This is a genomic window from Rhodopseudomonas boonkerdii (genome assembly GCF_021184025.1).
Classification (GTDB): Bacteria; Pseudomonadota; Alphaproteobacteria; order Rhizobiales; family Xanthobacteraceae; genus Tardiphaga; species Tardiphaga boonkerdii.
Window position 1 is genome coordinate 5,578,081 of record NZ_CP036537.1, and the last position, 54,263, is coordinate 5,632,343.

61 protein-coding genes and 1 pseudogene (1 of these 62 running past the window's edge) are annotated in these 54,263 nt (G+C 60.1%); 11 read left to right on the forward strand and 51 right to left on the reverse strand.

Going from position 1 to position 54,263, the window contains the following annotated elements; genetic code table 11:
- The 4 genes from E0H22_RS25595 to E0H22_RS25610 form a co-directional block, all read right to left on the reverse strand.
- Nucleotides 1-155, reverse strand: the 5' portion of a protein-coding gene (locus E0H22_RS25595) for a hypothetical protein (RefSeq protein WP_233023689.1). Its footprint begins 229 nt before the window's first position; only the first 155 of its 384 coding nucleotides appear in the window; it begins with the start codon at nucleotides 153-155; its stop codon lies beyond the left edge, outside the window.
- Between the two features lie 141 nt (nucleotides 156-296).
- Nucleotides 297-1,154 carry a UDP-2,3-diacylglucosamine diphosphatase gene (locus E0H22_RS25600; RefSeq protein ID WP_233026557.1) on the reverse strand — a complete coding sequence of 286 codons (858 nt, stop codon included), beginning with the start codon at nucleotides 1,152-1,154 and terminating at the stop codon, nucleotides 297-299.
- Between the two features lie 239 nt (nucleotides 1,155-1,393).
- A complete protein-coding gene (locus tag E0H22_RS25605) occupies nucleotides 1,394-2,053 on the reverse strand; it encodes a DedA family protein (RefSeq protein ID WP_233023690.1) in 660 nt (219 codons plus the stop codon).
- Nucleotides 2,054-2,063: 10 nt separating this feature from the next.
- A complete protein-coding gene (locus E0H22_RS25610) occupies nucleotides 2,064-2,642 on the reverse strand; it encodes a class I SAM-dependent methyltransferase (protein ID WP_233023691.1) in 579 nt (192 codons plus the stop codon).
- Nucleotides 2,643-2,956: 314 nt separating this feature from the next.
- On the opposite strand from E0H22_RS25610, the gene E0H22_RS25615 reads away from it, so the two are divergent.
- Nucleotides 2,957-3,631 carry a response regulator transcription factor gene (locus tag E0H22_RS25615; protein WP_233023692.1) on the forward strand — a complete coding sequence of 225 codons (675 nt, stop codon included), beginning with the start codon at nucleotides 2,957-2,959 and terminating at the stop codon, nucleotides 3,629-3,631.
- 5 nt (nucleotides 3,632-3,636) lie between these two features.
- Nucleotides 3,637-4,989, forward strand: a complete 1,353-nt coding sequence (locus tag E0H22_RS25620) for a sensor histidine kinase (RefSeq protein WP_233026558.1) — start codon at nucleotides 3,637-3,639, stop codon at nucleotides 4,987-4,989.
- Between the two features lie 230 nt (nucleotides 4,990-5,219).
- On the opposite strand, the gene E0H22_RS25625 is transcribed toward E0H22_RS25620, so the two are convergent.
- Nucleotides 5,220-5,564, reverse strand: coding sequence for a hypothetical protein (locus E0H22_RS25625; RefSeq protein ID WP_233023693.1), 345 nt, complete (start codon nucleotides 5,562-5,564; stop codon nucleotides 5,220-5,222).
- A gap of 556 nt (nucleotides 5,565-6,120) precedes the next feature.
- Between E0H22_RS25625 and E0H22_RS25630 the strand changes: the two genes are divergently transcribed.
- Nucleotides 6,121-6,915, forward strand: coding sequence for a hypothetical protein (locus tag E0H22_RS25630; protein ID WP_233023694.1), 795 nt, complete (start codon nucleotides 6,121-6,123; stop codon nucleotides 6,913-6,915).
- 866 nt (nucleotides 6,916-7,781) lie between these two features.
- Nucleotides 7,782-8,495, forward strand: a complete 714-nt coding sequence (locus E0H22_RS25635) for a response regulator transcription factor (protein WP_233023695.1) — start codon at nucleotides 7,782-7,784, stop codon at nucleotides 8,493-8,495.
- Nucleotides 8,496-8,676: 181 nt separating this feature from the next.
- Here the strand turns inward: E0H22_RS25635 and E0H22_RS25640 are convergent, their stop codons facing one another.
- The 36 genes from E0H22_RS25640 to motA form a co-directional block, all read right to left on the reverse strand.
- Nucleotides 8,677-9,129: a hypothetical protein gene (locus E0H22_RS25640; RefSeq protein WP_233023696.1), complete on the reverse strand. Its 453-nt coding sequence runs from the start codon at nucleotides 9,127-9,129 to the stop codon at nucleotides 8,677-8,679.
- Entirely contained in the window at nucleotides 9,126-9,611 is a 486-nt protein-coding gene (locus E0H22_RS25645; RefSeq protein ID WP_233023697.1) for a hypothetical protein, read from the reverse strand. The genes E0H22_RS25640 and E0H22_RS25645 overlap by 4 nt, the downstream gene beginning before the upstream one ends.
- Nucleotides 9,612-9,644: 33 nt before the next feature.
- Nucleotides 9,645-10,100, reverse strand: a complete 456-nt coding sequence (locus tag E0H22_RS25650; protein ID WP_233023698.1) for a rod-binding protein — start codon at nucleotides 10,098-10,100, stop codon at nucleotides 9,645-9,647.
- Nucleotides 10,101-10,127: 27 nt separating this feature from the next.
- The gene (locus E0H22_RS25655) at nucleotides 10,128-10,523 is read right to left on the reverse strand and encodes a hypothetical protein (RefSeq protein WP_233023699.1); all 396 of its coding nucleotides are present in this window, start codon (nucleotides 10,521-10,523) and stop codon (nucleotides 10,128-10,130) included.
- A gap of 6 nt (nucleotides 10,524-10,529) precedes the next feature.
- Nucleotides 10,530-11,276: a flagellar biosynthesis protein FliR gene (fliR, locus tag E0H22_RS25660; protein WP_233023700.1), complete on the reverse strand. Its 747-nt coding sequence runs from the start codon at nucleotides 11,274-11,276 to the stop codon at nucleotides 10,530-10,532.
- Nucleotides 11,273-13,360 carry a flagellar biosynthesis protein FlhA gene (gene flhA, locus E0H22_RS25665; protein WP_233023701.1) on the reverse strand — a complete coding sequence of 696 codons (2,088 nt, stop codon included), beginning with the start codon at nucleotides 13,358-13,360 and terminating at the stop codon, nucleotides 11,273-11,275. Before flhA ends, fliR begins: the two co-directional genes overlap by 4 nt.
- Nucleotides 13,361-13,526: 166 nt before the next feature.
- Complete coding sequence (fliQ, locus tag E0H22_RS25670) at nucleotides 13,527-13,793, reverse strand: flagellar biosynthesis protein FliQ (protein WP_233023702.1); 267 nt, start codon at nucleotides 13,791-13,793, stop codon at nucleotides 13,527-13,529.
- Between the two features lie 2 nt (nucleotides 13,794-13,795).
- Nucleotides 13,796-14,209, reverse strand: coding sequence for a flagellar hook assembly protein FlgD (flgD, locus tag E0H22_RS25675; RefSeq protein WP_233023703.1), 414 nt, complete (start codon nucleotides 14,207-14,209; stop codon nucleotides 13,796-13,798).
- Nucleotides 14,210-14,224: 15 nt separating this feature from the next.
- A complete protein-coding gene (gene flbT, locus E0H22_RS25680) occupies nucleotides 14,225-14,635 on the reverse strand; it encodes a flagellar biosynthesis repressor FlbT (RefSeq protein ID WP_233026559.1) in 411 nt (136 codons plus the stop codon).
- Nucleotides 14,636-14,643: 8 nt separating this feature from the next.
- Complete coding sequence (gene flaF / locus E0H22_RS25685; RefSeq protein ID WP_233023704.1) at nucleotides 14,644-15,087, reverse strand: flagellar biosynthesis regulator FlaF; 444 nt, start codon at nucleotides 15,085-15,087, stop codon at nucleotides 14,644-14,646.
- The gene (locus E0H22_RS25690) at nucleotides 15,026-16,069 is read right to left on the reverse strand and encodes a flagellar hook-associated family protein (RefSeq protein ID WP_233023705.1); all 1,044 of its coding nucleotides are present in this window, start codon (nucleotides 16,067-16,069) and stop codon (nucleotides 15,026-15,028) included. The genes flaF and E0H22_RS25690 overlap by 62 nt, the downstream gene beginning before the upstream one ends.
- A gap of 5 nt (nucleotides 16,070-16,074) precedes the next feature.
- Nucleotides 16,075-17,544 (reverse strand): flagellar hook-associated protein FlgK, encoded by a 1,470-nt coding sequence (gene flgK, locus E0H22_RS25695; protein ID WP_233023706.1) that lies wholly within the window; start codon nucleotides 17,542-17,544, stop codon nucleotides 16,075-16,077.
- A gap of 32 nt (nucleotides 17,545-17,576) precedes the next feature.
- Entirely contained in the window at nucleotides 17,577-18,821 is a 1,245-nt protein-coding gene (locus E0H22_RS25700; protein ID WP_233023707.1) for a flagellar hook protein FlgE, read from the reverse strand.
- 72 nt (nucleotides 18,822-18,893) lie between these two features.
- Complete coding sequence (locus tag E0H22_RS25705; RefSeq protein WP_233023708.1) at nucleotides 18,894-19,379, reverse strand: transglycosylase SLT domain-containing protein; 486 nt, start codon at nucleotides 19,377-19,379, stop codon at nucleotides 18,894-18,896.
- A gap of 43 nt (nucleotides 19,380-19,422) precedes the next feature.
- Nucleotides 19,423-20,673, reverse strand: coding sequence for a flagellar hook-length control protein FliK (fliK, locus tag E0H22_RS25710; protein ID WP_233023709.1), 1,251 nt, complete (start codon nucleotides 20,671-20,673; stop codon nucleotides 19,423-19,425).
- Nucleotides 20,670-21,854 (reverse strand): chemotaxis protein, encoded by a 1,185-nt coding sequence (locus E0H22_RS25715; protein WP_233023710.1) that lies wholly within the window; start codon nucleotides 21,852-21,854, stop codon nucleotides 20,670-20,672. The genes fliK and E0H22_RS25715 overlap by 4 nt, the downstream gene beginning before the upstream one ends.
- Nucleotides 21,851-23,161, reverse strand: coding sequence for a MotB family protein (locus E0H22_RS25720; RefSeq protein ID WP_233023711.1), 1,311 nt, complete (start codon nucleotides 23,159-23,161; stop codon nucleotides 21,851-21,853). Before E0H22_RS25720 ends, E0H22_RS25715 begins: the two co-directional genes overlap by 4 nt.
- A gap of 1 nt (nucleotide 23,162) precedes the next feature.
- Complete coding sequence (locus E0H22_RS25725) at nucleotides 23,163-23,849, reverse strand: hypothetical protein (protein ID WP_233023712.1); 687 nt, start codon at nucleotides 23,847-23,849, stop codon at nucleotides 23,163-23,165.
- A complete protein-coding gene (gene fliF / locus E0H22_RS25730) occupies nucleotides 23,846-25,492 on the reverse strand; it encodes a flagellar basal-body MS-ring/collar protein FliF (protein ID WP_233023713.1) in 1,647 nt (548 codons plus the stop codon). Before fliF ends, E0H22_RS25725 begins: the two co-directional genes overlap by 4 nt.
- Nucleotides 25,493-25,617: 125 nt before the next feature.
- The gene (locus E0H22_RS25735) at nucleotides 25,618-26,916 is read right to left on the reverse strand and encodes a flagellin N-terminal helical domain-containing protein (protein WP_233023714.1); all 1,299 of its coding nucleotides are present in this window, start codon (nucleotides 26,914-26,916) and stop codon (nucleotides 25,618-25,620) included.
- Between the two features lie 223 nt (nucleotides 26,917-27,139).
- The gene (fliP, locus tag E0H22_RS25740; RefSeq protein WP_233023715.1) at nucleotides 27,140-27,874 is read right to left on the reverse strand and encodes a flagellar type III secretion system pore protein FliP; all 735 of its coding nucleotides are present in this window, start codon (nucleotides 27,872-27,874) and stop codon (nucleotides 27,140-27,142) included.
- Nucleotides 27,871-28,356 (reverse strand): flagellar basal body-associated FliL family protein, encoded by a 486-nt coding sequence (locus E0H22_RS25745; RefSeq protein WP_233023716.1) that lies wholly within the window; start codon nucleotides 28,354-28,356, stop codon nucleotides 27,871-27,873. Before E0H22_RS25745 ends, fliP begins: the two co-directional genes overlap by 4 nt.
- Before the next feature lie 12 nt (nucleotides 28,357-28,368).
- Entirely contained in the window at nucleotides 28,369-29,073 is a 705-nt protein-coding gene (gene flgH / locus E0H22_RS25750) for a flagellar basal body L-ring protein FlgH (protein ID WP_233023717.1), read from the reverse strand.
- Complete coding sequence (locus tag E0H22_RS25755; RefSeq protein ID WP_233023718.1) at nucleotides 29,070-29,735, reverse strand: MotE family protein; 666 nt, start codon at nucleotides 29,733-29,735, stop codon at nucleotides 29,070-29,072. The genes flgH and E0H22_RS25755 overlap by 4 nt, the downstream gene beginning before the upstream one ends.
- 67 nt (nucleotides 29,736-29,802) lie before the next feature.
- On the reverse strand, nucleotides 29,803-30,903 hold the full coding sequence (flgI, locus tag E0H22_RS25760) for a flagellar basal body P-ring protein FlgI (protein ID WP_233026560.1): 1,101 nt from the start codon (nucleotides 30,901-30,903) through the stop codon (nucleotides 29,803-29,805).
- Nucleotides 30,903-31,367, reverse strand: a complete 465-nt coding sequence (gene flgA, locus E0H22_RS25765) for a flagellar basal body P-ring formation chaperone FlgA (RefSeq protein WP_233023719.1) — start codon at nucleotides 31,365-31,367, stop codon at nucleotides 30,903-30,905. The genes flgI and flgA overlap by 1 nt, the downstream gene beginning before the upstream one ends.
- 24 nt (nucleotides 31,368-31,391) lie before the next feature.
- A complete protein-coding gene (flgG, locus tag E0H22_RS25770; protein WP_233023720.1) occupies nucleotides 31,392-32,180 on the reverse strand; it encodes a flagellar basal-body rod protein FlgG in 789 nt (262 codons plus the stop codon).
- Between the two features lie 9 nt (nucleotides 32,181-32,189).
- Nucleotides 32,190-32,516, reverse strand: a complete 327-nt coding sequence (fliE, locus tag E0H22_RS25775) for a flagellar hook-basal body complex protein FliE (protein WP_233023721.1) — start codon at nucleotides 32,514-32,516, stop codon at nucleotides 32,190-32,192.
- Nucleotides 32,517-32,518: 2 nt separating this feature from the next.
- The gene (flgC, locus tag E0H22_RS25780; protein WP_233023722.1) at nucleotides 32,519-32,935 is read right to left on the reverse strand and encodes a flagellar basal body rod protein FlgC; all 417 of its coding nucleotides are present in this window, start codon (nucleotides 32,933-32,935) and stop codon (nucleotides 32,519-32,521) included.
- Nucleotides 32,936-32,946: 11 nt separating this feature from the next.
- Complete coding sequence (gene flgB / locus E0H22_RS25785) at nucleotides 32,947-33,324, reverse strand: flagellar basal body rod protein FlgB (RefSeq protein WP_233023723.1); 378 nt, start codon at nucleotides 33,322-33,324, stop codon at nucleotides 32,947-32,949.
- Between the two features lie 86 nt (nucleotides 33,325-33,410).
- The gene (gene flhB / locus E0H22_RS25790) at nucleotides 33,411-34,490 is read right to left on the reverse strand and encodes a flagellar biosynthesis protein FlhB (RefSeq protein WP_233023724.1); all 1,080 of its coding nucleotides are present in this window, start codon (nucleotides 34,488-34,490) and stop codon (nucleotides 33,411-33,413) included.
- Between the two features lie 12 nt (nucleotides 34,491-34,502).
- Nucleotides 34,503-35,537: a flagellar motor switch protein FliG gene (locus E0H22_RS25795; protein WP_233023725.1), complete on the reverse strand. Its 1,035-nt coding sequence runs from the start codon at nucleotides 35,535-35,537 to the stop codon at nucleotides 34,503-34,505.
- A gap of 12 nt (nucleotides 35,538-35,549) precedes the next feature.
- The gene (fliN, locus tag E0H22_RS25800; protein ID WP_233023726.1) at nucleotides 35,550-35,939 is read right to left on the reverse strand and encodes a flagellar motor switch protein FliN; all 390 of its coding nucleotides are present in this window, start codon (nucleotides 35,937-35,939) and stop codon (nucleotides 35,550-35,552) included.
- A 35-nt stretch (nucleotides 35,940-35,974) separates the two neighbouring features.
- Nucleotides 35,975-36,253, reverse strand: a complete 279-nt coding sequence (locus E0H22_RS25805) for a hypothetical protein (protein ID WP_233023727.1) — start codon at nucleotides 36,251-36,253, stop codon at nucleotides 35,975-35,977.
- Complete coding sequence (locus E0H22_RS25810; protein WP_233023728.1) at nucleotides 36,234-37,166, reverse strand: flagellar motor switch protein FliM; 933 nt, start codon at nucleotides 37,164-37,166, stop codon at nucleotides 36,234-36,236. Before E0H22_RS25810 ends, E0H22_RS25805 begins: the two co-directional genes overlap by 20 nt.
- Complete coding sequence (motA, locus tag E0H22_RS25815) at nucleotides 37,166-38,071, reverse strand: flagellar motor stator protein MotA (protein WP_233023729.1); 906 nt, start codon at nucleotides 38,069-38,071, stop codon at nucleotides 37,166-37,168. Before motA ends, E0H22_RS25810 begins: the two co-directional genes overlap by 1 nt.
- Nucleotides 38,072-38,219: 148 nt before the next feature.
- Here motA and flgF point away from each other — a divergent pair, with 148 nt between their 5' ends.
- Nucleotides 38,220-38,993, forward strand: coding sequence for a flagellar basal-body rod protein FlgF (gene flgF, locus E0H22_RS25820; RefSeq protein ID WP_233023730.1), 774 nt, complete (start codon nucleotides 38,220-38,222; stop codon nucleotides 38,991-38,993).
- A 27-nt stretch (nucleotides 38,994-39,020) separates the two neighbouring features.
- Nucleotides 39,021-40,352, forward strand: a complete 1,332-nt coding sequence (fliI, locus tag E0H22_RS25825) for a flagellar protein export ATPase FliI (protein ID WP_233023731.1) — start codon at nucleotides 39,021-39,023, stop codon at nucleotides 40,350-40,352.
- A 51-nt stretch (nucleotides 40,353-40,403) separates the two neighbouring features.
- Here the strand turns inward: fliI and E0H22_RS25830 are convergent, their stop codons facing one another.
- Nucleotides 40,404-41,555, reverse strand: coding sequence for a GGDEF domain-containing protein (locus E0H22_RS25830; protein ID WP_233023732.1), 1,152 nt, complete (start codon nucleotides 41,553-41,555; stop codon nucleotides 40,404-40,406).
- A 332-nt stretch (nucleotides 41,556-41,887) separates the two neighbouring features.
- Between E0H22_RS25830 and E0H22_RS25835 the strand changes: the two are divergent.
- Nucleotides 41,888-42,559, forward strand: a pseudogene (locus E0H22_RS25835) (spermidine synthase); the annotation flags it as partial.
- Between the two features lie 180 nt (nucleotides 42,560-42,739).
- Here E0H22_RS25835 and E0H22_RS25840 read toward each other — a convergent pair.
- Complete coding sequence (locus E0H22_RS25840; RefSeq protein WP_233023733.1) at nucleotides 42,740-43,735, reverse strand: Bug family tripartite tricarboxylate transporter substrate binding protein; 996 nt, start codon at nucleotides 43,733-43,735, stop codon at nucleotides 42,740-42,742.
- Between the two features lie 166 nt (nucleotides 43,736-43,901).
- The gene (locus tag E0H22_RS25845) at nucleotides 43,902-44,993 is read right to left on the reverse strand and encodes an HD-GYP domain-containing protein (RefSeq protein ID WP_233023734.1); all 1,092 of its coding nucleotides are present in this window, start codon (nucleotides 44,991-44,993) and stop codon (nucleotides 43,902-43,904) included.
- A 214-nt stretch (nucleotides 44,994-45,207) separates the two neighbouring features.
- Here E0H22_RS25845 and E0H22_RS25850 point away from each other — a divergent pair, with 214 nt between their 5' ends.
- On the forward strand, nucleotides 45,208-45,567 hold the full coding sequence (locus E0H22_RS25850; protein WP_430715191.1) for a hypothetical protein: 360 nt from the start codon (nucleotides 45,208-45,210) through the stop codon (nucleotides 45,565-45,567).
- Between the two features lie 57 nt (nucleotides 45,568-45,624).
- Here the strand turns inward: E0H22_RS25850 and E0H22_RS25855 are convergent, their stop codons facing one another.
- Together E0H22_RS25855 and E0H22_RS25860 are read right to left on the reverse strand one after the other, a co-directional pair.
- The gene (locus E0H22_RS25855; RefSeq protein ID WP_233023735.1) at nucleotides 45,625-46,518 is read right to left on the reverse strand and encodes an NAD(P)/FAD-dependent oxidoreductase; all 894 of its coding nucleotides are present in this window, start codon (nucleotides 46,516-46,518) and stop codon (nucleotides 45,625-45,627) included.
- Nucleotides 46,508-46,972, reverse strand: a complete 465-nt coding sequence (locus E0H22_RS25860; protein WP_233023736.1) for an Rrf2 family transcriptional regulator — start codon at nucleotides 46,970-46,972, stop codon at nucleotides 46,508-46,510. Before E0H22_RS25860 ends, E0H22_RS25855 begins: the two co-directional genes overlap by 11 nt.
- Nucleotides 46,973-47,152: 180 nt before the next feature.
- Here E0H22_RS25860 and E0H22_RS25865 point away from each other — a divergent pair, with 180 nt between their 5' ends.
- Nucleotides 47,153-47,824: a dienelactone hydrolase family protein gene (locus E0H22_RS25865; RefSeq protein ID WP_233023737.1), complete on the forward strand. Its 672-nt coding sequence runs from the start codon at nucleotides 47,153-47,155 to the stop codon at nucleotides 47,822-47,824.
- 61 nt (nucleotides 47,825-47,885) lie between these two features.
- Here the strand turns inward: E0H22_RS25865 and E0H22_RS25870 are convergent, their stop codons facing one another.
- Nucleotides 47,886-48,581 carry a glutathione S-transferase gene (locus tag E0H22_RS25870; protein WP_233023738.1) on the reverse strand — a complete coding sequence of 232 codons (696 nt, stop codon included), beginning with the start codon at nucleotides 48,579-48,581 and terminating at the stop codon, nucleotides 47,886-47,888.
- Between the two features lie 101 nt (nucleotides 48,582-48,682).
- Between E0H22_RS25870 and E0H22_RS25875 the strand changes: the two genes are divergently transcribed.
- Nucleotides 48,683-49,246, forward strand: a complete 564-nt coding sequence (locus E0H22_RS25875) for a TetR/AcrR family transcriptional regulator (protein ID WP_233023739.1) — start codon at nucleotides 48,683-48,685, stop codon at nucleotides 49,244-49,246.
- 75 nt (nucleotides 49,247-49,321) lie between these two features.
- On the opposite strand, the gene E0H22_RS25880 is transcribed toward E0H22_RS25875, so the two are convergent.
- The 4 genes from E0H22_RS25880 to E0H22_RS25895 form a co-directional block, all read right to left on the reverse strand.
- Complete coding sequence (locus E0H22_RS25880; protein WP_233023740.1) at nucleotides 49,322-50,311, reverse strand: Bug family tripartite tricarboxylate transporter substrate binding protein; 990 nt, start codon at nucleotides 50,309-50,311, stop codon at nucleotides 49,322-49,324.
- 246 nt (nucleotides 50,312-50,557) lie between these two features.
- Entirely contained in the window at nucleotides 50,558-51,208 is a 651-nt protein-coding gene (locus E0H22_RS25885; RefSeq protein WP_233023741.1) for a polysaccharide biosynthesis/export family protein, read from the reverse strand.
- A gap of 124 nt (nucleotides 51,209-51,332) precedes the next feature.
- Entirely contained in the window at nucleotides 51,333-51,989 is a 657-nt protein-coding gene (gene msrA, locus E0H22_RS25890) for a peptide-methionine (S)-S-oxide reductase MsrA (protein WP_233023742.1), read from the reverse strand.
- Between the two features lie 104 nt (nucleotides 51,990-52,093).
- Nucleotides 52,094-52,408 (reverse strand): hypothetical protein, encoded by a 315-nt coding sequence (locus E0H22_RS25895; protein ID WP_233026562.1) that lies wholly within the window; start codon nucleotides 52,406-52,408, stop codon nucleotides 52,094-52,096.
- A gap of 339 nt (nucleotides 52,409-52,747) precedes the next feature.
- On the opposite strand from E0H22_RS25895, the gene rpsT reads away from it, so the two are divergent.
- Entirely contained in the window at nucleotides 52,748-53,014 is a 267-nt protein-coding gene (rpsT, locus tag E0H22_RS25900) for a 30S ribosomal protein S20 (protein WP_233023743.1), read from the forward strand.
- The last annotated feature ends 1,249 nt before the right edge of the window (nucleotides 53,015-54,263 follow it).

Here is a 54,263-nt window from a genome sequence, read left to right on the forward strand (position 1 = left end):
GAGGAGAGTTGCTGCGCGATTAATGGAGGCAACCTATTAGTACTGCCGGCTCCCGCGTCAACAATCGCACAGCCCAGAGCAAGGACGATCCAGCCTTCACCGATAGCCAGGAACGCGGTGCTGCTCAATAACAAAACTTCCGGCAACGACCACACATCGATCTCCGGGACCAAGAGTTCCGGGGAAAGGCAAGATGCGCCTACGATTGCAAAAGTGCGGTCAAACTCACCATGCAAGCTGCCAACTCAAGCGAATTGATCTTCGGACGCCAGGCGTCTGTGACCACGAGCCTGCGCTTAGGCGACCGCCCTTGCGAATGGCACCAAGCTCGCTTCATCCGACATCTGCTGTGGCCGCACCTCGGTCCAGCGGATAATCTCGAACCGCCCATCATGATGCTCGACCACACTGGTGCAGGATTCCACCCAATCACCAGTGTTGATGTAGCGGATGCCACATTCGTCATGCATCGCCGCATGATGAATGTGACCGCAAATCACCCCCTGTGTATGGTGTCGCCGCGCTTCCGACGAAAGCACCTCCTCGTAGCAGCCAATGTAGTTGACCGCATTTTTGACGCGCAGCTTCGCCCAGGATGAGAGCGACCAGTAGGCAAGCCCAAACCGGCTACGGACCCAGTTGAGCCAGACGTTGGCGGTGAGCGCGGTGCGATAACCGAAATCGCCGAGCAACGCCAACCAGCGGGCGTGGCGGACGACGAGATCGAAATGATCGCCGTGCACGACGAGATAGTCGCGCCCGTCGAGTCCGTTGTGGATCGCATACTCGACCACTTCTACAGCGCCAAAAGTCGAGCCCGTGTAATTGCGGATGAAATCGTCGTGATTACCAGCCACATATACGAGCCGCTTACCGCGCCGCGCCAGCTCTACGAGTTCCTGTATGACTACATTGTGCGTGCTTGGCCAATACCAATTCGATCTCAGATACCATCCGTCGACGATGTCACCGACCAGATATACGGTGCCAGCGTCATACTGGCGGAGAAAGTCGACCAACTGCTCGGCCTGACAGCCCTTGGTGCCTAGATGGACGTCAGAAATGAACAGTGTCCTGACCTTGAGGACGTCGCGCGGCGTAGGCGTCGGCCGATCTGAAAGGTCGCCGATTTCGCGTTCGCGGAGAAACGCCATCGCCGCGGCCTCCGCCAATCCCGCGACAGCTTTCGTCACATCGCGATTGGCACGTCGCCTGAAGATCGAGCGATACCAGTAGAGGCCTGCGACAAGGGCTAAAAGTGCGAGTTGCACGCCACGAGGCCGCGCGTCGGACGCGGCGACGCCGAACTGAAGGCCAGCCAGTAGGATCAACAGCACGGCGATGAGATGCTCAATTGCGCGCAACCCGGTCCATATGCGCACCAATAACGATCTCATGCAATTTCCTCGACGGCGTTGGGCGCGGCGATGACACGCGGCGGTGTGCGGCATTGCTGAGCGATTGCGCGCTTGTAGACACGAAGTCCGAGAATGATTGCGATCTCTGTAGCGATGAGGAGGGCGACCACCCAAAAGCCGATGCTGACCGGATTTTGGTTGCTGCCACGCAATGCGTAACCCAGGCTGAGAAACGGCATGTTCCAGATCACGGTGCCGATCGCGGTAGCCGCTACAAAAACGCGCGGTTCGAGCCGTAGCACGCCAGCTGGAAGAGCCAGATAGATTCGCACGGTCGGTAGTGTCTGGCCGATCAGCGTTACCCAGAAATGATTTCCGCGATAGGCATCGGTGAGTTGTTCATAGAACGAGAACCGCAACAGTACGTATTTCCCGTAGGTTCTCACTAGTCTCTCGATGCGCTGCGAGCCGAGCGCACGTCCGAGCACGTACCAGCCGATCGCGCCGACAACGGAACCGATGCTTGTCGCCACGATGGTCATCGCGAGCGTCGCGCCATCTGGCAGAGTGAGACCGAGTAGCATCAACAAGACGTAGGACGGAAACAGTGGAATGAACTTCTCGGCGACCGCCAGGCAAACGATGCCGGCGAGGCCGAAATGCAGGAACATTGCGATGGTACTTGACGTATCCATGATGCCTCGATCACGTGTAGAGTGGGCGTCGGCTGATCCGGTACACTGAAGCCGGCGGAAGATTGCGAAAGGTCTGTCCGATGCAGCTTGCCTGCAGATCGAGACGATCGAGGATTGCATCAGGAACAGGACAGCGTGGTCCGTAGGTGATCTGGTAGACCGCGCAACCAGGGCGGAGATAGGCAAACGCGCCGCTGAGGATCATCAGAACCTTCTCCGGCGGCATCGTGAGCAGCCCGAGTCCGGAGACGATGGCGCCAACAGGGGCCCCCTCGAACAGTCTTTCCTTTGTCATCCAAGCTGCGTCCATCCACAACACCCGCACGCCCGGGAAGCGTCGCTGCAGAAGTGGAATGAAATCGGACCCGTACTCGATCAACGTCAAATCTTGCGGCCTGACGCCGCGGCGGAGCAACGCGCGCGTGAAGGCGCCGGTGCCAGGGCCGAGCTCGATCACAGGACCGGTGTCGGCCGATATCTCCTGCGCTATCAGCGCCGCCACGGCGGGTCCAGAGGGCGCAACGGCTGCGACGCGCAGCGGATCGCGAATCCATGCAAGGAAGAATGGCAGGATGTCAGCGGCCGACATAGCAAGTCTCGCTCGAGAGATCGCCAGTCTCGTAGATTGGATTCAGTAGCAAAGCCATTTTCAGATCCTTCCGCTTGCTTGTGTCCGCCATCGAAAAGTGGAGCAGTCACCAGGTGAGCCATATCGGGCGCGCAGGATGATCAAGCCGACCCTCAATGATGGCTTCGATGTCATCCAAACCTTGCGATAATCTGTCGCGAATGCGTATTCTTCGTAGAATCTCACCGCGACGCTTTCGCCGAGCGATCCGCAAGGTTGTCGCAATGTACTGGACATAAAACCGGCCACGCCGAACATGAAGGAAAGACGTCTCGATGCGGGTGCTGTTGGTGGAGGACGAGCCGGAAATGGTCGCCGCGCTACGCACGGCGCTCGCCCGCCACGGCATGCTCGTCGATCACGCGCCTGACCTGTACGAAGCCGAGCTGATTGCGATTGAAAGCCATTATGATGCGATAGTGCTCGATCGCCAGTTGCCTGACGGCGACGGCTTGTCGCTCATCTCGAAACTGCGTGAGCGTGGCAATGCTGTGCCTGTGTTGGTACTCACTGCCCGCGGTGAACTCGCCGACCGTGTCACTGGTCTCGACAAGGGCGCCGACGACTATCTCGGCAAGCCGTTTGCGTTCGAGGAATTCCTGGCGCGTTTGCGGGCGCTGCTGCGCCGACCCGCAAGCATGCAGAGCGATGTCGCGCGGATTGGCCGCCTAGCGTTCGATGCTAACCATCGCGAAGCGAGTGTCGATGGCCGGCTGCTTGAGATGCCACGGCGCGAATTATTGCTGCTGGAGGCGCTGCTGCAACGCATGGGACGCATGGTACTGCGCTCGGCGTTGATGGCGGCGGTCTACAGTCTCGACGACGAGGTTCAGCCCAATGCACTGGACACCCATGTATCTCGGCTGCGCCGCAGGCTCGCTGAATCGGATGCCGGCGTCATCATCAACGGCGTTCGCGGCCTCGGCTATGTACTGCGGGAGACACCGTGAGCGCGTTGCGATCGCACTCGCTGACTTGGCATCTGGTCGGACGCCTCGCGGGTTTACAGGCGATCATGCTGACGATTCTGATCCTCCTGATCGGGCTCGCAGCAATTGCGCTGCTCCGCGCGGGACTCATGCTCGAAGATTACGAGGGCAACACGATCGACACTTTGAAAGAAGCGCTCACTCGTGACGCTGGCGGCGGCTTGACAGTACGCAACACGGCTGATTTGTCAGCCCTTCGATCGGAGCATCCCAACCTCTGGTTCGTGATCCGCGACACGCACGGCCATCAGCTCTCCGAAGGTACCGTCCCACAGCAATTTGCACCGATCGTAGCCGCACTCGATCACGTTAGCGACGCGCGACTGAGATGGAATGCAGCCGAACCATCGCCGCCCACAGGGCTGGTCAAATGGATCGATAGTGCAGTTGGGCGGGTCCAGATTCTAACCGGGACATTCGGTCAGCTCTCAATCTCACGAGCGCTGGCAAGCACGCCGCTGTTGTTCTTCAACCTCATTCTGCCGATCATCGTGCTGATGACACTGGCGACACTGGTCGCGACTCCGTTCGTGGTGCGGCGGACCATGAGAGGACTTGAGCAGGCGGCGACACAGGCTGAACGCATCAATATCGACCAGCGGGGCGTGCAGTTGCCGCTCGACGAAGTGCCAGCCGAGATTACGCCTCTGGTCAAGGCCATCAATGACGCGCTCGACCGCCTCGACAAGGGCTATGAGCGCCACCGTCGCTTTCTCGCCGACGCCGCGCATGAGCTCAGGACACCGATCGCGATTCTATCGACGCGAGTATCCACGCTCGAGGCTGGTCCCGAGAAGACTCGCCTGCTCGAGGACACCACGCGCCTCAGCGTCATGGCCGGCCAGTTGCTCGACCTCCAACGCCTCGATCAAGGCACGGGCGCCTTCGCGGCTGTCGATCTCGTTGGCGTCGCCCGGCAGGTTGTACTGGAGCTTGCACCGCTTGCGTTCGCCGCGGGTTACGACATGGCCTTCGAACATGATGACGAGAGAAGCGTTGTGACCGGCGACCAGACCGCGCTCGAACGCGCGCTGACCAATCTAGTGCAGAACGCTATCGACCACGGCCAGCGCCGCGGCACCATCTTGGTGCGGGTGACGAATGATTGCCGCATCGAGGTTTCCGACGACGGGGACGGCATTCCGGACTCCGAGCGCGAACACATATTTGAGCCGTTTCATCGGCTACATCACGGCGGCCGTGGCGCAGGCCTCGGTCTCGACCTCGTACGATCGATCATGCAACTACATGCCGGCTACGTCGAGATTGATCGATCGTCCTCTGGGGGTGCCTGCATGCGCATGGTATTTGCAACTTGATGCGGGCGAAGGGCCGACCCAAGCACTTTGACCACGTTTCGTATGCGGAGGGCCGCTCATAAACTAGGGAGCGAGAGAGGCTGCGGCTAAGCTTTTGCCGAAAAACCTGCTGTTTCACCTCTCGGGCTGCCCACCACGATTCTCGACCGAAGCAATTGCACCACCACGGCTTGGAATTCTTCAATTCGTCGAGTATCCAAGGGTTAGATGAATTCGCTAGGCGAACGGAATCATGTCGGATCTGCCCCTCTCTCATCGGGAGGATCGCCTGCGTTCCTTTCTCCATTCTTTTTATTTCGACGCCGCTCTTCCTGAACCCTAATGTTGTGCATCAGCGCCGTTAGCCGCCGCCCGGTAATTGGCTGGCCGTCGCCCTGCGTCACGCCCTGCACGGCAAGGCCCGCCGCAATTTCGGTCCATGTCGCTCCATCTTCGCGATGCATCCGCTCCAGTTCCTGACGATTCCGCCGGATGATTTCGGTAGCACCTGATTTAACTTTTCCGATTGGCGAATCCTGCCGCTCGGCTTTCAGCGATTTCACGTAATCGCGCAAACGTTCCAGATCGATACTCATGGACGTGGGCAATAGGGACGGTTTCTTAAAACGTCACTTCATCGTTCGATGAATAGATCCTGCCAACTCGTTATCCCGGCCCGTCGTATTTATTTCAAATCACAAGCCACCAACGTGATTCGGCAAGTTTTCGAGCAAGACCGCACGCATCGCGTGGCTTTTTAGAGATCGGAATCGATTGAGTTGTCTGCAAATGAAGCTTGATTGGCAGCAAACATGTTGATCACATCGACACCGCCATTCCTGCAACGTTGAAATGAAGTCGCAGTGCGCCCTGGTCACCGAGTACCACACATATACCACACAAAAATCTGACGCGACCTGCTTCCCCTCTCTCGATTGCGTCGCGCATTGGCCAGATGCTGGATCATTCCCGTTCATATTGACGTCGTAGCCGCTCTGATACGTGGCAAAGCTTTCGCGCAGCCAGCTTCGACTGCTCCACGCAAGGTTCGCTTGCTACGTCGCTGCTACAGATCGCACTCCATCGCTCGCAGCAAACGCAAGAATCCACCTCATGATGTCCCCAACGACATCCGATTCTCGGTCAAGACCTGTGGACAAGAAGGACGCTTCGCCCGCGCGAAACGCGCGCAAAACGCCCACGGAGCATCCACACATCGCTGCCGCAGCGGCGATCGACGAATTGCTCGCCAACGAAGCACGGGCAGGCCTCCGGCGGACGCGCGACGCCCAACGCGAGGAATCTCCGAAAGCAATAGCACGGCTCAACGTGCCCCCGGCGCGCATTGTTGCCCGGCCGATACAATCGGCGGGATGGAAAGCACCGTTCTTCTCGCTGGCCCTGGTTGTCGGTCTTTCAACGCTGATATCAGCGGGCAGCATTGCATATCTGTTTCTACGGCCGCAGTTGGCAGGCAACGTTTCGGAAACAGAGCTTCGCAACATTCGCGAATCCGTCGCACAACTGCGCCAGCAGGTCGCAGACCTATCTTCAAGTACAGCCCGTCCTGAAGTGGCAAGTTCACAGCAGCCGGCAGTTGAGCGTGCGCTCTCGCGAAGCATCGAACACGAACCACTCGAACAACACACGAGGGCCACACGCAACTCGGATGAAAACCACGCGAGCGAACCAGCTTCACCGGCGCTCGAGGTCACGGGTTCTATTCAGTTGCCTATAGCATCGATTGCAACGACATCCCGCGCGATCATTGATGGCTGGCACATTCGACGCACCTATGACGGTGTAGCGGTGCTCGAAGGAAAATTCGGAGTCATTGAGGTCTCGCCAGGGCAAGATATCCCGACACTCGGCCGGATTCAGGAAATCAGTAATGACAGCGGTCGTTGGCAAGTCATAACCAGCAAGGGCATTGTTGTTGGCCGGTGAGCCGCAAACTTTGCAGGAATGACCGACAGCAACGCGCAGGCAGGAAGCTAGCGATGCACAGGACTGAAAATGAGCATGAGTCCGATTGTTTCGGCGGCGAAGTGATCAAAATTTCCTCTGAGACAAGTGACGGCGTCATATTCCCTGCTACCGATGCGCACCAGGCGCAACGCGATTGCATGCTCGAACTACTCGGCAGCCTTTGATCCGAGATGAGCCACGCCAACTCATATCGTCATTCTGTCACTAGCGCGCCCTCGATGGGTGAGACGTGAACAGCATGGCGTCATGCAATGATATGACAGCAGGGCTGGTTTCCATTGCGCATTTTCAGAAATGCGCAAGCATGTATGACATCGTCATATGCACAGGACGAGAATTATCCACTTGTTCGTTCGAACAGGGGCCCGATTAAGGTCGACGACTCTTTGCAAATCTTGATCGGTCGACTACTTGATAGTGAGGTACCATCTTGACGTAATGGATAAGGTGATTCCTGTCTTGTTTGGACCCGAGGGGTTGCTGCTGCACCGAGCGCGTTCTGCTTGGCAACAGCGACCTTTCTACCGAACCTGGCAAATGCCGACCAAGCGCAAGCATGAAGCGTCGTTTCATGCTTTGAATGAGAGGGAGCTCTCAAACTTATCGATCGAGCGGGTCATCAAGAAGGGGCGCCCGACTGCATCACTTGTTTCCGACCCGGTAAAAAGCGACCCGGATTTCGGAGCAATGTCGGCAGGCCCTCGACAATGCTCTTCTCGATCCTGTCCCAGTAACTGTTGTGTTGCGTCTCCAAGGCAAAAATGGGGCGAATACGCCTAGTTCGACCCCATGACGACATTCAGGCGAACACGCAGGGGATTAACATGTTTGTTGTGATCGATGACCGAGAGGGCGTCACACAAGGCTATGCGGCCGGATTTGACCGCGAAGGCGTCGTTTCAATTGGGTTCACGTCCACCGACTTCCGCGACTGGCTCGAGGGCGCTGTCGGCAATGACCTGACTGCCATCCGAGCCTTTCTGCTCGGCGATTGCCCGGACCGCACGAGCATTCCATCAAGTATTCGCAACAGATCGCGCGCGCCGATCATTGCGCTCAACAGCCTGAAGCATCTCAAGCAGACCATCGAGCTGTTCGAAGCCGGCGTTGATGACGTCGTTCACGCCCCCGTACACGTCAAGGAAATCATGGTGCGAACCGCCGTCATCCGGCGTCGCACCCTCGATCAGAATGAGCCGGCCCAGACTAGTATCATTCGGGTCTTTCTCGACGGGCGCGATCCGGAGATTGCGGGGCGAACGCTGGCCCTTCCGCGCCGCGAACTGCGGATTCTTGAACATCTGGTCGGACATCAAGGAAAATGGCTGACGAAGACGCAACTTTTCAATGCCGTTTACGGATTGTTCGATGCGAGTTTCGATGAAAACGTCATCGAAAGCCACGTCAGTAAGCTACGCAAGAAACTGCGCGATCATCTCGGCTTCGATCCGATCGAATCAAAACGTTACATGGGTTACCGCCTCGACGACATGAAATCTCGCGCCATTGGCGAGATGCCGATTTCGAAGGCGAACTGAGGCTAAGCCTCCTGCGCAAGAGGACGCCGGCGATCGGCGTTGGCGTCCACCGCCCCCTCTCAGGCTCCCTCATCCAGTTGGGAGATTTCAGCGCAAGAAACAGTACCACACGACGACCACGCCCTATCACGAAACGCCATCGCCCCCTTCAGCGACCAACCCAGGGCCGCGGGCCGATGCCTCAACGGCGAAGCTGATCCTTCGAGACATAGTTGAAATCCTGCACCAGGATTTCCTGCAGCGCGTCCACCTGCAGCCGCTTGTTCACTTGCATCCGTACGGCCTGCACGAACTGCGCGAGATCGTAACGTCCAAGGTTTTTGAAATCGAGCTTCTCGTCACTATAGAGCGTGCGAAACGCTTCATCGACCACGAACGGTTCCGGCGGCACGGGGAGCTGGCGCAATACTTTTGCATCAGCGGTGAAGACGAGCTGGGTGATCACATATCCCTGGACGTTACCCTCGGCGATCATCGGCACGTTGATCACCTTGACTTTTTCATAAACGAGACCTTCCGGCTGCTCCTGCTTTGCAGGTAATGCGGCCGCGGTCTCCTTCCAATAGGAAATACCGAGGCTCGTCCCGACCGTCACCAGGCAGGCCCAGACGCCCGTCAACAAGAGCTTCATCATGAGCGGCTAACCGGCATCGGCAGCGAATAGGTGCCGTCCGATTCGACCTCCTGGATCGACTTCGCGATGATCGCCGAAACTTCCCGCACCGCATCGAGGTGGATCTGCAGCGCAGCCTGATTACGAATTAAGCTCGCACGCAGCTGGATGAGCTGTGGAGTCACCCGGGGATCGGCCTCGATGTCGGACGTCAGCCGTATTGCGCGGGTCAGTTCGAGCAAGCCTCGATTCTTGCGCTGGCTGAAAGTGTCGAAATCGACAACGGCGCGGGATTCGAGCTTGGAAGTCTCCTCATCGATCGTGACCTTCAAACGCTCGATCGCAGCGAGAGCGTTGCTCTGGGTACCCAGCCATTCGGCACCGGCATGCTGTTCCTGAGTCAGGACCGGTATCTCTTCGACCGCCAATAGTTCAGAATCCGTAACGGCCAATGCCTGCGTTTCCAAAGACGATGCCATATTCCGGTGTTCGATCTCTTTCATGTTCCGACTCGCTGTGATGACCGGTGCCGGCCGTTATGCTTCAGTACCCGGTGTTGCGACCGTGCGCGATTTCGCCAATTGCCGGGCAATGCCGATGCCCTTGCCCTTCGCCATCTCATTGCCGATCTGCTCGGCCATCATCGAGCGCCAGATGTTACCGGCGCTCCCCTTGCCGAACACTTGCTCTGCGTCTTTCGGCAGCATCGCTTCAACGAATATCTGCAGGACGAATGCCTCGAACTTGCGATAGACCCCGTGGCTCCCCTCGTTCTGGCGGATGACCGGCGTGGTCGGAACTGGCGCGTGGGCCGGCACAGGCGAGGCCTCGGTTTGAACGCCGGCGAATTCCCCTTTTAGGGCGGAGACAAACTCGGCTTCCCGAGCCGGGGTCATACGTTCGAGCCGGCCCGCCGCATTGCGTCGGGCGACCGGATCAGCCGCATTGATGACATCCGTAATCAGATCGTTGGCGACCGGTGCGACCGTCATGTCGTGCTCCAATCAGGCTTCGTTAGATCAAACATTCGGAAGCGACCGGCGAACCGCCTTATCAATTTCATCGTCGAGCATGCGCTTCTCGTCTTCCCTCGCCGCGCGCCCTACCGCGAGGTCAACCAGCCGCTCCACATGCTTCAGTTTACGGCCTTCCGTTCGCGCGTTCTCGGCTAGCCGCTCTTTGATTTTGACCACCGCACCTTGCTCGACGCTTGCGGCGCGTAGGCTCTGACCTGCAGTCTGAACGAGGAAGTCCGGCAGTTTACTCTCGTCATTGAACGCTTCGAGAATACGTCGCTGTTTATCTTCCAGCTCATTCTCTCGCGTCTGGCATTCCATCAGCTGCCATTCGGCGATGCGATGAAGTCTCGCCTGTACGGCGGCAATACGACGGATCTTGCGGTCCCGCTTCTGCATATCGCCCTACCCAACCAGCCACGCTGCGAATGCGATGCTGAACTGCAGAATCATGTCGCGGCTGGACAGATAGAGCAGCATCAGTCCCCCCATCAGAACGAACGGCAGCGAGATGAAGTAAACGGGAATGCTCGGTGTCAATTTGTTGGCGAGTCCAACGGCGAAATTGACGATCACCGCATAGACGACAAACGGACTGGCAACGCGCAATGCCAGGGTAAATGCCTGAGACAAATGGTCTACCAGCTGCGTGAGGCCAGCTTCCGTACCGATGCCTGTAGCCGGCAGCCAGATTCGGTAGGAACCGATCAGACCGCGCAACAGCTCCCAATGCTGTCCGGTAACGAAGAACACGACCGTGGCAGTCAGCGTGATCAGCGGCACTAGGGCAGGAACATGTTCGTTGTCGTCTGCTACACTCGGCATCGTGAGGCCGATCCCCGATGCAACGAATGTTGCCATCGTTTCGAGTGCCGCAAAGAACATGCGCGCCGTCAACCCGATGACGAGGCCAACGAAAAGCTCCGAGAAGATGAGCCTTATCAGATCTGAAGCTGCCCCACCTTCGACTGCCGGGCGGACCGATGCCTCGAGCAGGGGCGTCAGCATCAATGTGACGCTGACGGCAAGGAAGAGGCGCACCTGGGTCGGAATGTTGACGCGGGAGTAGCCGGGGGCCACCATGATGCAGGTGCCGACGCGGCAGAAGATCAGGAATGTGACCAGAACCGAGACGGAGGCGCCCGTTATCAAGAGATGGCTCCGAGTGATTTGACCTCGGCACCACGTGCTATTTCGACATGCGACAGCACGGGGAGGGTCGGGAACATCCGCTCAGTGATCATGCGCACATAGGGCCGAACGTCCGGCGGCGCGACCAGGACAGCCGTATCGCCGTTGGCTGCCGCTTTTCGAACCGCGGTGGAGACATCGTCTGCAAACTGCTCGACAAGTCGCGGATCGGCATCGAACTCCACAATCTCGCCCTTGCCGTCGCGCTTGAGACTCTGGTGGAAAGCCAGATCCCAACGATTGCCAAGGCGCAGTACCTTGAGGACGCCGTTGTCGGCGAAATCGCCGCAGATCTGCTGTGCGATCCGCATACGGACATGTTCGGCGATCTGTTCCGAACGACGTACATGCGGGGCGATCTCGGCGACGGCTTCCAGAATGAGATGGAGGTTGCGGATAGAAACCCGTTCGGCGAGGAGCAGCTTAAAAACCGCCTGGAGGCCGGAGTAAGAGATTTGCGACGGCACCATATCCTCGATCAGTCGCTTGTACTCGGGCTCAAGCCGATCGATCAGTGCGCGCGTATCCTTATAGGTGAGGAGCTGTGCCAGGTTGTTACGAACGACTTCGCTCAGATGTGTCAGCAGGATCGAGATACTGTCGGCGATCTTGAAGCCGTCCTGCCGGATCTCGTCAACAAAGGCCTGCGGGACCCACATCGCTTTCATGCCAAATGCCGGCTCGATCGTCTCGTCGCCCGGCACATCCGGCCGGCGGTCGCCATCGAACAGAACCAGTGATTCGCCGATGCGTAGTTCATGCTGTGCGACGATCGTGCCGTAGATCTTGATCCGGTATGATTTCGGCCCGATCGACAGATCGTCGGTGAGCTTGATCTCGGGAACGACGAAACCGTATTGGGTGGCGAAGCGGCGCCGGACCTTGGCAACGCGATGCGCGAGCTCGCCATGGGCACTGAGCATCTGGATCGCGAGCTGGCTGCCGACGCATAGCTCAATGTCTGACGTCTTGAGCAGCTCCTTGACTGAATCCTTGGCCTCGATCTGCGCCTTTTCCTGAACCTGGGCGAGGCGGGCCTGTTCGAGTTTATCGCGTGCCGCCTGCTTGCGCGGCAGAGCGAAACTCATGAACGCCATGATGGACCCGAGCAAAGCGAAGGGCAGCAACGGCAGTCCGGGCAACAACCCCAACGCGAACATCATCAGGGCCGCCACGGATTGCGCGCGCGGGTAGCCCCCGAGTTGTTTGAGAACGGTCTGCTCGGCCGAGCCCCGCGTCCCGCCCTTCGACACCAGCAAACCTGCCGAAAGCGACACGATCAAAGCCGGGATTTGTGAGACGAGACCGTCGCCGACCGACAGTTTCGTAAACACATCAGCAGCGCGCGCGAGCGGCATACCGTGATGTGTCACGCCAATGACGATTCCGCCGAAAATATTAATCGCCGTGATGATCAGACCCGCGATGGCATCGCCACGAACAAACTTGGAGGCGCCGTCCATGGCGCCGAAGAACGCGCTTTCCTCTTCGAGCTCGCGACGGCGGCGTTGCGCTTCCTTGTCGTCGATCAGGCCGGCCGAAAGATCGGCATCGATGGCCATTTGCTTGCCTGGAATGGCATCGAGCGTGAAGCGCGCTCCGACCTCGGCGATACGGGTGGCACCCTTGGTGATCACGACAAAGTTCACCGTGACAAGGATGGCGAAAATGATCAGGCCGATGACGAAATCGCCGCCCATGACAAATTTCGCGAAGCCGGCGACGACGTAACCCGCAGCATGTTCGCCCTCGCCGCCATGCGACAGGATCACGCGCGTGGTGGCAACATTCAGCGCGAGCCGCAGGATCGTTGCAATCAGCAGAACTGTCGGAAATGCCGAGAAATCCAGAGGACGCTGGATCCACAACGACACCATCAAGATCAATGCAGATAGCGCGATGGAGAAGGATAGACCGACGTCGATCAGGAAGGTCGGAACCGGGAGTACCAGCATCGTCAGGATTGCGACGATACCGACGGCGAAGGCCACGTCGGTACCGACCCGCCGTTCGTCCGGGGGAGCGGATATCGTTACATCGGCCATGACGCTTCCTGCGTAAGTCTCATCGCTGCATCTTGCAGCGTCGAGCTTGCGCGAAGGTGACGAACGGATAAGCGATTTCCCCGAAAGGCGGACACCTGTTCTCCGAGACGGTCACGGCTCGACGAAGGAGATCGATAAAGTCAGGCTATCGAAGATCAGTCCGACTTTAGAACCCATGCTCGATCCGGCCGTAGAGCACTTCGGTGAAAGCGTAGATATGCGCACCCATAAAGGTACCAGTCACAGCAACGACGATCAGCATGACGACGATTTTCGGAATGAAGGTCAGCGTCATCTCCTGCACCTGCGTCAGCGCTTGCAGCAGAGCGATAATGATGCCAACCAGCATCGCGGCGCCCACCGCGGGACCGGCCGCCACAATGATCGTCCAGACCGCCTGCTGGGCAATATCGAGGGCGTCGCGCTCGTTCATGATCAGCTAATCGTGATGCCGGCGCCGAGTGCCACTTTCACACCGTTCTCCAGCGTCGCAACTGCGCCGCCCGTGATGATCGTCACTTCCTTGATCTTGCTGGAGGTGGTTTGCCCTTTATCGTCGGTGAACGACGCGGTGCGGCCAATCAAGCCATCGGCCTGCTGAATCGCGCTGGAGGACAGCAAACTGTCGAGCTTCGCATTTGTCTTCACCGCCTGCTCAACCGTCGACAGCTGCGCGAGCTGGCTCATATATTCGGTCGAATCTGTCGGATTGGTAGGATCCTGGTTACGCATTTGCGCGATCAGGAGCTGCAGGAAACCGTTATAATCGATCATTCCCGCCGAACTCGTCGATGACGTCGCAGCGGTATCAGTGGCCGATCGGTTCGCATTAACGCCATTGACTTCCATGTCAGTTCTCCGGTTTCAGGCGACTGCCACGGGCAGCAACATTTCGGCGCTGGTCAGGATCGACTGCTCGATATCAAAGAGTGATCTGATTTTGCGCAGGGCTTCGTAATAGCGTCCGGCTTCGACAAGCGTTTCCACAGCATCGAGCCCGCCAAGCAATTCCGCATTGTCGGCCGCGGCATACAACGCACAGCGTTGATGACCGAACACCGCCTTGGCCTGATCGATGTCACCAGGGCTCATCAACATAAGTTGCACCACGAAGTAAAGCTGGCGCATCGGCGTGGTGGCGTCGTCCACCTGCATGACCTGGCTTTCCAGCAGGAAGGTCACATCGTTGATCAGCTCCAGCGTTACCTTGCGGTCGACACGCAGCACCGCGCCGTTGATGTAGATCTTTTCCCCGCTACGAAGCGAGATACACATCGGCTTCTTCATCCGAGGGAATCCCGGATTGCAACGTTCACCGCTACGAGATCTTCGACATCATTCAGCTGCGCCTCGCGATTGCGCTCCGCTTCCTTGACAATCCAGAGGCCGATGGAGATCAATTGCGCTCGCAATTGTTCCGGCAGGCCATTGCGGGAGTTCGAGAGATCCTGAATGAAGAACGCCCACAGATCGCGGATATAAAGAAACGCATCGGTACGTTCCGATGCAGTAAGTTCGCCGGCCTGCATTCTCTGCAATAGACCGATTCCGTGATTGAGCGCCCGTTTTTCGCGCGAACGCGCTTCGCGGCCACCGTCCTCGATCTCTGTGTCGTAACTTGCCAATGTCATGTCGAAAGACAACCCGCTGCTGTAATTGCGCCAATCAGAGATAGTTGAGAATGCTGAGCTTCTGGATCTGCGCGGACAGCGCGTGTGACATTTCAAGCTGGTTTCTCAGGCTCGTGACCCGGACCGACGCCTCTTCCGGATCGACGCTCTCCATCGCATTGACCTGTTTGGTCACGATGTCGCTTTGCACCTTAAGGCGACTGGTAGCAGTGGTGGTCTGCTCCTGCGCAGTGCCGAGCCGCGCGCCGACGCTCGCGAGGTCGGCGACAGCGCCAGCGACCAGAAGCAGAGCTTTGTCAGTAACCACCTGAAACGTGGACTGATTCATCTTGTCGACCCCCAGCCCGGAGAGCATCGTATAGGCCATCGCCAGCTTGCGGAATGCGACGTCGTTGGCGCTGGCCGAAGAATCGATCGTCTGGGTCGTCGAAATTCGACTGCGCATGACCTGATCGGAAGCGGAAGACCAGTTCGTCCCCCAGGCCGGATCGGCGAACTCCGCCGCAAATGCGTTGTCGAGAAACGCCTCCATGTCGCCTGGCAGGATGTTCTCGGCACCGGGCGAACCGGGCGGAAATCCAAATGCCGCAGTGAACGCCGCATCGATTGCCGTCTTACTCGCCGAACCGGTTTCGTAGGGTGTCATCGGCTGCTGCGATGTGTTGATGCCAGCGAACAGAAACTGACCATCCATCGATACGTTCAGGGTTGCGAGCAACGAACCGAGATTCGAAGCCGCAGGCTGTGCAATGATCCCACCGCCATTGGCTGAATTCCGCGCCGCCAGCAGATCCTTCTGGAAAGCTTGAGCCGTTTCGATCGTTTGTGACAGACGTTCCTGCGCCACTTCCAGCCGCGCCCCTACCAATGAATTGGTATCGACGAGCTTGTCGACCTCCAGCAACTCCGCGCGCAGCGTGACGTTGCGCCCGGTCAACGCTCCAAGTTCCTTGCCGATATCGTCGTGCCGACCTGTCGTGGCTTCCTTGACGCCCTTTGCAATTGCAACCTGGCTCTTCGAGGCCGAAATGCGCAACGTTGTCGCGATCGAGTTCGATGAGATGAATGTCGCAGCCATATCGATTACCTCACCGCCTGAAGAAGGTTCTGAAACATCTGGTCGATCGTCGCGATCAACTTGGATGAAGCGGAAAATGTGCGCTCAATCTGGAGCATGAAGGACATTTCATCATCCATATTGACACCGTTGACATTGGAAAGCGCATCGGCGCTGCGCTCCAGCAGCGTTTGATTGTAAGTCGCCGCGTCACCAACCGTTTTGCGCTGAGCTTCCAGCCAGCTCACCGAGGACCCAGCAAAATCGATCAAGGTGCCACTGGGCTTGCCAAGCGCATTCGGATCAAACGGCCGGGCCGTGCCCATGTCATCCACAAGGCCTTGAATGCGCGCAAAGAAGCCTGCCTCTCCGCCGGCGTTGTAAATATAATTGGCGCCGTTGATACCGCCGTCGCGGATGAGGCTCGGATTGCCGCCCAGCGCCTGATCGACGGCGTCGGCGACCCTGATGGTGCCGGCCAGCCCGGGATTGATGACGCCCGGCGCTGGCATTGCCGGCCCACCGCTGTAGGTGAAGAGGCCAGTGAGGGCCGGGCCGCCGCCACCGCTCTGATCTTGCTCGGCGAAGATCTCGATCACACCACGGGCGATCTCATCGAGCTGGTTTTGATAAGTTACCAACTTGTCGTCGCGCAGTGCGGCAAGGCCGGCGAGTTTTCCGGATCCTATCGGCATAACCGAGTTGGCTCCGGTAACGGCGACACCGTCGATTACGACCGCATTTCCCGTCAAACCCGCTGTATAGGAATTGGTCGCGTCGAAGGTAACCGTCCGCGCCGTTTTTTCAAAAAGCGTCACACCAGAATCGGTATAGATGACCATGTCGTTGTTGGCGCGGGTGGTGAAAGTGACGCCAACTTCCTGTGACAGCTTTGAAAGAATGCTGTCGCGCATATCCAGGTGATCGGTGACATCGGCTCCGGCCGTGGTTCCCTTCACGATGGTTGTATTCACTTGCTCGAACTGGGCGAGCAATTCGTTGATGGTCCGGACTGAAGTCGCCATCTCGGCATCTGCGTCCGCACGCGCCTTCTGCACGGTCGTCGTCGAATCGTTCAGCGAGGTGGCCACATCCTTTGCCGCCTTCACTGCGGACTGGGCGAAGGTCACATTGTCGGGCGCCGACGTATATTGCTGTAAGGCACTCTTGAGCTTGGCCAGCTGCGCCGCCGCGGACTGGTCGAGTTCAGGATCATCGATCGTGACGGCAGCGACTTTCTGCAGGCCGTTGTAGAGCGCGTCCTGCTGAGCCGTATTCGCGACTGCCTTGACCACATTGTTGAACAATCCGGCGCTCGCGGCACGCTGGATGCCGTTGACGTAGACGCCACTGCCCGGCTGCGACACGATCAACGCATTCTTGCGCGAATATCCCTCTTGCTGCGTTCCCGCAATATTGCGCGAGATGACGGAAGACTGCACCCCTGCCGCCATAAGCGACGAACGAGCTGAGCTGAGCGCGATCGTAAGTGACATTGTGAGCCTCTGTCAGAATTGACGTACGACGCCTAGCGCTTCAGATTGACGAGCACATCGAGCAGATCCGCGCCGGTCTGGAACACCTTTGAATTCGCCGTATAGCCGCGCTGCGACTCGATCATCGCCGTCAGTTCATTGGCGAGATCGACGTTCGATGCCTCCAGCGCTTCAGATTTGATGGTGCCGAGCCCGCTATTTCCGGCATAATCGACCTGGATGTTTCCGGAATTGATGCTGACCGAATAAACGTTGCCCGCCTCCGGAGAGAGATTGTCCGGGCTCGGCACCGTCGCCAACGGAATCTTCCATGTCGCGATGCGTGTACCGTCGTCGAAGATCGAATACATCGTTCCATCGGCAGCAACTTCCACGCGATCGAGACCACTCGGAGCGTTTCCGTTGGTGGTGGCCTTGAACTGGAATTCGTCGGCGACCTGCGTCATGTTCGACATGTTGAAGGTAAAGGCCGAACCACCGGGAATGTTAAACGTCATCGACGTGGGGCTGGCCGCATCGAGACGTCCCTTACCGGTTGCGCTGACATCGAACGTGAAAGTCTGGGTCGCAAGCGGAGCGCCGGTATAGGGGAAGCCGCCGCCCGGCGCAGCATCGGCGCTGTTATAGATTTCGACGTCCCAGGTGTTGGCTGCGGTTTTGAACATATACATGTCCAGTTTCACCGCATTTCCGATGTTATCGTAAGTGATCAGCGAGGTCTTCGACGTGAAATTGGGGGCTCCGGTCGAGATCGCCGCATTAGCATCGAGATTGGCGCCGACGATGCTCGCTTCTGTGGTTGGATTCCCGACCAGCGTCTGCTGCGCGATGTTGACGACCTGCAGATTCCCGAGACCGTTGGCTACGACATCGGGCACTGCTCCGTTCTGCAGGCTATAGCCCATCAGATAGTAGCCGGCGGTGTTGTAGAGATTGCCCTGACCGTCCGGAACAAACGAGCCCGCGCGCGTCAGGAACGGTGTCCCACCGGCATTGCTGACAATAAAGAACCCGTTCCCCTGGATCGCAAGATCAGTCGCGGAGGTCGTGTAGTTCATCGTCCCGGGATCGGAGATCGCATAGCGAACCTGCGTCTCGACGCTGCCGGAGTTATAATTGCCGCTACCGCTGCGCAGGATGAGTGACGAGAACTCCGTCGAAGCGCGCTTGTAACCGGTGGTGTTCACATTCGCGATGTTATCGGCGACCGTTGCGAGTTTGTTCGACTGCGCATTCATGCCGGAGCCGCCCGTGCGCATCACACCATACAGACTCATCGATCATCCTCCGTTTGACGTGGGGGTATTAGAGTGGAGATTGCTTGCGCGGGGCTGGCGGTTATCCACAGGCTACCGCGATGCTGTACGTTCAGCGCAGAAGCTGCGCGCGTTATTGGTCCATGATCCGAAACCGCTCGCGACCAGACTGCCGATGACGCTGCAGATGTAGCGTTTCTGACCGACGACATTGTTCGGTCCGGCATTGTAACGGGCGACAGCCATGGTCCAGTTTCCTTCGCGCGCACGCAATTCTTTCAGAAATCGCGCTGCATATGCGACATTCCGCGCTGGATCGAACATCGCTTCCACACTGGTGAATTTCTCGCCGTGATAACGATGATTGATCTGCATGCAGCCGAGATCGACCAGCTTGGCGCCTTTGCGCTTTTCGTCCGCGAAACGCGCGACTGCATCGCGCAGGTCGGTGGCGAGGACGGTTCGGCCATCGACGTTCAGCGCATACGGATTGAGCACTCCCTTGCGCCCTGTCTCGCTGAGACCGACCGCATAGAGAACGCCGAGCGGCACGCCGTGCTGGCGCGCAGCACGCGCCATTTCCCGTTCGCACGGCCCATCAGCGCGCGCGACTTCCGGAACGCTAAAGATAGAGAGTGCTGCTGCGAATGCCGCGGATGCCTTGATCCTGCGGACGCTCGGCGGGAGTGTGCGATCGATCATGATCCTGCCTGTTCTGCCGTCCTCCGCCATGCCCATCGCCAGATGATCGGCTCGATGAGCCGCCATCCGTCTGCGAACCGTTCGACGATGACGTGGAGCCACGTTGATCCGAAGATGCCTGCTGTTGTTGCGGTTGTGACTGCGATTGGCCGTTGCTGATATTAGCGTCGGGTGTGCGCGTATGATCGATGGCGGTGATGTCGAAGCTGTAGCCGGCCGATTGCATCGCATCGGCCAGGGCCCCGCGCTCCTGACGCAGCAGATGCGTGGTCTCAAGCCGGTCTGCGGTGAGATGAACTTCGACGGAGGCGCCGGCGAGCCGCATCTTGATCGTCACGGAGCCGAGATTCGGCGGGTCGAGTTCGAGCGTCATCATCCGTACCGGACGACTTTCTGCGGATTTCACGAACTCCTGCGACGGCGGTTCGGCCACATGCGCGCTCTCGGGTGACGTCACGGCCGGAAGGTTGCTCGCCATCCGATCCACGATTTTTTGCAGCGTCGTCACCTGCTGGACAGGTTCGAAATGGGTTTCCTGCTCGCGAACAACGGCCTTGCTGATGGGAGCCGGTTTCGTATCCACCGTTTCGACGGATGCGGTGAACCGCTTGGGAGCGGGCCCATCGATATCCGGAATATCCATATCCACCGTATTTGCAGCCCCCGTCCATTCAGGCGACTTGTCCTCGGTGTCGAGAACGACACGTGACGTCGAAGACTGCGACGCCGAACTATCATCTCGCTCTGAGTTTTGCTGCGCATGGCCCAGCTTCGACATCACGGCGCTGAGGATGGCATTCGGATCGCGCCAGTCCTGTATCGTCGCTGCGGCTGGCTTGCCTTCTCCGGCGGACTTCGGCGTATCCTCTTCCTTCTCCAGCTGCTCGCTTGCAACCGGCTTTGGCTTTACCTCGCCTGCGAGCTCGGCGAGAACCGCCGATGCCTCGAGGGTTGGCGTTGCCGCAACTGTTGCGAGATGCACAGTATTTTTGACGTTCTTCGGAATAACAGGCGACTTGTCTCTAGAGACTTGCCGCATCTGCTCGCGGAAATGCTCGGCCTTCTCCTTCCCTTCCTTGGAATGGAGCCCACCGTTCGGTCCACCCCTCCCACCCGCTTTCGCAGACGCGAGCTGACCAAACATAGCCGTCAAAAGATCGGCCTGGCTCATCGCATCTTCTCCTTCAATTGATCCTGCGATTGATCGAGCAGCTTTTGTGCGTGGTCCACAACGGCCATCGACCGGGTAAAATCTATCCGCGGACGCATCACCGTCTTGGGGCCCGTATCGCTGCTGCCCTTGGCGGCTTCCGGCAATGCTTTGCGAACATTCAGTCCAATGGACAGTGCGGCCGCCTGTAGTTCGGCGTCCCGCTCCGACAGTTTGCTCTTGTCGATCTTTTCAAGCTCAGCAATAGCTTGACTATGCCCCTGTGTGACGACGCGCGCGGCGGCGTGATAGAGCTGCGCACGCAGACGCTCGGGGCTGCTCTCATCGGACAGGACAAAAGCACGCTCGGCCGCGAGAGCGGCCATACTTGTCTTGCCGCGCACGAGTGCAGTACGTGCAATCAACAGATACAAGCCACGCTGGCTGCTCCGATCAAGATGATCGAGAACCGCAACCAGCCGCGGGAAACGATCTGGCCGCTGCGCAAAACTGAAACGTGCGACAGAGAGCGCAAAACGTTGGCGGAAATTCCCTGCATAAATGGAATGACGGAAGCGGCGGAAATAGCGGGTGGCCAACGCCTCGAACTTGTCGAAATCGTCATCCTGGCCGACGATGAAGATCTCACGGCGCAAGGCTGCCTCCTCCACGAGAGTTCCAGGCATCATGAGACGGACGTCATCGAGCAACGCGATCGCTGCTTTGGGATCTTCCTGCGCGATCAACGCCGATTGCACCAGGGCGATCTCTGCGCCGAGCGTCGCTGGCAGGCTACGCGGCTTGATATGGCCGAGCTTGGCTTTAGCCTCGTCGATCCGTCCTTCAACATAGGCAATGGCGCCATCGACGGTCGATTCGTCGATGTTCATCACATTGCGCGCACGGAGCGATGCAAGGACTTGCGGCGAACCGCCGCTCAACAGGAACGTCACTGCCGCGCGCGCGTTGCGCGGTTCCTTCCACAGCTCAGAGTCCGTCTTCAGAAAGCTGTCGCCAATTCGCTTCAGCAGTGCCGGCTGCGCATTGTGGGCTTCGAGATCTCCTCGCGCGATCTGATCCTGTAACATCTGCAACGAGCGGACCATCTGATACGGCTGACGCGCCGGTTCATCGACCTGCTGCGCATTGGCGGTGCCAATGTACATGACCAGCATGACCGCGGCTGTCCTGCAAAAGATCATAGCGTCGGCGCACGGATCAGGATCTCGATCCGCCGGTTCTGAGCCGCCAGCGGGTCGCTTTGGTCCTTCAAACGACGATCGGCATAGCCTTCGATCCGCTCGACACGCGCCGCGTCAAGCCCGCCCCGCACCAGCATGTGATAGGCCATGTGAGCGCGCGCCGTGGAAAGTCGCCAATTGTCGTATTCCGCTGTTCGGAACACACGCGCATCGGTATGTCCGCGTACGATCACCTGACCGCGGTTCTGAGCGATCATCGGCGTGATCTTGTCCAGCGTGCGCACCAGGCCTGGCGTCGGTTCGGCTGAGCCGTTGGCGAACATGCCATAGTTTGCGTCATCGGTGAGATTGACGAGCAGACCTTCCGGCGTCTCGCGCACTTCGGCAACGGGATGCACCGCACCAAGCGTCGCCAGCGCCGCGGATATAGTTGACTGCAGTTTTGCCGCATCCGTTTGCGTCGTCTTTTCCACCTGTGCCTGCGGCTTATCGGTCTTTGCAGGAGGCTTCTCCGCCGCACTCAGTTTCATGTCGGCCACGGCGTTGGGTTTGGCGACATCATCAGAGAACAGACCGACAGGTTTTGGCGGATCAAGCTTCTCGGATTTCGGCGGAGTGGAGCTGGTGCCGGCCGTCTCCTGAACGAGCGTGCCGGTGGCATCCGGCTTCGGATCGGCCGGACGAGGCTCCTGCCCCTCGGTGACGGTCGCTATATCTTCACCATAAGGGAGGCTCCCCGCATCTTTACGGCCGGCGGGCATCCTTTCAAGGGACGAAATTGATGCCATCGGCCAGTTGATCGGATCGAACGGATCGCGATAGGCCTCGCCGCCTTTCAGCCCTTCCCTACGCGTCTGGTCGAGCGCGCCGCTAGTCTGACCGGTGCGCGGCGGCCCACCGGCAATCTCCGTAAGCACCGCATAAGGGTCGCGGAACAACGTCGCCTCGCCATAGCGGGGTTGCGGCGGCTGGGGCTGGACCACATCCGTCGTTGGCTGGCCGGGCTCCGGAAGGGGCGATTTGATATTCCCCTCAGTGGCCTTGCCGGGATCGACGCGGCGCGCATCGTTGACGCCTTTCCGATCCGGCGTCGAATCCGTCAGCTTGATCGGGTTGAAGTAGGTCGCGACGCTTTCGCGCGCTTCCTGACTGGTGACATTGATCAGCCACATCACCAGGAAGAACGCCATCATCGCCGTCATGAAATCCGCATAGGCGATCTTCCAGACGCTATTCTTTGTCTCGCTTGCATCCAGAGAGCTGCGGCGACGAATAATCAGAATTTCGGTTGGTTGCTGGTCGGCCATTTTAGCTTTGAAGCGCCAGTTTCAGTCGATCGGTCCAGACCTTGAGCTGCGTTTCGAGCACGACCTGATCGATCGTAATCGACGCCTCAAGCTCGGGACCGGGACGCAACTCGATAGCTATGGCACGGACACCGAGCTTGTTTCGGATCAGTTCGAGCAATTCGGACGGGCCGGTCAGACGCAGGACCGGGCGCCGTACATCGGTCGCGATCGACGACAGGTGATCGATGAAACTGGCAACAGCCTGCCTTTGCGCGGCGCTGATGATCATCGGCTCCAGAATGCGTGCCGTGACGCCGGCGATCCTGCTCTGCAGATCGTTGCCGGCCTCGGTCACATCGGCCGCAAGCTTTGCGGCGGTCTCATTGAGCAGTTGCCGGCGCTCTTCGGCTGCCTGCGCGACAAATCCCTGCCGTTCTTGCTCCAGCTTCTGCTCGAACTCCGTCCTCGCCTTGGCATAGCCATCGGCGAGACCGCGCTCATAACCGTCGTCTTCCACGGCAACCGGATTCTTCTCCATCAACGGCTGTGGTTGTGGCCCACGCGGCTGCTTTTCGATCAGCGGTTGATGCTGTGAACGGACGGCGGAATGATGCAGGTGATCGAACGGAACGACGCGACTGCGCGGCTTGACAGGATCCGGCCGATCGAAATCCGCGATCAATCGGGCGACTTTCTCTGCGCTCATGCCGGCTCCTCCTGTCTAATCCACTGCTTGAGAATGGCGGCGGCCTGTTTCTCATCGAGCTGGATTATCTGCTCCAATCGCTTCTGCGGGGCATTCTGAATACTGGTCGAGACGTCCTGAATGAGATTCGGCGGCGGTTCGTTAGCCAGCACCGCCATCGTCGTGGCGCCGCCGGCGGCGCTACCGCCCGTCAAAGCATTGGTTTCAGCCTGGAACTGGGCGGCTTCGTCCGTCTTTGCACTCGCCAGGATCGTATTGATCGCGGGACGCAGACCGAACCAGATCAGCATGCCGGCAACCGCAAGGATCGTGATGGCGCTCACCAGGCTTCCCGCCTGACGCATCATGACTTCCGTGAAGGTAATGGACGGCACAGGCGCCATATCGCGCGCGCCCTCCATGAACTCGACCGCCGAGACCTGAATCTGATCGCCGCGCGGCTTGTCGATGCCGGCCGCGGTTGCCGCGATCTGTGCGATCTCGGCAACCTTGGCGTCAATGGCCGCATCGCTGGCTTTGTCGCCAAGACTGGCCGCCAAGCGCGGTCGATTGACCAGCACCGCCAGGAACATCTTGTTCACCACGTAACCGTCGCTCACCGTCGTCACCGTCTTCGACGAAACCTCATAATTGGTGATGTCCTCGCGGCGTTGCTTCTCGTCGCTGGAGTTTTTCGCCCCGTTCGCATTGACCTGCTGATCCGGGAGGTTCTGCTGAACCGTCGTCGGCTGCTGCCGGTCTGCACTTTGCGACGATTCCTTCTCACGCACCGCGCGGACCGAGCGCTGCACGCGCGAATCCGGATCGTAGGTGGTCTCGTTGGTCTGCCGCTTGTCGGTCGACAACTGAGTCGCAACGCTTACTTCGAAATTGTCCAGACCGAGATAGGGTGTCAGCGCACGGCTGACGTTCTCCTGGATGGATCGACTGACGACGCGCTGCAGATTGGCCATCGTGGTCGGAGTCGCTCCGATGCCTCCACCATCATCGTCAGAAAGCAACGAGCCGTTGCTGTCGAGCACTGTAACCTTGTCCGCCGTCATGCCGGGGACGGCAGCAGCCACAAGATGACGGACCGAGCGCGCGGTGCGGGCGTCCGCCGGTCCTTCCGTTCGCAGCACCACCGATGCCGACGGCGGCAACTGTTCCCGGCGGAAGGACCCCCGCGCCGGAATTACAATATGAACGCGTGCAGCCTTGACATCCTTGAGCACTTGAATCGTCCGCGCAATCTCGCCCTCGAGGGCGCGCACACGCGTCACTTCCTGCATGAAGGACGTCAGTCCGAGCGATCCGATCTTGTCGAACAGTTCATAACCACCGCTGGTGTTGCTGGGCAGGCCTTTGTCCGCCAGCAGCGTGCGCGCCTGCGCCGTCTGCGCCGGGCGGACATAAATGGTATCACCCGCCGAGTTGATGTCGAAGGCGATGTTGGCATCGCGCAGTACTGAACCGACGCGCGAGACATCCTCGCGACTGAGGCCGGCATAGAGCGTATTGTACTCCGGCCGACTGAGATAATAGGCACCGCCGCCAACGCCGGCGAAGACCGCGACCCCAATCACCGCAAGCAGAATGAGACGCTTGGTACCGAGCTCCAGGAGATTGTTCCAGAGCTTCTGCGCATGCTCGCGATTGACCATCGAATCCTCTGCCCACTTTCGACACGATCATCGATTGCGAAGCTTGTCCGAGCATTACGAGATGCTTAACGCGCGATGGCCGCGCTATTGCTAGCGCGGCCATTTTAGATCGTATGGGCGCGAGATTAACCGCGGAACAGCGACAGGATGCTCTGGCTGCCCGAGTTGGCGATCGACAGCGCCTGAATGCCGAGCTGCTGCTGCGTCTGCAGAGCCTGGAGGCGGGTCGATTCGGCGTTCATGTCAGCGTCGACGAGCTGGCCGATACCGCGATCGAGCGAGTCTGTCAGGACCTTCACGAAATCCTGCTGCAGGCCGATACGGTTCTTGATGGCGCCGAGATTGGTGGCGGCATCGGTGATCGTGCCCAGCGCGTTGTCAACGCCGGCGATATAGGTTTCCAGCGCGGCGAGGTCGGTCGCGCTGTCCGTGAACTTCGAGATGTCGAGGTTCGCAACGCTGAATTCGCCCCAGGCGCCGTTCTGATAGACGTCATAGGTCTTGTCGAGAATGCCCTTCTCGGTCTTGACGCCGGCACTCGCTGGAGCCTGCGCCGTCACGGCGCCGCCGGTGGAACCGCCATCGGTATCGGTGGTGGCGATCGACGTGGTGCTGGCGTTCTTGATCTCGATCGTCTTGCCATCGGCGTTGATGCCGACGGTAAGGCCTTCGATGCCCAGACCGTTCAGCGCCTTGGCGACGTCCTGAATCGTGGACTTCTGCGACACGTTCAACGTGGTCGTGGTGGTGCCCGCAGCGGTCGTAACGGCGAAAGCGATCGTCCCGGCGGTCGTCGGCGGCGTGGCGGCCGCGTCACCGACGGTCGCGGGATCGAAAGTGAGCGTCGTGGTGGTGGCGGCAGCGTGAGCTGTCTTGTAGGCAGTGTCCAGCGTCTTGTCGTAGAGCTTGATCGCATCGAGGTCGACGGTCAGGGTATCGACCGAGACGACGCCGCCAGCGCGGGAGAACGACGACACAACCGACTTGCTCGAGTTGTAGGTCGCCTGCTGCGAGTCCACCGAGATCCAGTTTTCACCGTTGAACACGGCGCTGTCGGCGGTGTTCTTCAGCTGCTTCTGGAGTTCGGTGATTTCTGACTGGATCTTGGCACGATCGACGCCTGGTGTACGGGCAGCAACCAGCTTCTCCTTGATCGACGAAACGACGTCCACCGTGCCTTCCAGGCCCGTATACATCGTGTCGATGGTGGCGGCGCCGAGACCGAGAGCGTCCTGCACGGCACCCAGAGCCTGCACGTCCGAACGCATCGTGGTGGCGATCGACCAGTAAGCGGCGTTGTCCGAAGCCGTCGCGACGCGGTACCCGGTCGAGATGCGGTTCATCGTGGTGGAGAGGTTGGAGTTGACCGAGCGCAGCGTCTGCAGCGCGGTCATCGCCTGGGAGTTGGTCATCAAGCTAGACATTGTATGTCCCTTTAATTCGATTTGAATGTTTGCGGGGGACATACCGGACTTTCACCGGTACGACAGGGCGGCATCATGCCTTTGGAATTGTCGACGTCTGGTCGATCCAACCTGTCGTGAATTGCACGCTATCCGCCAAACCTTACCCAAAGCTGAAGTCGGCGAAAAGCCATATAGTTAACGGCGCGTACCCTCGTTCATCCAGTTCGATGAAAATGCCGCGCTACAAGAACGATTTGACAAGACCAACCGACAGCAGATTCCAGCCATCGATCAATACGAAGAATAACACCTTGAATGGCAGTGCGAACACCGTTGGCGGCATCATCATCATGCCCATCGACATGGTCAGTGTCGCCACGATCATGTCGATGACAAGAAACGGCATGACGACGAGGAAACCGATCTCGAATGCACGTCGCAACTCCGACACCATGAAGGCGGGAATGATGATCCGCAAATCGATCCGTTGACCGTCGAGCTTCACTTTCAGGCTTTCTGCCGCCAAATTCTCGAAAGTCTGGAGATCCTTCTCCCGCACATGCTGCAGCATGAATTCGCGGAACGGATCCGTGATGCGCGAATAGGCTTCCTGTTCACTGATTTCGTTCTTCATCAAAGGCTGCACGCCATTCTGCCAGGCGCGATCGAATGTCGGGGCCATGACGTAGAAGGTGAGAAAAAGCGCGAGGCTGATCATCACGATGTTTGACGGCGTGGTCTGCAAACCAAGACCTGTGCGCAGGAACGACAAGGCGACGACAAAACGGGTAAAACTCGTCACCATGATCAAGAGCCCCGGCGCGAGTGACAGCACCGTGAGCAGCGCAACCATTTGAATGATGCGACCGGAAGCGCTTCCCTCGCCCTGCGGCAGCAAGGTCGACAGATCCGGAATCTGCGCCATCGCCGTCGTCGGCAACAGAACAGCGATCAGAATCAAAAGCGCACGCGTCATTGCACCACCAGCGTCTCGATGATCAACTCGCGTACCTTGCCGCTGGAGCGTGTCACCGCACGTTCATTCAGGTCCTCGCGCAGATACTGCAAGCCACGCGCGCCTTCGATCTGGCTCGGCGTGAGCGTACGCAGATAGGCGACGATATCCTCGCCGACCTTGGAGGTCAGCACATAAGCCTCTTCTTCGTTGAGCTTGTCGGTAACGATCGAGGCCTCCATCCTGATCCAGGTATTCGGCGGTGCCGCCAGATTCGTCGTGACGGGCGAGATCTTGCGTAACCGGTCATTGGGGTTGAAGGCGGACGCGACCGGTTTTTCGACCACTTCCTTCTTGCTGTCAGCAAGGCGCTCCACCGCCGAAAGCATGTAGAAGCTGGCGAGCGTTCCGGCGCCCGCTGACAATCCGGAGACCACCAGCAGCGCGATCATCCATTGCAGGATGCCCCGGCCCGGCCCTTCATTCTCGACGTCATCGGCCATGGTCGATCCTCATCAGAACGGCGCGACCCGATCGTAGACTTGCTGGCCCCAGTTCGGCTGCTGCACTTCCATGATGCGGCCACGGCCACCATAGGAGATGCGGGCCTCCGCGATCTTCTCATAGGGAACCGTGTTGGCACGACCGATATCGATCGGACGCACGATGCCGCCGACATTGACGATACGCATCTCGTAATTGACACGCATTTCCTGCGAACCGCTGATCAGCAGGTTGCCGTTCGGCAGCACATCGACGACGACCGCGGCAATCGAGAAACGCACTTCCTCGGCGCGGTCGATCTTCCCCGATCCCTTGCTGGATGATTGCGAACTCACATTGGTATCGAAGCTCCCGGTCGAAGCCCATTTGGCGATGTCGGCCGCATAGTCCGCGCCGAGCTTGATCTGCGAATCGCGCGACCGGTCCGTTTTGTTGTCCAGAATCGCCTTGTCGTTCATGGTGACATTGACGGTAAGGATGTCGCCGATCCGGCTGGCCCGCGGGTCGCGATAAAGATCCTTGCGCTCGTTCCAGATCGAGTGCTGGCCGTTGCTGCGATAGGCGCGCTTCTCCATCGGAATTCCGCGTGCATCCACATGCAAGCCCTGACCGACCGGAGACATGGTCGGTGCCTGACTGAGTTCCGACAGCGGATTGGCGCACCCGGCAAGGCCCGAGAGCAGAATCGGCAACAGCAGGACACGTGAAGACTTCATTTCTTGGCTTTCCCGTCGTCGGTGCGACGCATACCGGCCAGCGTATCGGCGAGATGCGCGCCGCGGGCCGGTTCCATTTCATTGAGGATCGAGCTTGCGACCCGCACTTTCAGCTTGGCGAGGACGGCGGCTGCCGTATCATCCGCCATGCTGGCGATCTGCTGCGCGGCGGCTTCCGGATTCATGCGCGAGTAGATCTCGACGACATTGTCCTCGGCTTTCTTGAGAAAGTCCTCGCGCAGCTTCAGCCACTCCTCATATTCGGCACGCTTGGCTTCGAGTTCGGCGATGCGTTGCTTGAGCTTGGTTTCGGTCGCTTCGAGCTCTTTCTGCTGCCAAGCGACACGGGCGTCGAGCGCCTGATCGGTGATATTGCTGCAGAAGCGCGCCACATCCGATTCCTGCGATGCTGCCACTGCCGGTTCCTTCTTGTCGACGGAACCAGTGACCAGCGGTACTTCGCCAGGTGCCTTTGATGCAGTATCCGGTTTTACCGCCGCTTCCGGCTTCGGCGCCGTCTTCGGACGCGGCGGTTGCGCCGTCTTGGCGAATTCCGCGAGGTTCAGTGGCTTGGACAGCTTCTGCGCCGGCTCGGCGCATGCAAAATCCGATGCAATCGCTGCTGTGAGGATGCAGATCGACCAGGTTGCGGTGCGCGCCATTCGTGCTCTCGTGAATCGGTTAAGCAAGCGTTGCACATGCAGCCTTGCGCGGCGCTGACCCGTAGCCTTATTGGATAACAAGTTCGGCCTGCAACGCACCCGCCGCCTTGATCGCCTGCAGAATCGCGATGATGCCCTGCGGTTTCAGCCCGATCTGATTGAGGCCGCGCACCAGACGCTGCAGATCGGTACCGCGGAGAATAGCGACCTTCGCGCCGTTCTCGTTCGCCTCGATGAAAGTCTGCGGCACCACGACGGTCTCGCCCCGCCGTGCGAACGGATTCGGTTGAGAGACAATCGGCGCCTCCGTAATGCGAACAGACAGGTTTCCGTGAGTGACCGCGACCGTCGAGATCTGCACGTTACGACCGATCACGACCGTTCCGGTCCGCTCGTCGACAACGACGCGGGCCGGCGTATCCGGCTCGATCAGAAGTTCCTCGATCTCCGCGATGAAGCGCACCGGCGGCGCATTGCGCGGACGCTGCAACAGAATGGTGCGATAGTCGCGCTCGAAGGCGATGTCGGCCTGATAGCGCCCGCGGCCATGGGCATTCACTGCATCGATGATTCGCGTGGCCGTCGCATAGTCCGGATTCTTCAGCTCCAGCGTCAGGCTTCGCATTTCGCTGAAGTTGCCTTTCACCTCGCGCTCGATCAGCGCTCCGTTCGGAATGCGGCCCGCGGTCGCGACGCCCTGGCTGACGGTCTGGGCCGCGCCTTCGATATTGTAGCCTCCAACAGCAATCGCCCCTTGCGCCACGGCATAGGTCTCACCATCGGCGCCGCGCAGCTGTGTCAACACCAGCGTGCCGCCGAGCAGCGACGATGCATCACCCATCGACGAAATCGCGACATCGATGCGCGAGCCCCCGGCTGCAAAGGGCGGCAGATCGGCGGTCACCATCACCGCGGCGACGTTGCGCGTGCGCAATTGCGTGCCGCGAATGTTGATACCCATATTGTCGAGCATCGACTGCAGGGATTGTTCGGTAAACGGCGCGTTGCGCAGTGTATCGCCGGTCCCCTTGAGACCGATCACCAGGCCGTAGCCGACAATCTGGTTCTCGCGCACGCCCTTGAGGCTCGCGATATCCTTGATGCGCACGGCAGCTTCTGCCGCCGAGACCGACAGCACGAGCATCAGTCCGCAAAGAACACGCAGCATCATCCGTTCTGAATCCGTACTGATCCGTCCTGCTGGACGATGCCCCGAATGGTCACACCGGTATCGAGGTTGCGCAGTTGCACCATCATGCCGGGACTGGCGGATTGCAAGGACGTCGCGTACGTCACGATGATCAAGCCGTCATCCTCCACCAACACCTTCACCACGGCGCCGCGTGTAACGACCTTCTGATCTTCGAGTCCGTTGATGGGAATAAGATGACCGGCGATCAACGTGCGCCGCGCGGTACGCCCGACCAGGGCGGCGCGATCGTTGATGAACGCGCTCGCGCCCTGGATATTAGGCGCGAAATTACGATCCATGATCATCTCGTCCTTGATCACGTCGCCCGGATAGATCGTCGTTGCCGGAACCGGATACTTGACCGATTCTTCCGCTGCCACGGCGCCCCTTGCGAGCATGACGCTCGCAAGCAGCAGGGATACGATCTTGAGGACGCGCATCGGACGCAGCTCCATCATCGTGCTTTAACGCAGGCCCTTGGAGACGGTCGAAGCCATCTCGTCAGCGGCCTGGATGACCTTGGAGTTCATCTCGTAAGAGCGCTGGGCCGATATCAGTTCGGTGATTTCTTTCACCGGATCTACGTTGGAGTTTTCCAGATAGCGTTGATGCAGCTTGCCGTAACCGATGTCTCCGGCAAAGCCGACCACCGGCACGCCCGATGCCAGCGTTTCACGGTAAAGGTTGCCGCCAAGTGGCTCGAGACCGGATTCGTTGGCGAAGTTGGCAAGCTGCATCTGGCCGATCTGGATCGGCGCGACTTCACCGTCGATCTTGGCGTAGATCTGCCCGGATTCGTTGATGATGACGTCCACTGCGTTCGGCGGCACCACGACGGCCGGGTTGACCAGATAGCCATCCGGCGACACCAGCTGACGGTTTTCGTTCAGATTGAACGCGCCGGCTCGCGTATAGAGCGTTTCGCCATTCGGGCCGGCGATCTGGAACCAGCCTCGGCCATTGATCGCGAGATCGTAGGTGTTGCCGGTCTGCGCCATCGCGCCCTGGATGTGCAGCTTTCGTACAGCCGCGGAACGCACGCCGAGGCCAAGCTTGGCGCCTTCCGGCACTGCGCCTTCACCGGCCCGGTTAGGTACGCCCTGTGCGCGGTCGATCTGATAGAACAGATCGGTGAATTCCGCGCGCGATCGCTTATAGGATGTCGTGTTGATGTTCGCTATATTGTTCGCGATCACCTCGACATTGAGTTGCTGTGCGCCCATGCCGGTAGCAGCGATAGCCAGTGCTCTCATGATCGAACCTCAAATCGCCATTCGGCTGACTTCTTGATAGGCCTGAACGACCTTGTCGCGGACGGCGACCGCCATCTGCAGCGATCGTTCGGCCGACATGACTGCTTCGACCACCTTCTGCGCCGAGAGCTTGCCCTGAATGGACTGGATCGAAGCGGCTTCGCCTGCCTTCATCGAGCCGATGGCATCAGCTGCGACCTGCTCCAGAACATTGTTGAAACCCAGGCCCGCGGAAGCCGGCTGGGTCACCGGCACCGCATTGCTGGTCTTGAAGACTTCGCTCGTCTTTGCGAGTTCGCCGGCGCTGGTGACGACCGAAGATACAGAATCAAGCATGTTCAGCTCCTCAAGAGATCGATGGTCATCGACACCATCGAGCGCACTTGTTTGATCACTTGCAGATTGGCTTCGTAGGACCGGTTGGTTTCCCGCATGTCACCCATTTCGATCAGCGAATTGACATTGGGGAACTTCACATAACCGGCCTCGTCAGCCGCCGGATGCCCCGGCTCATAGTCGACGCGAAACGGCGCCTGATCCGAGCCGATATCCTTGACCTTGACCATGCGCACGCCGGACGCGCGGTCCATCTCTGCCGTGAACGTCGTGGTCTTGCGGCGATACGGTTCGGAGCCGGGCGTACGCCCGGTCGAATTCGCGTTGGCGAGATTCTCCGACACCACGCGCAGGCGCGTCGATTGCGCTTCGAGACCGGAACTTGCGATCTGGGTGGATGCCTGAAGTGGATCGATCATCGCGTTCTCCCTCAAGCCTTCATGCTGCTCATGAACATGCGATGGAAGGATTTCACGATCGCCGTGTTCAACGAATAGTCGCGATTGATATCGCCGGCCTTGAGCATTTCTTGTTCGAGACTGACCGAGTTACCGGAATGCACGGTGTCCCATGTTTTTTCCTTCCGCATCGCCTGCGCTTCGACGCGTGAGCCGGTGGTGATGTGCATCGGCGACGTCACCGTCACCGGCACCACCTTGGCGTCGAGGATTTTATTGAATGGTTCGATGTCCTGGGCACGGTAGCCAGGCGTATTGGCATTGGCCACGTTCGTGGAGATCGCCGCTTGTCGCAACGAAAGCCATCGCTCATGCGACGAGGCCAAGTCCAGAAGATAGACGGGTCCCACGGTGTCCCCACGGTTCACGATTCATTAGGCTTGGTTTACGGCTGGAAACTTGTCTGAGGCTTGAGGTGGGTAGCCGTGCTCGCGCCTTACGCATTCGTCTTCTGCTGCTTGCGCGAATGCAGGAAGTAGATGATCTCCGCGACGGGGCGAAAAAACTCGGCGGGAATCATCCGGTCGATCTGCGCCACGTCATACATCGAACGCGCAAGCGCCTTGTCCTCGACCACGGGAACATCGTTCTTTTCCGCGATTTCCCTGATCTTTAGCGCGATCAGATCCTGCCCCTTGGCGAGCACGGTCGGCGCGGCATCTTCGCCCTGCTTGTACTTGAGCGCGATGGCGAAGTGAGTCGGATTCGCGATCACCAGTGTGGCCTTCGGTACCGCAGCCAGCATGGTGTTGCGGGCGCGATCGCGCGCCAGCGAACGCATGCGCGACTTCAGGATCGGATCGCCTTCGGCTTGCTTGAACTCGTCCTTGATCTCCTGCTTGGTCATCCGCATCTCGCGGCGCCAGTGGAAGCGTGCCCAGACGAGATCCAGCGAAACCAGCACGATGGTGGCGATGCTGATGGCCGAGACGAGCCGCATCGCCGTCGTCAGGACGAGCTCCGGAACGGCGGCCGGATCGCTGAACAATGCATTCACGGCCGCGGCCTCCTCGGCCCGCAGAACGATCGACACAACCAGGCTGATAGCGATAAACTTGAACACCGACTTGGCGAATTCCACCCGTCCCTGCGCGCCGAAGATTCGCTCCCAGCCCTTCATGATCGAAAGACGGGACATCTGCGGCTGTATGCGGTCAAATACGAGCCGCGGTGCGTTCTGAAGAAATGACGATGCCAGTCCCGCCAGCATCAGAACGATGATGATTGGAATGATCAACCCCGCCGCACTCATTCCGATGGCGGTAAAGAACGAAATCGCGTCCGCTCCGTTGCGCAGGCGGATGCCCGACGGGTCGTCGATCATTCGGGCCAGGGTATAGGTGAGCGTCCTGACATTGTCGGACATCAGGAAGCTCATAATGATCAACAGGGCGAGCATCGAGGCGAAGATCGGCGCTTCACGCGAGACGGGAATCTGACCCTTCTCGACGGAATCGCGAACCTTCTTCTCGGTCGCCTCCTCGGTTTTGCTTTCCTTTTCCGGCGCCTCGGACACAGCGATCTATCTTCAGGTGAAAAACGATTGATCTTCCTGATCCGGATTGAGCTCGATCTCGCCGCGGCCGGCCATATCGAGCGCAAGATCCGTGATCGCGCGGCGTGCATCGAGAACTTCGCGCTGATTCGCCGGAATGCCGCTCGACAGCTCGTGTTCGACCAGACGGCGCGTACGCCCCGCCAGCGAGGACAGGATGAGTTCGCGGAACGCGGGGTCTGATCCCTTCAGCGCGAGCACCGTGCGATCGGTCGGAACCTGATCGAAGATCAGCATGCGCGCCTTCGCAGTCAGCTTCACGATGTCGTCGAAAGTGAAGAGCATGCCCTTCAGGATTTCCGCCGACTTCGGTCGCGATTCCGTCAGGCTCTTCAGCGATTCCTCCATCTGCGCCCGCTCCATCTTGTTGATGATGTCGGCCATGCGCGGATAGGTGTCGGATGCCATGTTGCGGGCGAAATTGATCATGAAATCTTCGTGCATTGTCTTTTCGATGATGCCCATCGCTTCCTCGACCACCGGCTTGAGGCTCAGCATTCGCCGCATCAGGTCGTGGCGGATATCCGGCGGCAGATGACTCATCACGCGCGCGGCACAAGCCGGCTTCACGCGCGACAGGATGAGGGCTGCCGTCTGCGGATGTTCCTTGAGTAGATAGTTCGCAAGCAGGCCTTCGGAGACCAGCGAGATGCGCTCCCACACCGATTTTGTCTTGTTACCGAGAACTTCCGAAATGATATCGTTGATCTGGTCGGGCGGCAGCACGCCGTTGAGCAGCTTCTCGAGCTCGCCGACCGTTCCGAAGATATTCGGCCCTTGCGAGAAGTTCTGCGCGAACTCCTCGATGATCGCTTCCAGCTCCGGCGTCGAGATCGGCTTCAGCTCGGCAGCGGCGCGTGTGACGAGCTTGATCTCGTCGGGATCGAACTCCTTCAGGAGTCCGCCGGAAAGGTCGCGGCCCATGGCCAGCAGAAGCACAGCAGCCTTTTCCGTGCCGCCCAGCGGCTTGACGGAGGTGTTGCGCTTGACGGGAGCGTTGAATGCCATGGGCGGCCCCTATCAGGCGTCCGGCTCTCCGGACATGCCACCGACGATTTCCGTCAGCGACACGCCGAAACGCGAATTCTCGTCTTCCACCACGACCACGGCACCACGCGCCACGATGCGGCCATTGACGACCACTTCGACGGGTTCGCCGACGCGATGATCGAGCGGAATCACCGCGCCGCGACCGAGCTTCATCAAATCTGCCACCGGCATGGTGGCCGAGCCGAGCATCACCTGCACGGTGACCGGAATCCGCAGGATCGGCTCGATATTGGTCAGACGGCCGGTCTCTTCGGCGGCGCGCGCGGCGAGATCCGCCAGCTTGCCGAACGACGCTTTCTCCGCGCCGAGCGAATCGGCTGCCGTTGCAGTCGCCGGGTCGGCTTCAAGTGGTTGCTTCATGATCCCCTGCCTTCCAGAAATGAATTCGCCCGATTTCACGCCGGACCTGCGTTGCGCGCGTCGATCTCGGCAATCGCTCGCCGCGCTTCGTCGATCTTGTCGCCCAGCGCGTGAACCATCTGCCGCCCGTCGGCACTGAACTCACGCACCATCACGACCATGTCGTCGACGGTCTCGTTGGTCTTTCCGAGCACGTGTGTGAATTCGCCCTGATGAGCGCGCAACCGCACCAGTTCGCGGTGCATCGTGGTGACGCGAAAACTCGTGAACAGCAGAGCGACGAAAAGAACGATGTCAACGATTGAGGATATCATCGATGAACTCCCGCTTCTGATCCCCGGACTCCTTCACCTGCAGCGAATAGACGCCGTTCATCTGGCCTAGCTGACACCAGAATAGCCGCTGCTCGTTGCATTCCAGCCGGACCAACGTATCCGGCGTGGCATTGAGCTGCAGCACCTGTCCGACCTTGAAATCGGCAACCTCACCGAGTGTGTACTGCCGCTCCTCGAGGATCGCCTTCAGTGTGACCTCGGTGCGTTTGATCTCGCTATGCAGCTGCCGGCTCCACTTCGGATCGGTCGAGGCCGATTCGCCGGAAACGATCTGCGACATCGCGGTACGGATCGGGTTGAGCGCCGCATGCGGAATGACGATGAACATCTCGCCGCCTCGATCGAGGGCCTGGAGCAGGATCTTGGAGCAGACCGCCATATTGTTGAGACGGCCGATCGCCAGATAATCCATCCGCGTTTCGACACGCTCGAGATTGAAAGTAACCTCAGTTGCCCGTTCGAAGGAGGACTGCAGCGCCTTGCCGAAGCGTTCGAATAACGCCTGCGCCACATGCAGCTCCACGTTCGAGAATACGCGCGGCATGTCGAGCGGTGGCTCCGCACCATCGGCGCCGAACAGAAGCTCGATCATCGTATAGACGAAATCGCGGTCGAATCCGATCAGCACACGCGCGTCCCATGCCTGCGCATAGAAGACAGCTGCAATCGCTTCGCCTTCGTGGCGATCCAGAATATCCGAGAGACGCTCGCTACCGACGCTCATCAGCGAGAAATAGGACTGCGACGGCGACATCGAGCGCAGGCTTTCCGCGCACAGATTGGTCATCGTGTCGAAGATCACATGCAGCATCGGCATGCGTTCGACGGAAATTCCCGCCGCGCCGAGGAGCTGGTCCGATCCCTGATCCCGGCCTGTCTTGACGTTCGCCATCAGCCCCGCGCCCCTGCCTTGGCCGGCGCTTCGGCCGATTCTGTCTTGCCGGCACCACCGGTGATGGTTTCGCTTTCCACCACGTCGATGGATGGGCGGTCGGCCGGGCCGATCATCTTGCGACCATGTTCGATGGCGATCTGCGGCAACGCCCCGTTCATGAAGGCGAGCAGCGATTGCTTGACGATCACATAGAGGCGCGCCCGCTGCTCACGCACCATCTTCACCTTGAGTGCAAGCGGCGCGACAATGCCGTAGGACAGGAAGATGCCGACGAAAGTGCCGACCAGAGCGGCACCGATGAAGCCGCCGAGCAGCTTGGGCGATTGATCGAGCGCCCCCATCGCCTTGATCACGCCGAGCACCGCCGCCACGATGCCGAGCGCAGGCAGGCCTTCCGCGATCATCATCAACGCGTTGTAGGGTTTCAACTTGCTGCGGACGATGGTTTCGATTTCTTCATCCATCAGCGCCTCGATCTCATGGGTGCGCGCGCTGCCCATGACCATCAGGCGGAAATAATCGCAGATGAACTGCGTCAGCGGCTCGTTGGCGAGCACGGTCGGGAAAGCCGTGAAGATCTCCGAGGATGACGGATCGTCGATATGCGCCTCGACCTCGTTACGGCCCTTGTTGCGCACTTCGCGCATCAACGAATGCATCAGGCCCAGCAGATCGAGATAGTGCCGCTGCTTCGGCACATCGACCGTAATCGCCTGAAGAGTCGCCTTGCCCGTGTCCATCACGACCTTCCATGGGTTGGCCACGACAAAAGTCCCGGCCGACATGCCCATGATGATCACGAACTCCCAGGGCTGCCAGATGACAGCGAGATGTCCGCCCATCGCAACATAGCCGCCGATCAAACTGGCGAGTGTGATGATGACACCGATGAGAACGTTCAAGCGCACCGCTCCGAGTTGAGAATACGACTCGTGTAGGCACCGTTGCTTGCACGAAGCTGACATGCCCCGGTTTCCGCCAGCCCCGGACAAGCCTGCTCGGGGAATTTGCATCCAGTCGCGCACGCGAACCTGAAACCCGGATTCCAAGATGCAATCAGCGCTCTATGTCAGCCTTTCGGCCCAGGTCTCGCTGGAGAAACGGCTCGAAACCATCGCCAACAACATGGCGAATATGAAAACGGCGGCATTTCGCGCCGATGCCGTGAAGTTCGAGACCGCGCTGTCGCGTGCGGGAGCCCAGCCCGTCGCGTTCTCCTCGCCCGGCCAGAATTTCATCTCGCGCAAGGAGGGCGCGGTCACCCAGACCGGCAATCCGCTCGACGTAGCGATCGCCGGCAACAGCATGGCCGCCTATCCCGGCGGCCCCGATCCCGGCGCGACCACCTGGATGGCCTTCCAGGGCCCCAACGGTCCCGTCTATACCCGCGACGGCCGCATGCAGATGGACATCAACGGCCAGCTCCGCACCCTTGCCGGCTATCCGGTTCTCGATTCCGGCGGCACGCCGATCATTGTCGATCCCGATGGCGGCGCGCTGACCATCTCGCGCGACGGCACCATCTCGCAAGGCATCAATCAGGTCGGCCAGCTCGGCCTGTTCGACATCGCGTCCGATGCAAAGCTGGAGCGTTTCGGCAATTCCGGCGTCATTCCGGACAGGCCTGCGACGGCGGCACTCGACTTTGTCACCGTCGGCTTTCAGCAGGGCTTTGTCGAAGGATCGAATGTGGATCCGCTCACCGAGCTCACGCATATGATGATGGCCACACGCACCTTCCAGAACGTGAGTTCGCTGATTCAGGACTCCGAAAGCTCGGTCCAGAACGCCATTCGCACTCTCGGCGATCCGTCGAAGGCTTGAGGCTGACGGCAATATCCGGAGTTTGCGATGAACGCGCTCGAAAAGCTCGAATCAACAATTGCCGTGTTGCGCAAGGATGTGCCGGTGGTCCGCGTCGGCGGTCTCGTCTCCGAAGTGACCTCGACCCATTTCCGGGTCTCCGGCCTGGCGCGACACGTCAAACTCGGTGAACTGATCGGGCTCGAGATCGACCAGAAGGTCCATCTGAGCGAGGTCGTGCGCATCGACAACGATGGTGTCACCGCGAAGCCGTTCGAGTCGAACATCGCTGCCGGCCTGGGCCTGCCCGCCTTCCGGATGCCTCCGAAGGCTCTGGCACCGCATCCGGGCTGGAAGGGCCGCGTCATCAATGCATTGGGTGATCCGCTCGACGGCCTCGGCGACATGCCCGTGGGCGAGCGTGCGATGCAGACCGACGGCGATCCACCACCCGCGCTGAACCGTTCGCGCGTAAGCAAGCCGCTGCGCACCGGTGTCAAGGTGATCGATCTCTTCACGCCGCTCTGCATGGGTCAGCGTATCGGCATCTTCGCCGGCTCCGGCGTCGGCAAGACGACACTGCTGTCCATGCTCGCGCGCAGCACCGGTTTCGATACTGTCGTTACCGCTTTGGTCGGCGAACGCGGCCGCGAAGTGCGCGAATTCCTCGAGGAATCCCTCGTTCATCACAAGAGTCGTGCCATCACCGTCGTCTCCACGTCAGACGAGAGCCCGATGATGAGGCGGCTGGCGCCGAAGACGGCAATGACCATCGCCGAATATTTTCGCGACCGCGGCGAGTCGGTGCTGCTGATCGTCGATTCGGTCACGCGCTTTGCCCATGCCTCGCGCGAAGTGGCGCTGGCGACGGGCGAGCCAGCCATCGCGCGCGGTTATGCGCCGAGCGTCTTTAGTGAATTGCCACGCCTGCTGGAACGCTCGGGGCCTGGACTTGAAGGCCAGGGCAACATCACCGGCGTATTCGCCGTACTGGTGGATGGCGACGATCACAACGAACCGGTCGCGGACACCGTGCGCGGCACGCTCGACGGCCATATCGTGCTTGACCGCGACGTCGCCGACCAGGGGCGCTATCCCGCGGTCAACGTCCTCGCTTCGGTCTCCCGCCTCGGCCAGCATGTCTGGTCGCCGGAGGAAGCCACGCTGGTGCGCAAGCTGCGCGCCATGATCGCGCGTTTCGAGGACACCCGGGACCTGCGTCTGATGGGCGGCTATCAGCCCGGCCGCGACACCGAACTTGACCAGGCCGTCAATCTCGTTCCGAAAATCTACAACGTCCTCGGTCAGTTGCCGTCCGAGCCACCTTGCGCCGAGCCGTTCCAGGATCTGCTTGCCGTCATCAAGAGCGCGATCGGCTAACCAGCAAGGGCTTCAACGAACTGTCGTCACATGTTGGTCGCCACAAGCAACTCAGCCGACGCCGCGATGATTGCCCTTGTTACTGCCGGTCTGTTCGTCGGACCATTTCCAACGCCCGCCCCCGGCGCGCTTGGCCGCATAAAGCGCCCGGTCGACCTGCTGGAGCAGGTCTGACGTCGTAGCTTCCGGATGATCCATCGCGGCCGTGACGAGAATCCCGGCGCTGGCCCCGATGCGGATCGGGATATCGCCGACCACATAGGGCATCGACAGAGTAGCCACCGCCTCGCGGGCCAGCGACAACGCCGCGTCGCGGCCGACGTCTCCGCCCTGCACGCTCTTCAAAAGCATGAATTCATCGCCGCCGAACCGGCAGGCCATGCCGCTATCGTTCATGCATTTGCCAAGCCGCGCGGCGACCTGACGCAACAGTTCATCGCCGACATGATGTCCGTGGCGATCATTCACCGGCTTGAAGCCGTCGAGATCGATAGCGACGATCGCGACATGGCCGCTGCCGTTCTGCAACGCCGAGACAAAGGCCGAGCGGTTGGGCAGGCCGGTAAGGAAATCCTGATTGGCCTGCTGCGCGAGCGCGTGCTTCGCCTCCAGGCGCTCGATGAAGGCCGTACTCAGATGGCGCGACGCTTCTCGCAACGTCAGCCAGAACAGGAACAGCATCGTCGCGCCGATGGAATAGGCGGCCTCGGGCCGCATGAAGGCCGCCGTCACGATGGGGCCGAACAACAAGGCGGCCGTGAGCAGCACGATCCACGGGCGGATCGCGGCACGCGAGACCATGCCGACGCAGAACGACATCGCCAGACCGAAAGCAAGCCACGCTCCCGGCGCATCGCCGAGTTGCAGCGCCCGGAACGACAACATGCCGAGCGACGCCCCGAAGGCCGCGGCGCCGATGCCGTAGACGCGTTCCCAGCGGATGACCCCGGCATCCGAGGCCTGAGGCCCCCGCAACCTGTAGAGACGCAAGCTCACGATACGGCTGGCAGCCGTGATGAAAATGAAGAAGGAAACGATCCAATAGACGAGGTCGCCGCTCATCCAGGCCAGTGCCACACCGCCGATCACCGATGTCAGGCTGATCGCCGCAACTTGCGGCAGAGACGTGTACAGCAGCTCGACGAGCTCACGCCGTATTTGCGGGCTTGGATGCCGGAAACTGGAACGAACCGCGCTCTGCATAACGCGGGACCATGCCATCTCCTCCCTAACAAGGAGTACTCAGGGATGCGAAAGTGGCGAGTTACGCACAATAAAAAGGACCGTCTTCCGGCCGACCTTGATGGATCGATCGGCGACTTATTGCTTGTCGTCATGCGATAAGCCCCCCTAATACGAAGCTTCGTGTCCACGCCGCCCGAGCCGCGCATTGAATCTTGCGGATCGAACTCCAGCGCCGGCCACCCGAGCCGCAGCCCCGGAATTGGAACCCGCCGAAACCATTTCATCGCGTTGCTTTCACGATACCGCCCGCGCTACGACATCGACATGCATTCTCCTTCCGAAAGACCGCCGTGCTTCCCTGGAAACTGATCGACACCACTGACGTACCCGACGGCAACGTGCCGCTGCGGCTGATGCAGCGTGGCCAGGAGTTCACCATCAAGCTCGGCCAGAACGAGCTGATGAGCAGCCGCCTGTTCGGCTCCGAAGAAGCGCTCGCAACGCTGACCTGCTTCCGCCTGAAGGATGTCAAGTCGCCAAACCTGCTGATCGGCGGCTACGGCATGGGCTTTACGCTGCGCGCCGCTCTCAAGGTGCTCGGGCCGAAGGCGAAGGTCACCGTGGTCGAACTCATACCGGCGATCGTCGCCTGGGCGCGCGGACCAATGGCCGGGCTCACCGGCGATAGTCTGGACGACCCGCGCGTCACCATTGCCGAAGGCGATGTCGTCAAGGCGATCAGATCGGCGAAAGGCGCCTATGACGCCATTCTGCTCGATGTCGACAACGGCCCGGAAGGCCTGACGCGCAAATCCAACGATGCGCTCTACGATCTCTCCGGCCTGCATGCGAGCCTCGCCGCTTTACGCCCCGGTGGCGTGCTCGCGGTGTGGTCGTCGTTTCCGCACCCGAAATTCACCAGCCTGCTGCGCAAGGCCGGCTTCGCCACCGAGGAGATTCCGATCCGTGCCGCCGGCCCCCGTGGCGGGGCCCGGCATGTGATCTGGCTCGCGACCAAGCCAAAAGCCACACCGGCCATCGCAACCAAACCCGCACCGGTCAAAACGGTAGCCGCGCAACCGGCGCGCAAGCCCCCGGCGAAACGCAAGCCGGCTGGCGCGAGGACAAAGCCATAAAGCAAAGAAGCCCGCGACGATGTCGCAGGCTTCTTGAGATTTGCCAGCGGCCAAACGGCCGCGCGATCAATCGACCTTGAGATTGGCGGCCTTGACCACCTTCTCCCACTTCTCGGTCTCGGCGACGATCATCTTTCCGAAGGCTTCCGGCGGCCCGACCAGCGGCTCGCCGCCGAGATCGATCAGCCGCGCCTTGATCGCCGGCTCCTGCAGCACGTCGTTCACCGCGGCGTTCAGTTTGGCGATGATTTCCGGCGGCGTCTTCTTCGGTGCGCCCATGCCGAACAACGCGCTGGCTTCATAGCCGGGCACGGTCTCCGCGACGGTCGGGACATCAGGCAGCAACGCCGACTTTTCGGTGGTGGTCACCGCCAGTGCGCGCAGATTGCCGGAGCGGATATGCTGGATGATCGACGGCATGTTGTCGAAGATCACCTGCACCTGGCCGCCCGTCATGTCGGTGATCGCCAGCGCGGCGCCGCGATAGGGCACGTGCTGCATCTTGGCGCCCGTCATCATCATGAACATTTCGCCGGACAGATGCACCGAGGTGCCGTTGCCCGACGACGCCATGTTCACCTTGCCGGGATTGGCCTTCACATAGGCGATGAACTCGGCGACGGTCTTGGCCGTGATGTCCTTGTTGACGGTCATCACATTGGCGGTGCGGTGGAAAGCGGCCACCGGCGCGATGTCGCGCACGAAGTTGAAGCTCAGCTTCGAATACAAGGTCGCATTGATGTAGTTGGCAGGATTGACCAGCAGCACCGTGTAGCCGTCGGGCTCCGCATTCACCACCGACTCGGTGCCGATATTGTTGCCGGCGCCGGGCTTGTTCTCGATGATGAACTGCTGGCCCAGCTTCTCCGAAAGCCGCTGGCCGATCAGGCGCGCGAGAATGTCGGTGGCACCGCCGGGGGGATAGCCGACGACCCAGCGGATTGGCTTGTTCGGATAGTTCTGCGCCTGTGCCAGCGCGGCACCGGTCGGCACGAGAGCGGACGATAGGAATGCGGAAAAGCCAAGCGCGATCAGACCGATCGCGGCGCGACGAGAAGCCATAATTTTATTTCCTCCAGCTGCCGCGACTTGGCGCGCGGTCAGCCTGTGTTGAATGGACAACACCCGTCTGTAACAAACAATTCGACTATCGGCCAGTGCCGCAATACCTGCGACAGACTGCCCCGTGAGGCAGATCCGGCATACGCCAGGCCCGTGACCGTGCGAGCTACACCCCCAGCGCCACCGGCCGGAAAGCCTGCAGCAGCTGCTGGTCGATCTTGCCGCCCATCTGCTCCATCATCTCGAACGCCTTGGCGTGCGTGAAGGGCATGCGGTAGGCGCGTTTCTCGACCAGCGCCGCATGGATGTCCACGATGGTGATCAGCCGCACGATGTCGCTGATCTGGTCGCCGGACAGGCCATCCGGATAGCCCGACCCGTCGAGAAATTCGTGATGGTGCAGCACCACGTCGAGCATTTCGCGCGGGAAGCTGCCCTGTGCCGCCAGTGCCTCGAAGCCGAGGCGCGGATGCTTGCGCACTTCCAGCGTCTCTTCCTCGGTGAGCTTGCCCGGCTTGTCGAGAATGGCGACCGGAATGAACGCCTTGCCCACGTCATGCACCAACGCCGCACGCGTCAGCCGGCGCTGGTCCTCGTCGCGCATGCCGAGATGCTGCGCGAAGGCGACGGCGAAACCGGTGACGAACAGGCAATGCCGGTAGCTGTGATTGTGATGGCGTCCCACCGCGGCCAGCCATTCGCGCAGCGATGATCGCTTGATCGCCTTGATGATCAGGCTCTCGGCCTGCATCACGTCGTTGAAGGACAACGGCACGCCGGCCGGCAACTTCTGGAAGATCTTGACGATGACCGCATGCGCCGCCTCGACGCCGCGATTGAGCGTCTTCCCGCGGGCGGCAAAATCCTCGTCATGCGGGCCCGGAAAGGCGGCGCGAATGCGCTGCAGGACGCCGCGCGCGTCGAACGGCCGTGCAATCGTATCGGTGGCGCCGAGCGCCCAGGCCTGCATGGCCCCGTGATGCAGCGAGTCGGCCAGCACGAACAGCCGCGGCATCGATTCATAATTTTTGTGGCGTAACCGGTTACGGACGCGCTGCACCGCTTCGGCGGAACGCAGATTGATATCGACCACGATGCCCGACAATTCCCGCGACGGAGCCTCCGGTATTCGGGTTGTCGGCACGATCTCCACATCTCCGACCGTAGCCAGGATGTCCGCGAGTTCACGCGACTGGTCATTGCTATCCGATGCCAAGAGCAGGCGGCGGCGGGGCGATGAATGGGATGCGACGCTCATTTGTCCTCGTTCGCTCGCAGCGTCCTGCTGCAAAAGCGGGACAGAAATACCTCACAATCCGGTTCCCGAAGCTTAAAACGTAGCGTTAACAATCGGTGACGCGCCGGTCTGAAGCATCTTCGCGTCGCTATCGATAGCGGTCCGTCAAGGCGATGGCTAAAATTTGAAACGACGCCCCTTGCAGGACCGGCGACTTCGCGGCGACACTCGGACCATGATCCGACGTATCCCCATTGCCGCGATTTCCCTTGCCGCATCGTCAGCCGTATTGGCGATGCTGCCCGTTGCTCCGGGGCAGGCCGGATCGCTGGAACCGACAGGCCTTCCCTTCACGGCCACGCTGTCCAACGCCACGCCCCTCGTCTTCGGCATGCAGGCGGATGCCGCCGCCCAAGCACTCGGCGTACCGCTGACCTATGTGAAAGGCCGGCCGGGCGACGAGATCTATCTCGCCATCCGCGAAATCGGCGGCAACGGATTTTTCCCGCGCAAGGATCGGCTGTTCCTGCAATTCCGCAAAGGGCGCTTGACCGGATGGAAAGCGGATTGGGGCCAGAACTGGATGTGGGAGTAAAACTCGGCCATAGGGCGGATGACGCTTCGCTCATCCGCCCTATGGCTCAGTGTCGTCTCAGCCGAACACCAGCGCCCGATGCGCGGACGTGCCCGCCGTTACGCCATCGGCCACAGCCCAGCTCACACTATGCGGCGCGCGGGCGATATCGCCGGCGGCATAGACGCCTGGCACGGTCGTCATCCTGCCGGCATCGGTGCGGATCATCGGTCCCATCGGACCATCCTCGATCTCGGCACCAAGCTGCTCCGCCAGCGGCGACGACAGGCAGGACTCCGGCGCGACGTAGAGCGCCGCAATCTCGCTGCGGCTGCCATCCCCCAGCACGACGGCCGACAGCGCCATGCGCTCGCCTTCGAGACCGGCCACCTTGGCCGGCTCGACCGCCACGCCGCGGCCGGCCAGGAGTTCGGCGCTCTCCTCGTCGATTGCTTGCCCGTCGAGATACAGTGTGGTCGGCCCCCACTGTGCGACCACGGCGGCCTGATGAACCGACACCGGTGTGCGATAGAGCACGCCCAGCCGCCGGTCGCTGAACTCGATTCCGTGGCAATAGGGGCAGTGCAGGACGGTCTTGCCCCAGCGTTCCTGCAGGCCGGGCAAAACCGGCAACGTGTCGCGCAAGCCGAAAGCAAGGATCAGCTTTCGCGCGGCAAGCTCCTCGCCATTTGCCAGCGTCACGGCAAAGCCACTGCCATCGATGCGCGCGTGCTGTGCTTCGCTCTCGATCATCCGCACCGTCGGATAGCGCAGGACTTGCTGGCGCGCCGTCTGCAGGATCGAGAGCGGATCGCTGCCATCCTGCCCGAGGAATCCGTGCGATGCATCGGCAAAGCGATTGCGCGGCTGCCGCGTATCGATCACCGCGACACTGGCGCGGCCGCGCGCGAGATAGGTCGCGGCAGCAAGGCCGGCAAAGCCGCCGCCGACGATGATGGCGTCAGTCGTCATGTGCTTTCTCCAGTTTGAATTTGTCCCGCTGCCCCTTGAAGCGCGTATTGAAATCCGCGCTCAGCATGGCCAGCGTGACCTCGCCGAAGCGGCGCACCAGCAGTTCCTCCGCCTCGTCGAAGGCCTTGCCGAGCGCGGCGTTGACCGCCTGCTCCACCAGGCAGCCCGGCATATCCGTGCGATTGCCCATGGCCAGGATGTCCGGCTCTCCCAGGGCCTCATAGATGTCGCGCAGCGTCACCTTTTTCAGATCGCAGGCGATGCGCCAGCCGCCGCCATGGCCCTTTTCGGAATGCACCAGCCCCTGCTCACGCAGGCCCGCCATGATCCGGCGAACCACGACAGGATTGGTGCACATGGCCCGCGCCAGTGCTTCGGATGTCTTGGGCGTGTCGTCCTCAGCCATATGCAACAGCACATGGAGAACGCCCGACAGGCGACTGTCTCGTCTCATGTAACTTCATATGGTACGTGAAATGAAACGTGTCAAGGCTCGGGAGTCTTCACCACTCCCCACCGGGGAGAGGTGAACGGAGCGCGACCGCCCCCCCCTCCTCTCCCATTTTTGAGTAGACCTCTGTCGTCGCGCGCTGCAAACACACCGAACCAACTTCAACAACGATTGGATAAAGCCGTGGGACAAGACATGACGCTGACCGCATCGGACGGCTTCAAGCTCGGCGCCTATCGCACCCAGCCCGAAGGCAAGCCCAGGGGCGCCGTGGTGGTCATCCAGGAAATCTTCGGTGTGAACAACCACATCCGAACGGTCTGCGACCGCTTCGCCGTGCAGGGTTATGTCGCCATCGCGCCGTCGATTTTCGATCGCGTCGAGCCGAATTTCCAGTCGGGCTATTCACCCGAGGAGATCGCCATCGCCCGTAAATTCGTTGCCAATCCGGACTGGGCGGCGTTCCTGCGCGATACCCAGGCGGCGATCGACGCGGTGAAGGATGTCGGTCCGGTCGGCATCATCGGCTTCTGCCTCGGTGGCAGCATCGCCTACGCGGCCGCGACGAAGCTCGACGGCCTCAGCGCCGCCATCGGCTATTACGGCGGCGCCGTGGTGCGCTTCGCCGACGACAAGCCGAAGGTACCGACCCAGTTGCATTTCGGCGAGAAGGATCACGGCATCCCGCTCAGCGATGTCGAGACGATCAAGGCCAAGCGCCCGGAGGTCGAGGTGTTCGTCTATGACGGCGCCGAACACGGCTTCAACTGCGACCAGCGCGCGAGCTATAACAAGGCGAGTGCCGATGTGGCGCGGGAGCGGAGCCTGGCGTTTTTGGCGAAGCATTTGACATGAGGTTCGTAGCTGCAGCGTGGACGCGCTTCGCTGATCCGCCCTGCAGAGACCGCTTCCGATATCAAGCCACCGCACCTGGCTCGGACATCGACACCCGATTCTGTACGCTGGGACGCTCCTGCATGCGATGATACCAGAAGGAAAGTGCCTTGCATTCCGCCGGCACCGCCAGCTTGACGAGATCTGCAAAGATCATCCCACCGATCAACGTGATGTCGGCCATCGAGAAAGATTCACCGGCCACGAAAGATTGCTTGCGCAGCACTGCATCGAAGTAATGCATGCCGCGCAGCGCCTTTTCGCGCTGACGAAAACCCCATTCGGCGTTCTGGTAGAGCTCGACATCGGGCCCCAGTCCCGGCGTAGCATGATGGAAATAGACGCTGATGGCGTCCAGCACCTCAAGCTCCGCGCGCTTGCTCATCATGTGGATCACGCCCTTGTCCCGCGGCGTGGCTCCCGTGAGCACGGGCGATCCGTCCAGCGCGTCAAGATATTCGGTGATGGCCGTGCATTCGCCGATGAAAGTGCCGTCCGGGATTTCGAGCACGGGCAATGTGCCCGAGTAGTTTTTGGCGAGGAAATCAGACTTCTTGTGCTCGCCCTTCCACAGATCGACGGAGATAAAGCGGACCCGCGACTGCAGGTTCAGTTCCGCCAGCGCGATGCGGACGCGGGCTGGATAAGGACCGGTCGCCCAGTCGAAGATGGTAAGGCCGGCGGTAACGGGGGACGAAGCGGGGCGATGAGTGATCATTAATCATCCTACCTATCAGTTGGTAGGCAAACCTAGTCGCTTTTCACCGAAGGCGTCAACGCCTATCTATCACTTGGTAGGCAAATCTGAGACGACCCAACATGAGCATCAATTCGAAGGAAGCCATCTTGGCAGCCGCACGGCGGACGGCGCAGGCTCACGGCTATGGTGGCCTGAACTTTCGCGACCTCGCAGCCGAAGTCGGCATCAAAGCAGCGAGCATCTACCATCACTTCCCAAGCAAGGCCGATCTTGGTGCCGCAGTCGCCCGGCGCTACTGGGAAGATACCTCAGCGACGCTGGAGGCCCTGTCACTGGAGGCCGCCACACCGGTCGTCGCCTTGCATCGCTATCCGGAGACATTTCGCCAGGCGCTCACCACAGACAACCGGATCTGTCTCGCAAGCTTCATGACCGCGGAATATGACGACCTGCCGGATGCGGTGAAAGATGAGGTACGGACCTTCACCGATATCAATGTGCGCTGGCTGAGCCAGGCATTGCGCGCCGCCGCCATCGTCAGCTCTGAACAGGTCGAGCCTAGGGCACGCGCCATCTTCGCTGCCGTCGCCGGCGCTCAGCTGATGGCCAGAGGTCGCAATGACATCGCACTTTATGATGCTTTGATCGACAGCTATTGCGCAGCCGGCCTGTTGCCGGCGTAGAGTCGACTCTCTGGCCTTTGCTTCCACCCGGACAAAGCTGAAGCTTCGTCCGGATGGGAACGAGAGAAGCAAGAGCTACTCGCCCTTCACGCCAGCCGTCTTCGCCACATTGGCCCAGCGGTCGAAATCCCGCTTCAGCGTTTTCTCGAACGACTCCGCGCTGTCGCCCACCGGCACCAGATTCACCGCCTGCAGGCCTGCGGTGCCTTCCGGCGAATTGATGATGCGGGCGAGTTCGGCCGAGAGCTTGTCGACGATCGGCTTCGGTGTCCCGGCCGGAACGAAAACACCGAGCCAGCCTTCGGCCTCGAAGCCGGGATAGCCGAGCTCTGCCATGGTCTGCACATTCGGTAGCTTCGGCTTGCGCTTCTCGCCGCCGACGGCGAGCGGACGGATCTTGCCGGCTTCGAGCTGCGGACCCGCCGTGGTGAAATCGAGGAAGGACGCGGTCACTTGATTGCCGAGCAGATCGTTCAGCAGCGGCGCCGCGCCGCGATAGGGCACATGGGTCCAGTCGAGGCCGGCATTCTTCTTCAAGAGTTCGCCATAGAGATGCGAGGTCGTGGCATTGCCGAAGGTGCCGTACTGAAACTTGCCGGTCTTGCCAGCATCGATCAGTTCCTTCACCGATTTGAAGGGCTGCCCATCGGGCACCACGAGCACGATCGGCGAGATCGCGATCTGCGTCACCGGCGCGAGATCCTTGAACACATCATAGGGCAGCTTGGACATCAGGCTCGGCGCCTGGATGATTTGCGTAATGGCAATCAGCACCGTGTAGCCATCCGGCGCGGCCTTGGCGACAAAGTCATTGCCAATCACTCCGCCGGCGCCGGGCTTGTTCTCGACGGTGACGACCTGCTTCCAGCTCTCCTGCAGCTTCTGTGCAAGCAAACGCGCCCCGACATCGGTGGCACCGCCGGGGGCATAAGGGACGACGAAGTTGATGCGCTTGTCGGGATAGGACCTGACTGCATCCTGCGCCTTGGCCGGCGGCGCCATCGCCAAACTGGTTGCGCCCAGCATCGCCAGAGCAAGCGCACGCCTGGTCATTGTCGAAGCCATCGTTATCTCTCCCCTCCTGAATGTTATTTGGCGCGGACGACCATCCACGCATACGAGTAATCTCGCTGAGGTCTTCATACAGGAAGAAGCTTGCTTCGAAACGGTACGATACGCGCAATCGCACGCCTGCGCGCAACTAACGCAGCATGTCGAGCGGTGAATGATAAGCACCATTCCATCGCATAAAAAATCGCCTGCAGGATGCCCCCTGCAGGCGATTTTGTGTAGTTCAGCCGAACGACCGAACTAGAACCAGCGCTCGCCAACCATGACAGTATCGCCGGGATCGATCGGCGTACCGAGCGGGACTTCGGCGCGGTAAGACCCTTCTGGGCGGTTATGCGTCAGCATCACTCCGTCGCGCTTGGCGCGCGGCGAGAAGCCGCCGGCAATCGCCACCGCGCTCTCGACGGTCATGTTCGGCACGTACGGATACTGGCCGGGCGCGGCGACTTCGCCGAGAATGAAAAACGGCCGATAGGTCTCGATTTCCACCGCGACCGACGGCTCGCGGATATAGCCATTGCGCAGGCGGCCGGTGATGGCCGCAGCGAGTGAGGCCGGCGTCATGCCGCGCGCCGGCACGCGGCCTATCAGCGGCATCGTGATCGCGCCACCGGCATCGATGGCATAGGAATTGGTGAGACCTTCCTGCCCGTAGACCACGACGCGCAGCTTATCTCCGGCATCGAGCTTGTACTGCGCATCGTATTTCGAACCGGGCGCAGCATAGGCGACAGGCACGCCGGTGCGGTTATAGGCGAGCGTGTCCAGATCGGGCGGCACGGACACCGCTGCCACGGGGCCGGGCCTGCGCATACAGCCGGTCATGGCCAGGGCCGTAACGGCGACGATCAAGGGCAGACGTAACGCGCGGATAACAGGCACTGGACTCATCCCTCATAGAGATAGTCCGGTTGTGCGCCTTTATGGTTAACATATGGTTGTCGCAGGCCTTCAGCCAAACGAAAGCCCGCTTCCGATTGGATCGGAAGCGGGCTTTCGGTAGCGCTTGTTTCGCTCAGGCCGTGACGCCGACGCCGATCGGGCAGGACACGCCGGTGCCGCCAAGCCCGCAATAGCCGCCGGGATTCTTGGCGAGATACTGCTGGTGATAATCCTCGGCGAAATAGAACGTCTTGATCGGCGCGATCTCGGTGGTGATCGCGCCGTAGCCTTTGGCATCCAGCGCCTGCTGGAATGCGGCCTCGGATTCCTTCGCCGCCTTCAGCTGCGCGTCGGAGAAAGTGTAGATCGCCGAACGATACTGCGTGCCGACATCGTTGCCCTGCCGCATGCCCTGGGTCGGATCGTGATTTTCCCAGAAGGTTTTCAGCAACTGCTCGTAGGAAATCTTCTTCGGGTCAAACACCACCAGCACCACTTCGGTGTGGCCGGTCAGCCCCGAACATGTCTCTTCATAAGTCGGGTTCGGCGTGAAACCGCCGGCGTAACCCACCGCCGTCGTATAGATGCCCTCGCCCAGTTCCCAGAACTTGCGCTCCGCGCCCCAGAAGCAGCCGAGCGCGAACACCGCCTGCTCGAGACCCGCGGGATAAGGCGGCTGCAATTTGCTCCCGCTCACAAAATGAGTGGTCGCAGTCGGTATTGGCGTAGCGCGGCCAGGCAAGGCATCAGCTACCGTGACCATGGCGACGGGTTTGCGCATGAACAGCATGGATCGTCTCCTGCGTTTTTCTTCACCCTATATGGGTATCTTCGCACAAAACGGCAGACCGTTACGCCCCTGAACGGCCCCAGGGTTGCCGCAAGGAAGCCGCATCAGTTTCGCGAATAACCGATCAAAGGCCGCCGCGGACGGAACAACAGCATCAGCAAAATGCCGATCACGCCCATCACCGCCCAAGCCGGCTGATCGAGCAGCAACTTGATGCCCGCGCGCAGCCACGGCGCATCGGCATCGATGACGGCAAGGAAGCTGCGCTGGCTGGCCTGGTTGATATCATTCCAGAATTCGCCAAGTCTGGTCAGACGCAGGGCTTGGTCGGCGATCGAACGGGCGCCGTCATAGACCAGGAACACAAACCCCGCGGCCAGTAACACCAGCCCAGTCAGGCGGAAAAAACCGCGGATCATCCGAATCCCCTCAATGCTCGTCGCCTCGGCAATACTGACTGGAAGCGAGAAATTCAACCGTACCAGCGACTTACCGTAGCCGCACGGCGCTTTTGCCGCGATTTTGCGCTTCTCGAAGCCGTTGACGCTGGAAAACACGGCCTCTATAAGGATCGACAAAGGCGGTGGGCGAAATCCCGCCGCCGCTGTTCTTTGAGCGGCGCAACCCTCGAGAGCGTTACCGCTCCGGGGATAGCATTTCAGGAACACCCCGGAAACAGATCAGCGTTGGCCGCAACAAGGCGGCAAACGTCAATCAGCCCGGCGCCCGGATGGGTCGCTGCTGAAGGATATTCGAGAATGGCCAATACGACCTCCGCCAAGAAGGCGACCCGCAAGATCGCGCGCCGCACCATCGTCAACAAGTCGCGCCGCACCCAGATGCGTTCGGCTCTCCGTACTGTCGAGGACGCCATCAAGACCGGCGACGCCAAGGCTGCCAAGGAAGCGATGAAGCTCGCCGAGCCCGCTCTCATGAAGGCCGCTCAGCGCAACATCGTTCACAAGAACCTGGCGAGCCGTAAGGTCTCGCGCCTCAGCCATCAGATCGCGAAGCTCGCTCAGTAAGCGACACGCGGTATATGATTTCGAAAAGCCCGGCCTTCGCGCCGGGCTTTTTGTTTGTGCGACGACGCGCATGACACACGCTTCCACATTGCGCACATCACCATCCGCATGATGAAGCAAGAAATTCGGATGACGCGCGAGGCCTATAAAATCAGATGTCGGTGCGCGTCACGCCATATCGAGAGAAGGACACGACGGGAACTACAGGCGTTGAACACGCCAACTCTGGCTGCACCAGCGTGATTCTCAAAAGCAAGCGTGTTGCAACGCCGATACTGACGACGCATTCAAGGTTACCCTGAGTCAGCGCACAGAAAAAATCGCGCCGCGATAATCACTTATCCACATAGCGCGAGTGAGCGGTTTGAATCCGCGAATGCCGCGCCCGCTTTCGTAAATGAAATATGAATTTCTTTTTTCGGTCGACCGACTTTGCAACCCCACTGTCACAATTGGATTCAGCACGCAGATTCAAAATCTTGTCGACGTGTTTGAAAAACGGGCTCACAAACGAGAGCCTGCAAGTGCGGCTTTTGCGAAGCAGCGAAAAAATGATTCCGTTGCGAGAAAACTGCCGTGCTGTATTTCTAAATCATTCGCAGCGCCCCGCCGTTCCTGAGATCAGCGCGATTTCGGTACGAGGGCGAGCCAGAAGATCAGCGACGGTCCGAAGGTTTGGCGATGCTTTCCAAGTCTCAAGCGAGTGGCAACTCATAGCAATATGAGAGCGGTCGTTCTGTGCCGAAATTTCTCGAGCATCCATGACGGATGCTTCAAAAAGAAATGCGAAGCAGAGACCGTGCACTGGCAAGGCGGGGAGATCGTCCTGTGAAGAGAAGCGGGCTGAAAGACGATGCGACCCTGAACGTTTCCCACGTTGAGCGTTTTGCACTGACTTTGGACCAGATTCGAAACTGACACCTTGCCGCGATGACCGCGGCGAGTGGGGGAGCTTCCATGCGCAAATCCATGATCACACAGCGTTCTTCTTTGCGATCTGCGTTCGGCTTCAATATGTCTGCTTCCATCTGCTTCCGTCCCCCCGCCTGTATCCCTGACAGAGCACTCAGTACGCGCTGACCTCACCCGGCGCTTCTTTCGACACTGCCGACTCGTTCGCGGCGTGAACGCCGAACGGCGGAGCTGTGTCCGAAAGCAGCCGCGCGAGGTCATCGCACGTATCTGCTTGCATCCCGTCGCGGGCGCTTCGCGCGCTCGGTCACCACTTTAGAATTGAGAAGTACGAACG

Coding starts and splice junctions, on each gene's coding strand:
- E0H22_RS25755 (WP_233023718.1), bottom strand. CDS start 29,735: ATGGCGCGCACCGCAACCTGGTCGATCTGCATCCTCACAGCAGCGATT.
- flgH (WP_233023717.1), bottom strand. CDS start 29,073: ATGAAGTCTTCACGTGTCCTGCTGTTGCCGATTCTGCTCTCGGGCCTT.
- rpsT (WP_233023743.1), top strand. CDS start 52,748: ATGGCCAATACGACCTCCGCCAAGAAGGCGACCCGCAAGATCGCGCGC.
- E0H22_RS25895 (WP_233026562.1), bottom strand. CDS start 52,408: ATGATCCGCGGTTTTTTCCGCCTGACTGGGCTGGTGTTACTGGCCGCG.
- E0H22_RS25840 (WP_233023733.1), bottom strand. CDS start 43,735: ATGGCTTCTCGTCGCGCCGCGATCGGTCTGATCGCGCTTGGCTTTTCC.
- E0H22_RS25705 (WP_233023708.1), bottom strand. CDS start 19,379: ATGGCGCGTGCTGCGCGCCAGCACGGCGTGCCGCTCGGCGTTCTCTAT.
- E0H22_RS25635 (WP_233023695.1), top strand. CDS start 7,782: ATGTTTGTTGTGATCGATGACCGAGAGGGCGTCACACAAGGCTATGCG.
- fliQ (WP_233023702.1), bottom strand. CDS start 13,793: ATGAACGAGCGCGACGCCCTCGATATTGCCCAGCAGGCGGTCTGGACG.
- E0H22_RS25720 (WP_233023711.1), bottom strand. CDS start 23,161: ATGGCCGACCAGCAACCAACCGAAATTCTGATTATTCGTCGCCGCAGC.
- E0H22_RS25830 (WP_233023732.1), bottom strand. CDS start 41,555: ATGCAGAGCGCGGTTCGTTCCAGTTTCCGGCATCCAAGCCCGCAAATA.
- E0H22_RS25610 (WP_233023691.1), bottom strand. CDS start 2,642: ATGTCGGCCGCTGACATCCTGCCATTCTTCCTTGCATGGATTCGCGAT.
- E0H22_RS25655 (WP_233023699.1), bottom strand. CDS start 10,523: ATGCAGAAGCGGGACCGCAAGATCCGTCGTATTGCCGCCGTACAGGCG.
- E0H22_RS25810 (WP_233023728.1), bottom strand. CDS start 37,166: ATGGCGAACGTCAAGACAGGCCGGGATCAGGGATCGGACCAGCTCCTC.
- fliE (WP_233023721.1), bottom strand. CDS start 32,516: ATGCTTGATTCTGTATCTTCGGTCGTCACCAGCGCCGGCGAACTCGCA.
- E0H22_RS25885 (WP_233023741.1), bottom strand. CDS start 51,208: ATGAGTCCAGTGCCTGTTATCCGCGCGTTACGTCTGCCCTTGATCGTC.
- E0H22_RS25845 (WP_233023734.1), bottom strand. CDS start 44,993: ATGAGCGTCGCATCCCATTCATCGCCCCGCCGCCGCCTGCTCTTGGCA.
- E0H22_RS25805 (WP_233023727.1), bottom strand. CDS start 36,253: ATGATATCCTCAATCGTTGACATCGTTCTTTTCGTCGCTCTGCTGTTC.
- E0H22_RS25650 (WP_233023698.1), bottom strand. CDS start 10,100: ATGACGGTCGCACCGGTCGCCAACGATCTGATTACGGATGTCATCAAT.
- E0H22_RS25725 (WP_233023712.1), bottom strand. CDS start 23,849: ATGAGCGCAGAGAAAGTCGCCCGATTGATCGCGGATTTCGATCGGCCG.
- E0H22_RS25640 (WP_233023696.1), bottom strand. CDS start 9,129: ATGATGAAGCTCTTGTTGACGGGCGTCTGGGCCTGCCTGGTGACGGTC.
- msrA (WP_233023742.1), bottom strand. CDS start 51,989: ATGCTGTTCATGCGCAAACCCGTCGCCATGGTCACGGTAGCTGATGCC.
- flbT (WP_233026559.1), bottom strand. CDS start 14,635: ATGTGTATCTCGCTTCGTAGCGGGGAAAAGATCTACATCAACGGCGCG.
- E0H22_RS25795 (WP_233023725.1), bottom strand. CDS start 35,537: ATGGCATTCAACGCTCCCGTCAAGCGCAACACCTCCGTCAAGCCGCTG.
- fliN (WP_233023726.1), bottom strand. CDS start 35,939: ATGAAGCAACCACTTGAAGCCGACCCGGCGACTGCAACGGCAGCCGAT.
- E0H22_RS25880 (WP_233023740.1), bottom strand. CDS start 50,311: ATGGCTTCGACAATGACCAGGCGTGCGCTTGCTCTGGCGATGCTGGGC.
- E0H22_RS25850 (WP_430715191.1), top strand. CDS start 45,208: ATGATCCGACGTATCCCCATTGCCGCGATTTCCCTTGCCGCATCGTCA.
- E0H22_RS25615 (WP_233023692.1), top strand. CDS start 2,957: ATGCGGGTGCTGTTGGTGGAGGACGAGCCGGAAATGGTCGCCGCGCTA.
- E0H22_RS25875 (WP_233023739.1), top strand. CDS start 48,683: ATGAGCATCAATTCGAAGGAAGCCATCTTGGCAGCCGCACGGCGGACG.
- E0H22_RS25735 (WP_233023714.1), bottom strand. CDS start 26,916: ATGTCTAGCTTGATGACCAACTCCCAGGCGATGACCGCGCTGCAGACG.
- E0H22_RS25690 (WP_233023705.1), bottom strand. CDS start 16,069: ATGGCTGCGACATTCATCTCATCGAACTCGATCGCGACAACGTTGCGC.
- E0H22_RS25645 (WP_233023697.1), bottom strand. CDS start 9,611: ATGAAAGAGATCGAACACCGGAATATGGCATCGTCTTTGGAAACGCAG.
- fliI (WP_233023731.1), top strand. CDS start 39,021: ATGAACGCGCTCGAAAAGCTCGAATCAACAATTGCCGTGTTGCGCAAG.
- flgF (WP_233023730.1), top strand. CDS start 38,220: ATGCAATCAGCGCTCTATGTCAGCCTTTCGGCCCAGGTCTCGCTGGAG.
- flgK (WP_233023706.1), bottom strand. CDS start 17,544: ATGTCACTTACGATCGCGCTCAGCTCAGCTCGTTCGTCGCTTATGGCG.
- flgD (WP_233023703.1), bottom strand. CDS start 14,209: ATGGAAGTCAATGGCGTTAATGCGAACCGATCGGCCACTGATACCGCT.
- E0H22_RS25605 (WP_233023690.1), bottom strand. CDS start 2,053: ATGGATACGTCAAGTACCATCGCAATGTTCCTGCATTTCGGCCTCGCC.
- flgC (WP_233023722.1), bottom strand. CDS start 32,935: ATGATCGATCCACTTCAGGCATCCACCCAGATCGCAAGTTCCGGTCTC.
- flgG (WP_233023720.1), bottom strand. CDS start 32,180: ATGAGAGCACTGGCTATCGCTGCTACCGGCATGGGCGCACAGCAACTC.
- E0H22_RS25625 (WP_233023693.1), bottom strand. CDS start 5,564: ATGAGTATCGATCTGGAACGTTTGCGCGATTACGTGAAATCGCTGAAA.
- E0H22_RS25600 (WP_233026557.1), bottom strand. CDS start 1,154: ATGGCGTTTCTCCGCGAACGCGAAATCGGCGACCTTTCAGATCGGCCG.
- E0H22_RS25715 (WP_233023710.1), bottom strand. CDS start 21,854: ATGATCTTTTGCAGGACAGCCGCGGTCATGCTGGTCATGTACATTGGC.
- E0H22_RS25855 (WP_233023735.1), bottom strand. CDS start 46,518: ATGACGACTGACGCCATCATCGTCGGCGGCGGCTTTGCCGGCCTTGCT.
- E0H22_RS25870 (WP_233023738.1), bottom strand. CDS start 48,581: ATGATCACTCATCGCCCCGCTTCGTCCCCCGTTACCGCCGGCCTTACC.
- flhA (WP_233023701.1), bottom strand. CDS start 13,360: ATGGCCGATGTAACGATATCCGCTCCCCCGGACGAACGGCGGGTCGGT.
- E0H22_RS25745 (WP_233023716.1), bottom strand. CDS start 28,356: ATGGCCGATGACGTCGAGAATGAAGGGCCGGGCCGGGGCATCCTGCAA.
- E0H22_RS25700 (WP_233023707.1), bottom strand. CDS start 18,821: ATGAGTCTGTATGGTGTGATGCGCACGGGCGGCTCCGGCATGAATGCG.
- flgA (WP_233023719.1), bottom strand. CDS start 31,367: ATGCGCGTCCTCAAGATCGTATCCCTGCTGCTTGCGAGCGTCATGCTC.
- E0H22_RS25860 (WP_233023736.1), bottom strand. CDS start 46,972: ATGAGACGAGACAGTCGCCTGTCGGGCGTTCTCCATGTGCTGTTGCAT.
- fliF (WP_233023713.1), bottom strand. CDS start 25,492: ATGGTCAATCGCGAGCATGCGCAGAAGCTCTGGAACAATCTCCTGGAG.
- fliK (WP_233023709.1), bottom strand. CDS start 20,673: ATGAGCCAGGCCGATCTTTTGACGGCTATGTTTGGTCAGCTCGCGTCT.
- flgI (WP_233026560.1), bottom strand. CDS start 30,903: ATGCTGCGTGTTCTTTGCGGACTGATGCTCGTGCTGTCGGTCTCGGCG.
- fliP (WP_233023715.1), bottom strand. CDS start 27,874: ATGACGCGTGCGCTTTTGATTCTGATCGCTGTTCTGTTGCCGACGACG.